Annotated in this window: 60 protein-coding genes and 1 tRNA gene (2 of these 61 cut by a window edge); 25 read left to right on the top strand and 36 right to left on the bottom strand. The window is 70.8% G+C overall.

Annotation, left to right across the window (positions count from 1 at the left end; genetic code table 11):
- Positions 1-376 carry the beginning of a tRNA (adenosine(37)-N6)-dimethylallyltransferase MiaA gene (miaA, locus tag K7957_RS04615; RefSeq protein WP_223011123.1) on the bottom strand. Its footprint begins 551 nt before the window's first position, so only the first 376 of its 927 coding nucleotides appear in the window; its start codon is at positions 374-376; the stop codon falls past the left edge of the window.
- Between miaA and serB the strand changes: the two genes are divergently transcribed.
- A complete protein-coding gene (gene serB, locus K7957_RS04610; protein ID WP_223010752.1) occupies positions 375-1,253 on the top strand; it encodes a phosphoserine phosphatase SerB in 879 nt (292 codons plus the stop codon). The genes miaA and serB overlap by 2 nt on opposite strands.
- 158 nt (positions 1,254-1,411) lie before the next feature.
- Here serB and K7957_RS04605 read toward each other — a convergent pair whose 3' ends face one another.
- From K7957_RS04605 to K7957_RS04580, 6 genes are read right to left on the bottom strand one after another with little or no spacing between them, the layout of a single operon-like run.
- Complete coding sequence (locus tag K7957_RS04605) at positions 1,412-2,485, bottom strand: CgeB family protein (RefSeq protein ID WP_223010751.1); 1,074 nt, start codon at positions 2,483-2,485, stop codon at positions 1,412-1,414.
- Positions 2,482-3,570, bottom strand: a complete 1,089-nt coding sequence (locus K7957_RS04600) for a CgeB family protein (RefSeq protein WP_223010750.1) — start codon at positions 3,568-3,570, stop codon at positions 2,482-2,484. Before K7957_RS04600 ends, K7957_RS04605 begins: the two co-directional genes overlap by 4 nt.
- On the bottom strand, positions 3,567-4,682 hold the full coding sequence (locus tag K7957_RS04595; RefSeq protein WP_223010749.1) for a CgeB family protein: 1,116 nt from the start codon (positions 4,680-4,682) through the stop codon (positions 3,567-3,569). The genes K7957_RS04600 and K7957_RS04595 overlap by 4 nt, the downstream gene beginning before the upstream one ends.
- Positions 4,679-5,746, bottom strand: coding sequence for a glycosyltransferase family 4 protein (locus tag K7957_RS04590; RefSeq protein WP_223010748.1), 1,068 nt, complete (start codon positions 5,744-5,746; stop codon positions 4,679-4,681). Before K7957_RS04590 ends, K7957_RS04595 begins: the two co-directional genes overlap by 4 nt.
- Positions 5,747-5,760: 14 nt before the next feature.
- Positions 5,761-6,810 carry an SDR family NAD(P)-dependent oxidoreductase gene (locus tag K7957_RS04585; protein ID WP_223010747.1) on the bottom strand — a complete coding sequence of 350 codons (1,050 nt, stop codon included), beginning with the start codon at positions 6,808-6,810 and terminating at the stop codon, positions 5,761-5,763.
- Positions 6,807-7,919: an NAD-dependent epimerase/dehydratase family protein gene (locus K7957_RS04580; protein WP_223010746.1), complete on the bottom strand. Its 1,113-nt coding sequence runs from the start codon at positions 7,917-7,919 to the stop codon at positions 6,807-6,809. Before K7957_RS04580 ends, K7957_RS04585 begins: the two co-directional genes overlap by 4 nt.
- Before the next feature lie 184 nt (positions 7,920-8,103).
- On the opposite strand from K7957_RS04580, the gene K7957_RS04575 reads away from it, so the two are divergent.
- Positions 8,104-8,706, top strand: coding sequence for a histidine phosphatase family protein (locus K7957_RS04575; RefSeq protein WP_223010745.1), 603 nt, complete (start codon positions 8,104-8,106; stop codon positions 8,704-8,706).
- A 124-nt stretch (positions 8,707-8,830) separates the two neighbouring features.
- On the opposite strand, the gene K7957_RS04570 is transcribed toward K7957_RS04575, so the two are convergent.
- The 9 genes from K7957_RS04570 to K7957_RS04530 form a co-directional block, all read right to left on the bottom strand.
- Complete coding sequence (locus tag K7957_RS04570) at positions 8,831-10,999, bottom strand: TonB-dependent receptor (RefSeq protein WP_223010744.1); 2,169 nt, start codon at positions 10,997-10,999, stop codon at positions 8,831-8,833.
- A 37-nt stretch (positions 11,000-11,036) separates the two neighbouring features.
- Positions 11,037-11,330: a hypothetical protein gene (locus K7957_RS04565; RefSeq protein WP_343228297.1), complete on the bottom strand. Its 294-nt coding sequence runs from the start codon at positions 11,328-11,330 to the stop codon at positions 11,037-11,039.
- 202 nt (positions 11,331-11,532) lie between these two features.
- Positions 11,533-12,786, bottom strand: coding sequence for an N-succinylarginine dihydrolase (locus tag K7957_RS04560; protein ID WP_223010743.1), 1,254 nt, complete (start codon positions 12,784-12,786; stop codon positions 11,533-11,535).
- Positions 12,783-13,802, bottom strand: a complete 1,020-nt coding sequence (locus K7957_RS04555; protein WP_223010742.1) for an arginine N-succinyltransferase — start codon at positions 13,800-13,802, stop codon at positions 12,783-12,785. The genes K7957_RS04560 and K7957_RS04555 overlap by 4 nt, the downstream gene beginning before the upstream one ends.
- Positions 13,799-15,001: a hydrolase gene (locus K7957_RS04550; protein WP_223010741.1), complete on the bottom strand. Its 1,203-nt coding sequence runs from the start codon at positions 14,999-15,001 to the stop codon at positions 13,799-13,801. Before K7957_RS04550 ends, K7957_RS04555 begins: the two co-directional genes overlap by 4 nt.
- A 44-nt stretch (positions 15,002-15,045) precedes the next feature.
- The gene (locus K7957_RS04545) at positions 15,046-15,534 is read right to left on the bottom strand and encodes an RNA pyrophosphohydrolase (RefSeq protein WP_223010740.1); all 489 of its coding nucleotides are present in this window, start codon (positions 15,532-15,534) and stop codon (positions 15,046-15,048) included.
- A gap of 61 nt (positions 15,535-15,595) precedes the next feature.
- Positions 15,596-16,537, bottom strand: a complete 942-nt coding sequence (locus K7957_RS04540; protein ID WP_223010739.1) for a DUF808 domain-containing protein — start codon at positions 16,535-16,537, stop codon at positions 15,596-15,598.
- Between the two features lie 67 nt (positions 16,538-16,604).
- Positions 16,605-18,014 carry a succinylglutamate-semialdehyde dehydrogenase gene (astD, locus tag K7957_RS04535; RefSeq protein WP_223010738.1) on the bottom strand — a complete coding sequence of 470 codons (1,410 nt, stop codon included), beginning with the start codon at positions 18,012-18,014 and terminating at the stop codon, positions 16,605-16,607.
- A gap of 291 nt (positions 18,015-18,305) precedes the next feature.
- Positions 18,306-19,664, bottom strand: coding sequence for a protein adenylyltransferase SelO family protein (locus K7957_RS04530; RefSeq protein WP_223010737.1), 1,359 nt, complete (start codon positions 19,662-19,664; stop codon positions 18,306-18,308).
- A 37-nt stretch (positions 19,665-19,701) separates the two neighbouring features.
- Here K7957_RS04530 and K7957_RS04525 point away from each other — a divergent pair, with 37 nt between their 5' ends.
- The 3 genes from K7957_RS04525 to K7957_RS04515 are packed head-to-tail and all read left to right on the top strand — an operon-like array spanning position 19,702 to position 22,179.
- Entirely contained in the window at positions 19,702-20,577 is an 876-nt protein-coding gene (locus K7957_RS04525; protein WP_223010736.1) for an alpha/beta fold hydrolase, read from the top strand.
- A 40-nt stretch (positions 20,578-20,617) separates the two neighbouring features.
- A complete protein-coding gene (locus K7957_RS04520; RefSeq protein WP_223010735.1) occupies positions 20,618-21,040 on the top strand; it encodes a hypothetical protein in 423 nt (140 codons plus the stop codon).
- Positions 21,041-21,045: 5 nt separating this feature from the next.
- Complete coding sequence (locus K7957_RS04515) at positions 21,046-22,179, top strand: glycoside hydrolase family 130 protein (protein WP_223010734.1); 1,134 nt, start codon at positions 21,046-21,048, stop codon at positions 22,177-22,179.
- A gap of 46 nt (positions 22,180-22,225) precedes the next feature.
- Here the strand turns inward: K7957_RS04515 and K7957_RS04510 are convergent, their stop codons facing one another.
- A complete protein-coding gene (locus K7957_RS04510) occupies positions 22,226-22,471 on the bottom strand; it encodes a hypothetical protein (RefSeq protein WP_223010733.1) in 246 nt (81 codons plus the stop codon).
- A 132-nt stretch (positions 22,472-22,603) separates the two neighbouring features.
- Here K7957_RS04510 and K7957_RS04505 point away from each other — a divergent pair, with 132 nt between their 5' ends.
- The 3 genes from K7957_RS04505 (at position 22,604) to K7957_RS04495 (ending at position 25,687) form a co-directional block, all read left to right on the top strand.
- A complete protein-coding gene (locus tag K7957_RS04505) occupies positions 22,604-23,740 on the top strand; it encodes a glycosyltransferase family 4 protein (protein WP_223010732.1) in 1,137 nt (378 codons plus the stop codon).
- A gap of 76 nt (positions 23,741-23,816) precedes the next feature.
- Entirely contained in the window at positions 23,817-25,220 is a 1,404-nt protein-coding gene (locus K7957_RS04500; protein ID WP_223010731.1) for an NAD(P)H-dependent flavin oxidoreductase, read from the top strand.
- A gap of 5 nt (positions 25,221-25,225) precedes the next feature.
- A complete protein-coding gene (locus tag K7957_RS04495) occupies positions 25,226-25,687 on the top strand; it encodes a hypothetical protein (protein ID WP_223010730.1) in 462 nt (153 codons plus the stop codon).
- Positions 25,688-25,766: 79 nt separating this feature from the next.
- On the opposite strand, the gene K7957_RS04490 is transcribed toward K7957_RS04495, so the two are convergent.
- The gene (locus tag K7957_RS04490) at positions 25,767-25,958 is read right to left on the bottom strand and encodes a hypothetical protein (RefSeq protein ID WP_223010729.1); all 192 of its coding nucleotides are present in this window, start codon (positions 25,956-25,958) and stop codon (positions 25,767-25,769) included.
- Between the two features lie 189 nt (positions 25,959-26,147).
- Between K7957_RS04490 and K7957_RS04485 the strand changes: the two genes are divergently transcribed.
- A complete protein-coding gene (locus K7957_RS04485; RefSeq protein WP_223010728.1) occupies positions 26,148-26,324 on the top strand; it encodes a hypothetical protein in 177 nt (58 codons plus the stop codon).
- Positions 26,325-26,514: 190 nt separating this feature from the next.
- Here K7957_RS04485 and K7957_RS04480 read toward each other — a convergent pair whose 3' ends face one another.
- The 3 genes from K7957_RS04480 to K7957_RS04470 are packed head-to-tail and all read right to left on the bottom strand — an operon-like array spanning position 26,515 to position 30,505.
- Entirely contained in the window at positions 26,515-27,258 is a 744-nt protein-coding gene (locus K7957_RS04480; protein WP_223010727.1) for a flagellar hook assembly protein FlgD, read from the bottom strand.
- Between the two features lie 12 nt (positions 27,259-27,270).
- Positions 27,271-28,806, bottom strand: a complete 1,536-nt coding sequence (locus K7957_RS04475) for a flagellar hook-length control protein FliK (protein ID WP_223010726.1) — start codon at positions 28,804-28,806, stop codon at positions 27,271-27,273.
- Positions 28,807-28,858: 52 nt separating this feature from the next.
- Positions 28,859-30,505, bottom strand: a complete 1,647-nt coding sequence (locus K7957_RS04470) for an FHIPEP family type III secretion protein (RefSeq protein WP_223010725.1) — start codon at positions 30,503-30,505, stop codon at positions 28,859-28,861.
- Here K7957_RS04470 and K7957_RS04465 point away from each other — a divergent pair.
- Together K7957_RS04465 and K7957_RS04460 are read left to right on the top strand one after the other, a co-directional pair.
- Complete coding sequence (locus tag K7957_RS04465; protein WP_223010724.1) at positions 30,504-31,238, top strand: OmpA/MotB family protein; 735 nt, start codon at positions 30,504-30,506, stop codon at positions 31,236-31,238. The two genes, K7957_RS04470 and K7957_RS04465, sit on opposite strands and share 2 nt — an antisense overlap.
- An 18-nt stretch (positions 31,239-31,256) precedes the next feature.
- Complete coding sequence (locus K7957_RS04460) at positions 31,257-31,685, top strand: hypothetical protein (protein ID WP_223010723.1); 429 nt, start codon at positions 31,257-31,259, stop codon at positions 31,683-31,685.
- A gap of 47 nt (positions 31,686-31,732) precedes the next feature.
- Here the strand turns inward: K7957_RS04460 and K7957_RS04455 are convergent, their stop codons facing one another.
- Positions 31,733-32,548 (bottom strand): shikimate 5-dehydrogenase, encoded by an 816-nt coding sequence (locus K7957_RS04455; protein ID WP_425517167.1) that lies wholly within the window; start codon positions 32,546-32,548, stop codon positions 31,733-31,735.
- Positions 32,549-32,587: 39 nt separating this feature from the next.
- Positions 32,588-33,673: a DNA polymerase IV gene (gene dinB / locus K7957_RS04450; RefSeq protein WP_425517166.1), complete on the bottom strand. Its 1,086-nt coding sequence runs from the start codon at positions 33,671-33,673 to the stop codon at positions 32,588-32,590.
- 61 nt (positions 33,674-33,734) lie between these two features.
- Between dinB and K7957_RS04445 the strand changes: the two genes are divergently transcribed.
- The 8 genes from K7957_RS04445 to K7957_RS04410 all read left to right on the top strand — a co-directional run bounded on the left by K7957_RS04445 (position 33,735) and on the right by K7957_RS04410 (position 40,671).
- Complete coding sequence (locus K7957_RS04445; protein ID WP_223010721.1) at positions 33,735-34,397, top strand: epoxyqueuosine reductase QueH; 663 nt, start codon at positions 33,735-33,737, stop codon at positions 34,395-34,397.
- A gap of 246 nt (positions 34,398-34,643) precedes the next feature.
- A complete protein-coding gene (locus tag K7957_RS04440; protein ID WP_223010720.1) occupies positions 34,644-35,354 on the top strand; it encodes an AAA family ATPase in 711 nt (236 codons plus the stop codon).
- Positions 35,354-35,737 carry a hypothetical protein gene (locus tag K7957_RS04435; protein WP_223010719.1) on the top strand — a complete coding sequence of 128 codons (384 nt, stop codon included), beginning with the start codon at positions 35,354-35,356 and terminating at the stop codon, positions 35,735-35,737. Before K7957_RS04440 ends, K7957_RS04435 begins: the two co-directional genes overlap by 1 nt.
- A complete protein-coding gene (locus tag K7957_RS04430; protein ID WP_223010718.1) occupies positions 35,734-36,924 on the top strand; it encodes a tetratricopeptide repeat protein in 1,191 nt (396 codons plus the stop codon). The genes K7957_RS04435 and K7957_RS04430 overlap by 4 nt, the downstream gene beginning before the upstream one ends.
- Before the next feature lie 55 nt (positions 36,925-36,979).
- Positions 36,980-37,789 (top strand): TIGR04290 family methyltransferase, encoded by an 810-nt coding sequence (locus tag K7957_RS04425; protein ID WP_223010717.1) that lies wholly within the window; start codon positions 36,980-36,982, stop codon positions 37,787-37,789.
- Positions 37,786-38,709, top strand: coding sequence for a glycoside hydrolase 5 family protein (locus tag K7957_RS04420; RefSeq protein WP_223010716.1), 924 nt, complete (start codon positions 37,786-37,788; stop codon positions 38,707-38,709). The genes K7957_RS04425 and K7957_RS04420 overlap by 4 nt, the downstream gene beginning before the upstream one ends.
- Complete coding sequence (locus tag K7957_RS04415; RefSeq protein WP_343228295.1) at positions 38,706-39,677, top strand: MDR/zinc-dependent alcohol dehydrogenase-like family protein; 972 nt, start codon at positions 38,706-38,708, stop codon at positions 39,675-39,677. The genes K7957_RS04420 and K7957_RS04415 overlap by 4 nt, the downstream gene beginning before the upstream one ends.
- The gene (locus tag K7957_RS04410) at positions 39,670-40,671 is read left to right on the top strand and encodes a Gfo/Idh/MocA family protein (RefSeq protein WP_246616642.1); all 1,002 of its coding nucleotides are present in this window, start codon (positions 39,670-39,672) and stop codon (positions 40,669-40,671) included. Before K7957_RS04415 ends, K7957_RS04410 begins: the two co-directional genes overlap by 8 nt.
- Before the next feature lie 137 nt (positions 40,672-40,808).
- Here K7957_RS04410 and K7957_RS04405 read toward each other — a convergent pair whose 3' ends face one another.
- The 4 genes from K7957_RS04405 to K7957_RS04390 all read right to left on the bottom strand — a co-directional run bounded on the left by K7957_RS04405 (position 40,809) and on the right by K7957_RS04390 (position 42,817).
- Positions 40,809-41,930, bottom strand: coding sequence for an NADH:flavin oxidoreductase/NADH oxidase (locus tag K7957_RS04405; RefSeq protein WP_223010715.1), 1,122 nt, complete (start codon positions 41,928-41,930; stop codon positions 40,809-40,811).
- 305 nt (positions 41,931-42,235) lie between these two features.
- A complete protein-coding gene (locus K7957_RS04400) occupies positions 42,236-42,373 on the bottom strand; it encodes a hypothetical protein (protein ID WP_223010714.1) in 138 nt (45 codons plus the stop codon).
- Positions 42,374-42,482: 109 nt separating this feature from the next.
- A complete protein-coding gene (locus tag K7957_RS04395) occupies positions 42,483-42,620 on the bottom strand; it encodes a hypothetical protein (protein ID WP_223010713.1) in 138 nt (45 codons plus the stop codon).
- Between the two features lie 120 nt (positions 42,621-42,740).
- Positions 42,741-42,817, bottom strand: a tRNA-Pro gene (locus tag K7957_RS04390).
- A gap of 159 nt (positions 42,818-42,976) precedes the next feature.
- Here K7957_RS04390 and pnuC point away from each other — a divergent pair.
- The 3 genes from pnuC to lepA all read left to right on the top strand — a co-directional run bounded on the left by pnuC (position 42,977) and on the right by lepA (position 45,945).
- Complete coding sequence (gene pnuC, locus K7957_RS04385; protein WP_223010712.1) at positions 42,977-43,558, top strand: nicotinamide riboside transporter PnuC; 582 nt, start codon at positions 42,977-42,979, stop codon at positions 43,556-43,558.
- Positions 43,555-44,070, top strand: a complete 516-nt coding sequence (locus K7957_RS04380) for an AAA family ATPase (RefSeq protein ID WP_223010711.1) — start codon at positions 43,555-43,557, stop codon at positions 44,068-44,070. Before pnuC ends, K7957_RS04380 begins: the two co-directional genes overlap by 4 nt.
- A gap of 63 nt (positions 44,071-44,133) precedes the next feature.
- The gene (gene lepA, locus K7957_RS04375) at positions 44,134-45,945 is read left to right on the top strand and encodes a translation elongation factor 4 (protein ID WP_223010710.1); all 1,812 of its coding nucleotides are present in this window, start codon (positions 44,134-44,136) and stop codon (positions 45,943-45,945) included.
- Between the two features lie 3 nt (positions 45,946-45,948).
- Here the strand turns inward: lepA and K7957_RS04370 are convergent, their stop codons facing one another.
- On the bottom strand, positions 45,949-46,197 hold the full coding sequence (locus K7957_RS04370; protein WP_223010709.1) for a KTSC domain-containing protein: 249 nt from the start codon (positions 46,195-46,197) through the stop codon (positions 45,949-45,951).
- 117 nt (positions 46,198-46,314) lie between these two features.
- Between K7957_RS04370 and modA the strand changes: the two genes are divergently transcribed.
- From modA to K7957_RS04355, 3 genes are read left to right on the top strand one after another with little or no spacing between them, the layout of a single operon-like run.
- Positions 46,315-47,070: a molybdate ABC transporter substrate-binding protein gene (gene modA / locus K7957_RS04365; RefSeq protein WP_223010708.1), complete on the top strand. Its 756-nt coding sequence runs from the start codon at positions 46,315-46,317 to the stop codon at positions 47,068-47,070.
- Positions 47,067-47,750 carry a molybdate ABC transporter permease subunit gene (modB, locus tag K7957_RS04360; RefSeq protein ID WP_223010707.1) on the top strand — a complete coding sequence of 228 codons (684 nt, stop codon included), beginning with the start codon at positions 47,067-47,069 and terminating at the stop codon, positions 47,748-47,750. The genes modA and modB overlap by 4 nt, the downstream gene beginning before the upstream one ends.
- On the top strand, positions 47,740-48,345 hold the full coding sequence (locus K7957_RS04355) for an ATP-binding cassette domain-containing protein (protein ID WP_223010706.1): 606 nt from the start codon (positions 47,740-47,742) through the stop codon (positions 48,343-48,345). Before modB ends, K7957_RS04355 begins: the two co-directional genes overlap by 11 nt.
- Positions 48,346-48,495: 150 nt before the next feature.
- Here K7957_RS04355 and K7957_RS04350 read toward each other — a convergent pair whose 3' ends face one another.
- The 8 genes in view from K7957_RS04350 to K7957_RS04315 are tightly spaced (at most 47 nt apart) and all read right to left on the bottom strand, a layout consistent with a single transcriptional unit that may run on beyond the window.
- Positions 48,496-48,780 (bottom strand): hypothetical protein, encoded by a 285-nt coding sequence (locus tag K7957_RS04350; RefSeq protein ID WP_246616641.1) that lies wholly within the window; start codon positions 48,778-48,780, stop codon positions 48,496-48,498.
- Positions 48,781-48,791: 11 nt separating this feature from the next.
- Positions 48,792-49,796: a chemotaxis protein CheB gene (locus K7957_RS04345; protein WP_223010704.1), complete on the bottom strand. Its 1,005-nt coding sequence runs from the start codon at positions 49,794-49,796 to the stop codon at positions 48,792-48,794.
- 47 nt (positions 49,797-49,843) lie between these two features.
- Positions 49,844-50,284: a chemotaxis protein CheW gene (locus tag K7957_RS04340; RefSeq protein WP_183943207.1), complete on the bottom strand. Its 441-nt coding sequence runs from the start codon at positions 50,282-50,284 to the stop codon at positions 49,844-49,846.
- Positions 50,285-50,310: 26 nt separating this feature from the next.
- Complete coding sequence (locus tag K7957_RS04335; protein WP_219753659.1) at positions 50,311-50,685, bottom strand: response regulator; 375 nt, start codon at positions 50,683-50,685, stop codon at positions 50,311-50,313.
- A gap of 29 nt (positions 50,686-50,714) precedes the next feature.
- Entirely contained in the window at positions 50,715-51,269 is a 555-nt protein-coding gene (locus K7957_RS04330; protein WP_223010703.1) for a chemotaxis protein CheD, read from the bottom strand.
- A complete protein-coding gene (locus K7957_RS04325; RefSeq protein ID WP_223010702.1) occupies positions 51,266-52,285 on the bottom strand; it encodes a protein-glutamate methylesterase/protein-glutamine glutaminase in 1,020 nt (339 codons plus the stop codon). The genes K7957_RS04330 and K7957_RS04325 overlap by 4 nt, the downstream gene beginning before the upstream one ends.
- Positions 52,282-53,151, bottom strand: a complete 870-nt coding sequence (locus K7957_RS04320; RefSeq protein WP_223010701.1) for a CheR family methyltransferase — start codon at positions 53,149-53,151, stop codon at positions 52,282-52,284. The genes K7957_RS04325 and K7957_RS04320 overlap by 4 nt, the downstream gene beginning before the upstream one ends.
- Positions 53,148-53,805: the 3' portion of a chemotaxis protein CheA gene (locus K7957_RS04315; RefSeq protein ID WP_223010700.1), read on the bottom strand. Its footprint extends 1,547 nt past the window's final position; only the last 658 of its 2,205 coding nucleotides appear in the window; its start codon lies beyond the right edge, outside the window; the stop codon is at positions 53,148-53,150. Before K7957_RS04315 ends, K7957_RS04320 begins: the two co-directional genes overlap by 4 nt.

The following is a 53,805-nucleotide window of genomic DNA, read 5'->3' as shown; positions in this document are numbered from 1 at the left end:
TCTCGGGCACCGGTGCGATCCCGTCCAGCAGGGTGCGCAGGTAGAGGCCGGTTCCGCCTACGAGGACGGGCAACCGGCCCGCCGCGTGCGCCGCCGCGATCGCCGCGCGCGCGTCTTCGGCCCAGCGCGCGGCCGAGCAGGCTTCCGCGCCGTCGACGTAGCCGAACAGCCGGTGCGGCACGCGCGCCTCGTCCGCCTCGGACGGCCGGGCGGAGAGCAGCCGCAGATCGCGATAGACCTGGCTCGCGTCGGCGTTGATCACTACGCCGCCGGTCCGTTCGGCGAGCTCGATCGCGAGCGCGCTCTTGCCGCTCGCGGTCGGCCCTGCGATGAGCGCGACCCGCGGTTTCCGACAAGTCTCAGGGGAAGAGCCCATGTTCACGGCGACGCTGATAGCAGCCGGGCGGCTGACGCCCAACATCGTCGCCGCCGCACAGGAGCGGCTCGCCGCGGCGGGGTGCGCGCCGACGACGCTCGGCTGGATCGACGAGGGTGACGCCGCGGACCTGCACTTCGAGCTCGCGGCGGCCTCGGCGCGGGCGGCACTGGAAGGCACGTTCGAGGGCGTCGACGTGGTCGTCCAGCCGCGCGAGACTCGGCGCAAGATGCTGCTGGTGGCGGACATGGACTCGACCATGATCACGGTCGAGTGCATCGACGAGCTGGCCGACTATGCCGGGCTCAAGCCGCAGATCGCCGCCATCACCGAGTGCGCGATGCGCGGCGAGCTCGACTTCGAGGCGGCGCTCGACGCGCGGGTCGGGCTGCTGAAGGGTTTGGGCGGCAGCGTCATCCAGGCGTGCCTGGAGGAGCGCGTTCGGCTCATGCCGGGTGCGACCGCGCTGGTACGGACGATGCGCGGCTGGGGGGCGCGTGCGATCCTGGTGTCGGGCGGCTTCACGCGCTTCGCCGAGCCGGTGGCGAACGCGATCGGCTTCGACCGCGCGATCGCCAACGTGCTCGAGCTGGAGGACGGCGTGCTGACCGGCATGGTGGCGCGGCCGATCGTTGGCGCGGCGACCAAGCGGACGACCCTGCTCGAGGCGCGCGCCGCGCTCGGCTTGGCGGACGTCGCGACGCTGGCGGTGGGCGACGGCGCCAACGACCTGGCGATGATCGAGGTAGCGGGTCTGGGCGTCGCCTATCGCGCCAAGCCGATCGTGGCGGCGGCCGCGGCGGCGCGGATCGAGCACGGCGACCTGACCGCCTTGCTCTGGGCGCAGGGTGTGTCGAAGGCGGAGTGGGCGGCGTAGGGCGCTGTCATCCCGGCCCTGAGCCGGGGTCCGTCGAGCCGCGCACACCCAAGCCGTTGCTCCTGCGGCTCCATCGATCCCAGCTCAAGGCCGGGATGACGGGGGATCCCTCGTCATCAAGCGCGCCCGTGCTCCTGCGTGCGCAGGAGCCCAACCTACTACGCCGCGACCACCTCGCGCTTCGCCGCCATCGCCTCTTCCAGCTGCGCCTCCAGCTCGGCGGCGCGGTGGACCGCGGTATGCCCCGCCAGCACGCGCGCGCGCCCGGCGGCACCCATCGCCGCGAGATCGTCGCGCGCCAGCATCGCCTCGACGTGTTCGGGCGAGTCCGCCAGCACGATCTCGCGCCCCGGCGTCAGCAGCTCGTCGATCCCCTCCCAGCGGTCCGAGACGATCGGCGTGCCGCAGGCGGTGGCCTCGAAGAGACGGACCGAGGGCGACCAGCCGGCCGCGATCATGTCCGCGCGGGTCACGTTGAGCGTGGCGCGGCTCGCCGAGTAGAAATCGGGGTGGTCGGCGGGTGGCAGATGCTCGATCCGTTCGACGTTGGCGGGCCAGTCGATGTCGTCGGGATATTGGGGCCCCGCGACCACGAAGCGCAGCTCGGGGTGACGTCGCGCCGGCTCCAGCAGCAGCCGGTCGAGCGTCGGCTGACGGTCCGGGCTGTAGGTGCCGAGATAGGAGAGGTCCCACCGCGTCGCCGCGCCGGTCGGCCGGTAGCGCTCGGCGTCGACCGAGCAATAGAGCGCGCGCGCCGCCGGGCTGCCGTAGCGGCGCTCGATCAGCCGCAGCGTCGGGCCGCCGGTGAAGGAGCAATAGACGTCGTAGCCGGGGATCACCTCGGGTGAGACATAGTCGCACGTGCCGGCCTCGATCTTGGCGAGCGTCACGGGTGTATCGATGTCGTAGAAGGCGGTGACGCCGGTCGCCCAGCCCTGCACCAGCCGCGCGACCGCGATGCCGTCGGGCACGTAGGAGCCGACCATCACCGCGTCCGCCTCGGCGATCACGTCGCGCCAGTCGGCGAGCGCCTCGAGCGAGTCATACAGTTCGAGCCGGCAATAGTCGGGCGTGGGCTCGTCACGGTGCGACGCGTACCAGGGCATGTCGCGCTCGAGGAACAGGATATGGTGCCCGCGCGCGGCATAGGCCTGGAGCAGCGCGCGGAAGGTAGTGGCATGGCCGTTGCCCCAGGACGAGCTGAGCGACAGGCCGAGGACGACGAGCCTCACGCCGCCACCCGCTCGCGCGTGGCATGCGCCTGGAAGAGCGCGTCGACCTGGGCGCCGCGCAGGTCATAGGTGTGCTCGGCCAGCACGCGCTCGAGCGCGGCGGCGCCGATCGCGCGCGCACGCTCGGGGGTGAGGGCGGCGAGATGGTCGGCGACATCCTGCCCGTCGCGCGCCACCAGCACCTCGCGGTCGGGTTCGAGGAACAACTCGATTCCTTCCCAGGAGTCGGTGATCAGGCACGCCGCCGCACCGGCCGCCTCGAACACGCGCGTCGCGGGCGAGAAGCCGACGTTCGCCATCGAGTCCCGCGCGACGTTGAGCACCGCGCGCGGCGTGCAGTTGAAGGCGTTGTGCTCGGCGGTGAAGACATGGCCGCGATGGCGGACGTTGGCGGGCATGGCCTTGCTGTCCCAGCCATTGCCGCCGATCAGGAAGCTCTGGTCCGGCAGCGCCGCGGCGGCGCGCAGGAAGAACTCCTCCACGCGCGCCTCGCGGTCGGGCAGGCGGTTGCCGAGGAAGGCGAGGTCGCAGGCGAAGCGCGCGTCGGGCGCGACCGGATGGTGCGTCGAGGGATCGAGCGCGTTGTAGACCGGCACGCATTCGGCCGCGCCGAAGCCGCGATAGGCGTCGACCACGGGCGCGCCGCCGCCGTAGGTCAGCACCATGTCGATCGACGGCAGCGCGGCGCGCACCGGGTGATCGGCGTCGGCGCGCATCTCGTCGAGCGTCGCGGCGGCGTCGACGTCCCAGAAGATCTTGAGCGCGCCGGGCCGCGCCGCCGCGGTGACGCCCTCGAGCAGCTCGCGGTCGAACACGCCGACGCCGTTGGCCTTGACGACGATGTCGGCGCCCGCCGCCTCGGCGACCACGGCGCGCATCGCCTCGACCGTGGCCGGGTAGACCACCGACTTGGCGTAGGGCGGCGGGTCGATGTCGCGGTGCTGCTGGCGCTCGAAGGCGTCGGGCTCGTAGAAGGTGATGTCATAGCCGCGCTCGGCGAGCGCGCGCAGGATGCCGCGATAATAGGTGGCAGCGCCGTTCCAGTAGGACGACACCAGGCTGGAACCGTAGAAAGCGATCTTCACGCGGCGGTGCTCCGGGCAGCGGAAAGGGAAGGGGCGTCGAGCCGCGCCAGGATGGCGAGCAGCTCGTCGACGCGGTGCGCGCAGGTGTGGCCCGCGAGGATGGTCTCCAGCCCCGATCGCGCCAGTGCGGCGCGGAGGTCCGGATCGTCGCGCAGCGTAGCCAGCGTCCGCGTCATCGCCGCGCCGTCTTCGGCGAACAGGAAGTCCTCGCCGGGTCGGAACAGATGCTCGGCGTCGTCCCACGGCGCGGACACGAGCGGGATGCCGCAGCCGAGCGCCTCGAACACGCGGATCGTCGGGATGCCCGGCAGGATCGTGGTGTAATAGCGCCGCGGCACGTGCACCGTCGCCAGCGCGCGCGCGAAGATCGCCGGCGCGGCGGCGTTGGGCGCCCAGCCATGGTAGCGCGCACCGTAGCGCGCCAGCATCGCCTTGCCCTCGTCGGGGTAGCGCACGCCGTAGATGTCGAGCGGCACACCGGCGTCGCGTGCCGGGCCGAGCAGGAAATGCTCGATCTCGGCGGTGCGCTCGCCGTCGCCCCAGTTGCCGATCCACACCAGGCCGGACCGCTCGCCTTCCACCGGGAAGAAGCGGCGCGTGTCGGCGGCCTCGTGCCAGGTCCAGACGCGATCACCCCAGCCCCAGTCGCGATAGACGCGCGACAGCGCCTCGCCGAAGGCGAGTACCCCGTCATAGCCGGAGAGGTCGTAGGCGCGCATCTCCTCGGGCGCACTGACCGCGCGGTGGTGAGTGTCGTGGAACAGCAGGGTGAACCGCGCGCCGGCCTTGCGCAGCGCGCCGAGCGCGGCGACCAGGGCATGGTCGTTCCACTCGTGGACGATCACGACGTCCGCGTCGTCGACCAGCGCGGCGGGATCGACCTCGGCGGCGTAGCGCGACGACGATAGCTCCGGATAGGCGGTGCGGTAGGCCGCCAGCGCCTCCTCGCCATGGTCGCCGACCAGGTTGGCGCGGCTCCAGCTGTCGGCGGGCTCGTGGACCTGAACGTCGTGCCCGCGCGCGATCAGCTCCGACAGCACGCCGCGCAGGAAGTGCGCGTTGCCGTGGTTCCAGCAGGAGTCGAGGCTGTGCGTGAGGTAGACGATCCTCATGCCGCGACCTTGCTACCGCCGCCGAGCAGCCGGGCGTACAGCGTCGCCATGGCATGACGGTTGCGCTCGGGCGTGTAGGTCAGCGCCCGGCGCCGCGCGAGCGTGCCGCGCGCCATCCGCAGCGAAACGTCGCCGGCCAGCTCCTCGATCGCCGCGGCGAAGCCCACTGAGTCGTGCGCGGGTACGAAGGTGGCGACGCCCTCCCACAGCTCGCGGAAGGTCGGAATGTCGGAGAGCACCAACGGGCAGCCCGCGAGCGCGGCCTCGAGCACCGCCAGCCCGAACGGCTCGTACACCGCGGCGGAGGCGAACACGGGGCGCGCCGAGAGGCAGCCTGCGATCACTTCGTCACCGACATGGCCGAGCAGGTGGAGGTGCTCGAGGCGGACCTGCTCGCCATCGGGACCGGCGGTCGCCCCCGCGGCCTTGAACGGGATGCCGAGCCGCGCCGCGGCGCGGTCGAGCGTGGCGGCGTTCTTGCCGCGGTCCCACAGCCGGCCGGCGGTGAAGGCGAAGTCGTGCATCGGGCCGCTCGCGGGCGGCAGCGAGCGCCCATTGTGGATCGCGAGCGGGATCGGCGCCTTGGGATAGAGGCGGAAGACGGTGGCGGCGAGCGCGGTGCTCGGCGCCACCACGGCACCGGCACGGGCCAGCCCGCGCGCGACCAGGTCGGTCTGCCAGCGCAGGCCCGGCGGCAGCGGGCCATCGCCGGCCGCCTCCCACCAGCTCGCGACGCAGCTGTGCACCACCGCGACCACCGGCATGGCGAAGTTCGCCACACCCAGCGCCGGCTGGTTGAGCTGAACGAGATCGGCGCCGCGGTCGCGCGCCAGCCGCGCCACCGCGTCGGCGGCGGCGATCACCTCGCGCGCGTCGGCGGCGAGCCAGTCGAGCGGCAGGCCGGTGTCGAGCAAGGTGACGCCTGCCTGATCGGCCTCGAGCCGTTGCGCGCGCGACGCGGCCGGTCCGAGCGACGCCAGGTCGACCGCCCAGCCGTCGCGCACCAGCCCGCGCGCCAGCTCGATCGCATATTGCCACACGCCGCCGACCGCGTCCGCGGTCATCAGCAACCGTCTCGTCACGCGGCGACCTCGATCCTCGGCGTCTCGGCATGCTCGGCACGCAGCCACTCCGCCAGCGCGGCGACGCCGTCGCGCCAGTCACGCCGTTCGGGCAGGCCGAGTGCGGTGATCGCGTCGCGCGCGTCGGCGACGAAATAGCGCTGGTCACCCGCGCGCCAATCCGAGAGGCGGAGGTCGACCGGGCGGCCGATCAGCGCGGCGATATGGTCGAGCAGCCGGCGCAGGCTGACCGCATTGCCGGGGCCGCCGCCGAGGTTGAAGGCGCGACCCGCGACCTGGTCGATGCGCTGCCACGCCGCGACATAGGCTTCCACCGCGTCGCGCACGTCGAGGATGTCGCGCACCTGATGGCCGTCGCCGTACAGCGTGATCGGCAGGCCCTTGAGCGCGCGGATCAGGAAGTGCGCGACCCAGCCCTGGTCCTCGGTGCCCATCTGGCGCTGGCCGTAGATGCAGCTCATCCGGAACACGCAGGTCTTCAGCCCGAAGCTGCGCGCGTAGTCGAGCACATATTGGTCGGCGGCGCCCTTCGACACGCCGTAGGGCGTGTGGAAGTCGAGCGCGCGCGCCTCGCCGATGCCGTGCGCGCGCACCTCCGCGTCGGTCGGCACATAGGCCTGATCCTCGAGCGCGAAGTCGAGATCGGCGAGGTCGCCGTACACCTTGTTGGTCGAGGCGAAGATCAGCGGCACGTGCGGCGCGCGCGTGCGCAGCGCCTCGAGCAGCTGGAAGGTGGCGGTGATGTTGGTCGAGAAATCGTCCGCCGGGTCGTCGAGGCTGGTGGTCACCGCCACCTGCGCCGCGAGATGGAAGACGGCGCGCGACCGCGCCACCTCGTCGGCGAGGCGCGCGGCGTCGCGCACGTCGGCGTGGACGAAGCGAACGCGCTGCCCGTGGCGCTGCTGCAGCCAGGCCAAGTTGCGCTCGACGCCCGCGCGCGCGAGCGCGTCGTAGGCGGTGACCTCATGCCCCTCGGCGGCGAGCCGGTCGACGAGGTTGGACCCGATGAAGCCGGCCCCGCCGGTGACGAGGATCGGCGCCGTCATGCCACCAGCCCGCGCTTCTCGAGCTCGGCGCGCATCGTCGCGACCTTGTCGACCGCGGTCTGCTGCGCGACCCACTCCGCCAGCTCGGCGAGGCCCTGGGTGAAGTCCTGCGTCGCGGCGAAGCCGAGCTTGTCCCGCGCCAGCGCGGTATCGCAGAAGCAATGTCGGATGTCGCCGATGCGGGCCTTGCCGACGATCTCGGGGGTGAGGTCGTTCTTGCCCATCGCGCGCGCCAGCTCGGTGGCGACCTCGGTGACCGAACGGTCGTGGCCCGAGCCGATGTTGAACGTGCCGCCCACCGCCTGCGGCAGCACCAAAGCGTCGGCGAAGGCGCGCGCCACGTCCGAGACATGGACGAAGTCGCGGCGCTGCTCGCCGTCCTCGAAGATCATCGGCTTCTGGCCATTGAGCAGGCGCGAGGCGAAGATCGCGAGCACGCCGGTATAAGGATTGGAGAGCGCCTGTCCGGGGCCGTAGACGTTGAACAGGCGGAGGCAGACGCCCTCGATGCCGTAGGGCGCCGCCATGATGTGCGTGGTGCGCTCCTGAACGTACTTGTTGAGCGCGTAGATCGAGGCGAGGTTGGGCTGCTTCCACTCCGGGGTGGCGACGGGGGCGAGCGGCCGACCCTGCGCGTCGACCGGCTCCCAGTTGCTGAGCCCGTCGCGCAGCCCCTTGCGCTCCGCGTCCTGGACCAGCGCGCCGTCGGCGTCGCGGTACAGCCCCTCGCCGTAGATCGACATCGACGAGGCGGTGACGACGCGGCGCACCGGCTTGTCGATCAGCTTCTCGAACAGCACCGCGGTGCCGACGTCGTTGGTCGAGGTGTAGCGCTCGACCTCGTACATCGACTGGCCGACGCCCACCTCGGCGGCCAGGTGGATGACGCTGTCGACGCCGTCGAGCGCCTTGGTCACGACGTCGCCGTTGCGCACGTCGCCGCGGATCAGCTCGACCTCGTCGTTGAGGAGCGGGGGGCGCTCGACATCGCCGTGGACCTGCTCGATCAGGCTGTCGAGCACGCGCACCTTGTTGCCTCGCGCGAGCAGCTCATCGGCGACGAAGCGACCGATGAACCCGGCGCCGCCGGTGATGAGAACCGTCTCCATTCCACCCTCCCACTCGCTCGACCGTTCGGGCCGCCACGGGGCCGACTGATCGAGATCAACGACAAGCGACCACGTTGCCGCTTGGTTACAGGAAGAGGAACATCTTCTACTTAGCTAAGTTCCATAACTTATTGCGCAGCCGAAATTTTCTGGGGAGTGGCGCGTGTCGTGCTAGAGGCGGCATATGACTCGCCTCCTGCTACTCGCCCGCCACGGCACCCACGGCGAGGTCGACCATGTGCTGAGCGGGCGGTCGGAGATCGCGTTGAGCGAGCGCGGGCGCGATGAAGCGGCGGGGCTCGCGCGTCACCTAGCGGGCGTCGATTTGAGCGCGATCTACGCCAGCCCGCGTCGACGCACGGTCGAGACCGCCGTCGCGGTGGCGCGACCGCGCGGGATCGACGTGGTCCATGCGCCGGCGCTCGACGAGATCGACTTCGGGACGTTCACCGGCCGTGACTTCGTCGCGCTGGAGGGTGATCCCGACTGGCAGCGCTGGAACGCGGAACGCGGCAGCGCGCGTTGCCCCGGCGGCGAGACGATGGGCGAGGCGGTGGCGCGCGCCGTCGCCCTCCTTTCCGCCGCGGGCGAGGGGACGACGCTGTTCGTCACCCACTGCGACGTCATCCGCGGTGCGGTGGCGCACTGGCTTGGGCTGCGCTTCGAGCGGATGTTCCAACTCGGCTGCGATCCCGGCTCGGTGACGACGCTGGCGCTCGACGCGCACGGCGGCGCGACGCTGGTCGCGCTCAACGAGCGGCCGTCAGCGTTCCACCCACTGATCTGAACCGTGCTCCTGCGAACGCAGGAGCCCAGAGCCCGAAGCGGAGTGCTCGTGCCCCTAGGCTCCTGCGCTCGCAGGAGCACGCCGGCGGCTCACGCCCGCTGGCCGAGGCCAGCGGGTGCTCGGCTCAGATCCCGACCTTGAGCGTCAGCCGGATGTCGCGCCCGGCGAGAGGGGCGAAGTCTTTGAGGAAGCTCGAGTGGCGGCGCGCCAGCACGTCGAAAATATTGTTGGCCGAGAGCAGGATGCTGGTACGATCGCTGGCGCTGCCGAAAGGATGGAACGACAGCGAGGCGTTGGTCATCGTGTAATCGTCGGTGCGCGTCTCGAAGGCGGCGGTGCGGTTCTGCGGGAAGACGTGCTCAACCTCGACCCGCCCGCCGAGCCGATCACCTTGCGCCTCCAGGCCGCCGAGCACGCGCGCCGGTGGGATGCGCGGCACGGGGCCGAGGTCGACGATGTTGGCGCGGACATAATCGCCGAGCAGGTCGGCGTTGATCGTGTAGCCGCCCACCTGCGCCAGCCGCAGCGAGGCGTCCGCCTCGAAGCCGTAGTAGCGCGCGGCCTGCTGCTGGTACTGGAAACAGGGGAAATCGACCGCGTCAGAGCGCGCCAGGCAGACCGACTGATCGACCTGGTTCTCCGAGATATAATTGCTGAACCAGTTGTAATAGGCCGAGGCGTCGAGACTGAACCCGTCACCGTGCGCGTGCAGCGTGGCCTCGAGACCCCAGGACTTCTCCACCTTGAAGTCGGCGCTGCCGAGCTCATAGGCCTGGGTGCCAGCGTGCGGCCCGTTGGCGAACAATTCCTCGGCCGACGGCGCGCGCTCGGTGTGCGAGCCGTTGACGCCGATACGCACGTCGGGTGCCACCTCGTAGGAGGCGCCGAGCGAGCCCGACAGCGCGTCGAACGATCTTGTTCCGTTGAAGAAGCGCGTGTCCACGCCGGGCGCGCGCGCGGCCAGGTCGGTGGTCTCGTAGCGCAGTCCACCCTCGGCGCGGAAGCCGCCGAGCGACACCTGCTGCAAGGTGAACAGGCCGAGCTGGTTGGTCTCGTTGCGCGGCAGGAAGGCTTCGTCCCCCACCACGTTGAATTGGCGATTGAAGACCTGCACGCCGCTGGCGCCCTGCCAGCCGCCGCGATTGGCCTGAACCAACTCGAGCCGTCCCTCCAGCCCATTGTTGTAGAAAGCGGTGCCGACGCTGCCGTCCTCTTCCAGCTCGAAGTGGCGATAGGTGGCGTGGCCGACGCGGATGCGAATGCGATCAAGGAAGCCGCCGCCGGTCTGCACCTCGCCGCGAAGGTCGACTCGATTCTGGACGACGCTGAGCCGCGGCGCCTCCTGCTCCTGGCCGACCGCGGTGGCGTAGCGGATCGGCACGCCGTAGAGGCTGTCATAGTGGCTGTACGACACGCCGAGATTGCCCGTGTCGGTGATGATCGAGGCGCCGACGCCCGCGGTCCAGGTCTCCGCCGCGGAGTTGGGGAGCCGGTCGCGCAGCGCGGCCGACGCGGCAAAGTCGATCGGCTCGTCGCTGTCCTGCGGCAGGCCGACCTGGCTCAGCGCCGCCGCGCGCGCCTGCGGCGACAGCAGATAGCCCCGCCCGGTCCGCAGGTTGCCGCTCTTCAAGTACGAGCCGTCGACGTGAAGAACGAGCGGGCCGGCGACCTGCGCGTCCGCCGCGGCGCCGACCGAGCGCTCGTCCGCGGCGCTGCCGTAGCTGCCGATCGCGTCGGCGCGATAGCCGTTCTCGGGGATGGCGCGCGGGATGCGGCGGTCGACCACATTGACCACGCCGCCGATCGCCGATGAGCCATACAACAATGCCGAAGGGCCGCGCAGCACCTCGATGCGCTCGGCGAGCAGCGGATCGATCACCACCGCATGGTCGACCGAGGTGTTGGAGACATCGATCGAGCCGATGCCATCGGTCAGCACGCGGATACGGTCGCCCTGGAAGCCGCGCAGGATCGGGCGCGAGGCGCTGGGACCGAAGGAGGTGGCGGAGACGCCGGGCAGGCGCGCCAGCGTCTCGCCGATCGTCGGGCGCAGCTCGCGAGTCAGCTCGGCGCCGCTGAGCACCGAGGTGCCCTGCAGCACATCGGCCTCGCTCTGCCGGATCGGCGCGGTGACGATTACGTCGTCCGAGCGGTGCGGATCGCGCTGGCGGGCGCTGCCGGCACCGCCGCTCGGATCGGCCTCGCTCGGGGCGGCGGGCATCGGGTTGGTCTGAGCGATGGCGGGAGAGGCGAGCGGCGCGAGCGCGACCGCGGCGAGGAGGATCTTCTTCATGAACGACTCCGACTGGAGCCGTTCCTCTAGCGCCATGTTACAACATATCAAGACCGGTATCACGGTCGTGCTCGTCGCGTTCCACCGCATCGAGTATCTTGCCGCCGGCGATGAAGACGACCCCGGTGCAGGCGGCGAACATCAGCCAGCCGCTCGTACCGGGCAGATGATGGACATAGTTGAAGCCGCGCTCCACCGCGCCGGTGGCGAGCGCGTAGATGACGAGAAAGGCCTCGAACTTCGTCTTGACCGCGAACAGCCGCTTGAACCGCTTCCACGGGCTGGGGCGAGGGCGCGCGCTCTGGGCGAGTGGCGGTCGGCGACGGGTCACGGGTGGCTTATAGCGCTGGAGTGTCAATCGTTCGCAAAGATGCGCCGGAGTGCAGGGCAATCGTGCCGCCATCGCGCGTCGCCTCGGCGAAAGCCGGGGCCCAGTTGGGTAGGCCTCGGTGGGACTCGCTGACGTCGCCCATTTTGACTCCGGCGTTCGCCGGGGTGGCAGCTCGGCGGGCGCGGACCGCGTTCGGTGTCACTCACCCCAGCTCCCCCAGCCCCAGCACCTCCAGCAGCACGCGCCGCGCCGACTCGATCTGCGCGATCAGCCGCGGGTCCCCGATCGAGTCGGGCGCGATCGACTCGGGCCAGTGGCGCTCGATCACCGCCGCGATCGTATCGAGACGCGCGGAGTCGACGAGGAATCGTGGGTCAACCGTCGCTGGATCGCACACGACGCGCAGGCGAAGGCAGGCCGGCCCGCCGCCGTTCGCCATCGACTCGCGGACGTCGACCACCTCGACCCGGCGGATCGCGCCGTTGCCGGCGAGGTGGCGCTGCACCCAACTCCAGATCCGCGGGTTGGCGCGCGCTTCCTCGGGCACGACCAGTGTCGTCGCGCCATCGGGTGGCGTCACCAGCTGGGCGTTGAACAGATAGGAGCCGATCGCGTCCTCCAGCGTCACCTCGGCGGCGGGGACCTCGACGATCTCCGCCTCGGGCAGCAGCGCGGCGAGCGCGTCCTGCAGGCCCGCGCGATCGGCGAAGGCCTGCTCGTGCGCCAGCAGCACGCGCTCGTTCGCCACCGCGACGACGTCGTTGTGGAAGGCGCCCGCCGCGATCGCCGCCTCGGCCTGCTCGACGAAAAGGGTCCGCGCCGGGTCGAGCCGGTGTGCGCGCGCCACCGCGCGGCTCGCCTCCAGGTGCTGGCGCGCGGGGAAGGGACCGCCGGTGGCGCCGTAGACGAACAGCTCGATCCCGCGGGCGCCATGGCCGGCGCACAGCCGCATGTGATTGGCCGCGCCTTCGTCCCCGAAGGGCGCGGGGATGGGCGCGTGCACCGCGAAGGCGGGATGAGCGAAGGCGAGCCGCAGCTGCGCCAGTGTCGCGGGCCACTCGTGGCTGCGATGCGGCATGGTCACCAGGTTGGCGACGGTGAGATGGCAGCGGCCGTCGCCGGTGTCGGCCGCGGGCGAGACGGTCGCGGCATTGGCGGCCCACATCGCCGAGGCGGACAGCGCGCGCGCGCGCAGGAAGGGCGCCGCCGCGGCATAATCGGTATGGAGCGCGGCCAGCCAGCCATGATCGGGGCGCGGGTGCGGCAGCAGCACCCCCTGAACCAGCCCGAGCGCGAGATTGGCGCGCATCTTCGCCACCCCCTGCAGCGCCGCGGCGCGCGGGTGCGCCACCGCGCCGGCATTGGCGGTGGCGGCGAGATTGCCGGGGCTGAGCCCGGCGTAATTGTGGCTGGGTCCGACGATCCCGTCGAGGTTGATCTCGCGCAGCAACGTCATATCCGCCCGATCCAGCTCACCGTCGCGCCCGGCTCGATCGCCAGCGCCGCGGCACAGCCGGGGTCGAGCGCGACCCCGCCGTTTACTTCCCGCACGGCGCCATAGGCGCAGCGGAAGGCGCCGAGCCGGCCCGTCGCGACCAGCGCCTCGACGCCGCCCCCGGCCTCGTCGACCGTCACCAGCTCGGCGTCGCGCGCGTCGCGGACGGTGCGGACCTGGTCGGTGCGCGCGGTCATGGTCGGGCCGCCGTCGAAGATGTCGACGTAATTCTCGAACGCGAACCCCTCGAGCTCGAGCATCCGCATCGCGGCGCGGCCGGAGGGATGGGGCAGCCCGATCGCGGCGCGCGCGCCATCGGTCAGCATCGCGGTGTAGATCGGGTGTTTCGGCATCAGGTCGGCGATGAACTGGTGACCGTTGATCGCGTTGAATTCATCCGCCTGCTGGAAGCTCATGCCGAAGAAGCGCCCGGCCAGTCCGTCCCAGAAGGGGGAGCCGCCGGCCTCGTCGATCACGCCGCGCAGCTCCGCCAGCGTCCGCTCGGCGAAGCGCTGGCGATGCGTGCGGATGAAGAGGTAGCGGCTCCGCGCGAGCAGCAGCCCGAGCCCGCCGGCGCGCTCGCCGGGGTGAAGGAAGAGACCACCCACCTCGCTCGCGCCCTCCAGGTCGGTGGTGAGCGTCAGCATCTCGGCGCGGAAGGTGCGCTCCAGCTCGCGGCTGTGCTGGGTCAGCGTGCCGATGCGATAGCTGTAGAAGGGGTGCTTCTGCCCGACGTGCGTGATCAGCTGGCAGGTCCCGCGCACCTCGCCGGTGGCGGTGTTCTCCAGCATCAGCACGAACAGCTCGTCGCGCAGGTCCGCGGTGTCGCGTCCGAACGCCTCGGCGCAGCGCGTCAGCTTGGCGCCGAGCGCGGTGCGATCGGGCGGCAGGTTGGTGAAGCCGCCGCCGGTCAGCTTCGCCATCTCGTACAGATGCGGCAGGTCGCCCTCGCGCGCGGCGCGGATCACGAAGCTCATGCTAGCGCCCCCTCGGCGATCCGCAGCATCGTCACCGCGGACAGGGCCGCGCGCTCTCTCAGACTGTCGACGATGAGATACTCCTCCGCCGAGTGGATCGCGCCGCCGCGCACGCCCATCGTGTCGACCACGGGCACGCCGCAGGCGGCGATATTGTTGCCGTCGCAGACGCCGCCCGTGTCGCGCCAGGCGATCGCCTGGCCGAGGTCGGCGCCGCTCGCGCGCACCAGCTCGAACAGCCGCGCCGCGCCCGCGTCGATCGGCTTGGGCGGGCGATTGAACCCACCGTGCACCTCCACCGTCACCTCGTGCACCGCCGCGACCTCGGCCGCGGCCCGCGCGACCAGCGCCTGTGCGCGCGCGATCTCGCCCGCGGCGGCGGGGCGGAAGTTGACACGCAGCACGGCGAGGTCGGGGACAACGTTGTTGGGCCCGCCGCCGTCGATCCGCGCGGGATTGACCGCCAGCCGCGGCGAGCGCTCGGCGTGAAGCCGCAGCGCCAGCGCGCTCGCCGCCACCACCGCGTTGCGACCGTCGGCGGGGTTGCGGCCCGCGTGCGCCGCGCGCCCGCGCACCACGATCGAGAAATTGCCGGTGCCGCCGCGCGCGCCCGCCAGCGTGCCGTCGGGCAGCGCCGGCTCGTAGGTGAGTGCCGCGACCTTGCCGCGCGCCGCCTCCGCGAGCAGCGTGGCGGAGGAGAAGGAGCCGGTCTCCTCGTCCGAGTTGATCACGACGTCATAGCCGAAGCGCGTTCCCTCGGCCTCGACCGCGAGCAGCGCCTCGAGCATCAACGCGAGGCCGCCCTTCATGTCGGCGACGCCGGGTCCGTTGAGCACGCCGGACTCGCGCCATGCCACTGCCTGGAACGGGTGGTCCACCGGGTAGACGGTGTCGAGGTGGCCGGTCAGCAGCAGCCGCACCGGCGCCTCGGGCCGTACCGTCACGCGCAGGTGATGGCCGTGGTCCAGCGCGGCGACGCTGCCGTCGGCGCCGACACTCTCCGCCGCGCCGGGCTCGACCAGCGTCACCTCGCCCGGCAGCGCGGCGAAGGCGTCGGCGAGCACCTCCGCCATCGCGGCGCACCCCGCCAGGTTGCGCGTCCCGCTGTTGATCGCGGCCCAGCGCTCGACCCGCGCCAGCATCCGCGCCGCGTCGAGCCGCTCGACCGCGCCGCTCTGCCCTCTCGTGAGTTCCCCCATGGCAGGCAGCCTAGCGGCGTCCGCGGCGCGAGGCCAGCCGGGCGTCAGCCGGGCAGCTTGAGGTGCCGCGCGAAGGCGTGCAGCACGTCGCGGTAGAGCTGCTGCTTGAAGGGCACGATCAGCTCGGGAAGGTCCGCCGGCTCCGCCCAGCGCCAGGCGCGGAACTCGGGGTGCGGCGTGTCGATGCGGATGTCCGAATCGGTGCCGTCGAAGCGGAACAGGAACCAGCGCTGGCGCTGGCCGCGATACTTGCCCTTCCACACCTTGCCGATCATCTCGGGCGGCAGATCATAGAGGAACTCGTCGGGTGCCTCGGCGATCAGCGTCACCTTGTCCGCGGTGACGCCGGTCTCCTCCCACAACTCTCGCGTCGCGGCGGCCCGCGCGTCCTCGCCGGGATCGATCCCGCCCTGCGGCATCTGCCACGCCTCGAGCACGTTATCGAGCCGCTGCCCGACGAAGACGCGGCCCTCGCGATTGAGCAGCATCACGCCCGCGCAGGGCCGATAGGGGAGGTCACTGGGATCGGTCATGCCGCTCGCCTTAGCGCTGTCGGGCGAAGCGGTGAAGCGCCGGCAACGGGGTCGACTCGGCTCAACGCGCCGTCGCGTCGCCGCGGTGGAAGAGGTGGAGCAGCCCCGCGATCGCGCCGCCGACCGCCAAACCTACCACCCCGGACAGCGTCGCGGTAAGCAGCCAGCCGAGGACCGCGCCTAGTGCCGGTGCGCCGTGCTCGACCCGCTCGGCGAGATGGTGGACGAGATGCTGGGGCGCGCGCCACCCCAGTGTCTCGGCGCCATGGAGCAGGATGCCGCCGCCGACCCACAGCATCGCCGCGGTGCCGATCACCGCGAGCCAGCGCATCAGCACCGGCACGCCCTTGACCAGCCCGCGCCCGATCGCGCGCAGCGGCGCGGACGGACTCTCGGCGAGGTGCAGCCCGACATCGTCGGCCTTCACGATCAGCGCCACCACGCCGTAGACGCCAGCGGTGATCGCCACCGCCACCACCGCCAGCGTGATCGCCTGGGTCAGCAGCGGGGTATCGGACACCTCGCCGAGCGCGATCGCCATGATCTCGGCGGAGAGGATGAAGTCGGTGCGGATCGCGCCCGATACCTTCTGGCGCTCCAACTCGGCCGGGTCGGTCGCCGCGTCCGCGGTGTCGTCGTGGTGCTCGCCCGAGAGTGCCTCGATCACCTTCTCGGCGCCCTCGAAGCACAGATAGGCGCCGCCCAGCATCAGCAGCGGCGTGATCGCCCATGGCGCCCAGGCGCTCAGCCCGATCGCGATCGGCAGTAGGAAGACGATCTTGTTGCGCAGCGATCCCAGCGCGATCTTGCCGATGATCGGCAGCTCGCGCTGCGGCGACAGGCCGGTGACGTAGCGCGGCGTCACCGCGGTGTCGTCGACCACCACGCCCGCCGCCTTGGTCCCGGCCTTGGCCGCGGCGGCGCCGACGTCGTCGAGCGAGGCGGCGGCGAGCCGGGTCAGGCCCGCCACATCGTCGAGCAGCGCGACCAATCCGCTGGGCATCATCTATCTCCCTGTTCGCGCGCGCTGATGCCCGGCGCGTCCGGGACTGTCGAGGGGCGGTGTGTGCTCAGCCGTCGCTCAGGCCGATGCCGATCGAGGCGCGCGCCGCCTCGGCCTCGTTCGACACCACCGGATAGGCGCAGTAATCGGCGGCGTAATAGGCGCTCGGGCGATGGTTGCCCGACCAGCCGATGCCGCCGAACGGTGCCGACGAGGAGGCGCCGTTGGTCGGCTTGTTCCAGTTGACGATGCCCGCGCGCGCGCCCGCCCAGAAGCGGTCGAACAGCGCGGGTGTCTGGCTGATCAGCGAGGCGGACAGGCCGTAGCGGGTGGCATTGCCCTCGGCGATCGCCGCGTCGAAATCGTCGACGCGCACGACCTGGAGCAGCGGGCCGAACAGCTCCATGTCCGGCCGCTCGGCCACGTCGGTGACGTCGATGATGCCGGGGGTGAGGAACGGTCGCTCGGGGTTGGGGCGCGCCATGTGGCGGATCGGGCGGCCGCCCTTCATCATCAGCGCGAGGAAGCTCTCGCTCAGCCCGTCGGCGGTCTCATTGTCGATCACCGGCCCCATGAAGGGCTGGGGCTCGTCGTGCGGCGCGCCGATGATCAGCCGGTTGGTCAACTTGGTCAGCTCGGCGAGCAGTCCGTCGGCGAGTGTGTCCTGGACGATCAGCCGCCGCGCCGCGGTGCAGCGCTGCCCGGCGGTGGTGAAGGCCGATTGCGCCACCAGCACCGCGGCGGTGTGCAGGTCGGGCGTGTCCCACACCAGGATCGGGTTGTTGCCGCCCATCTCGAGCGCGAGGATCTTCTCGGGCTTCTCGGCGAAGGCGCGGTTGAGCGCGATGCCGGTGCGCGCCGAGCCGGTGAACAGCAGCCCGTCGATGTCGGGATGTGCGGCGAGCGCGCGACCCTCCGCCGGTCCGCCGACGACCAGGCGCATCGTCTCCTCGGGCACGCCCGCGGCGTGGAGGCACTCGACCAGGAACAGCCCGGTCGCGGGGGTCTTCTCCGACGGCTTGAACACCACCGCATTGCCCGCGATCAGCGCCGGGACGATGTGGCCGTTGGGCAGGTGCGCCGGGAAATTGTACGGCCCCAGTACCGCGAGCACGCCGTGCGGCTTATGGCGTAGCGCCATGCGGCTGTTCATCGGCGCGTCCATGCGGCGCTGCGCGGTGCGCTCGGCATAGGCGGTGACCGAGATGTCGACCTTGGCGATCACGCTGTCGACCTCGGTGCGCGCCTCCCACAGAGGCTTGCCCGTCTCGCGTGCGATCACCTCGGTGAAGGCGTCGGCGCGCTGGCGCACCACGTTGGCGAAGCGGCGCAGCGTCTCGATGCGGAAGGAGAGCGAGCGCGCCGCCCAGGGCACGAAGCCCTCGCGCGCCGCGGCGACCTCCTGATCGACGTCGCTCGTCGGGCCGCGCCAGAGCTCGGCGCCGGTGGCGGGCTCATACGAGATCATCTCTGCCATGGCGTCCTCTTCGCGCACTTTGCGTAACTTGCCAATCGGGTGCGGGGCGCGCACGCTGTGCTCTGCTGGCATCATCCTGAGCTCGTCTCAGGATCTACCGGGCCGCGAACAACGGATCGTCCGCTGCTGCCGCACCGTGGATCCTAAACGAGTTCAGATGCCGCTGAGGGATGAGGCGGCTTATTGTTGCCCGTGCTCCTGCGCACGCAGGAGCCCAGGATAACGGAGCGAGGCGCTCGTTGCTCTGGGCCCCTGCGTGCGCAGGGGCTCGAAGCGATCCGACCGCCCCTCTCACCCCAGCGCCGCGGCCATCTGCCGGATCGACGCGAGCTTGGCGCGGAACGCGCCCCAGTCGTCGCGCTCGGCGATCGGCGCCCAGATCGCCTCGACCTCGTCGATCAGCATCGCGCATGGCTCGCCCCGCCAATACGCATGGTCGCGTGACGTGCGTGCCGCATAACCCGCCAGCGTCGCGCGCGCGGCGTCCCACTCGGCGCCGTAGCTCGCCGGCAGCTCCTGCGCGAACACGTCGAAGAAGAAGCGGTCGAGCCCGACCCCGCTCGCCCGCAGCGCGCGCTCGACCGCCTGCACCAGCGTGCCGTCGCTCGCGTCGCCGCGCGGCGCGCGCCCCATCCGCCACAGCAGGGCCTCCGCTACCGCGGGCTGATACACTTCGCCGAAGCGGTCGAGTGCCGCGACCATCGGGTCGCTATCCGCGATCAGCCGCAGCGAGGAGGCGAGCTGCATCACGTCCCACAGGATCGCCTCGGGCTGGCGACCGAAGGCGTACAGCCCGGCATGGTCGAAATAGGCCGCGGTAAAAGCCGGGTCCCAGGTCGGGGCGAAGCGCCACGGGCCGTAGTCGAAGCTCTCGCCGGTGACGTTGATGTTATCCGAGTTGAGCACGCCGTGGACGAAGCCCGCCGCCATGTAGCGTGCCGCCAGCACCGCAGTGCGCGCCACCACCAGCTCGAGCAGCCGCACCGGGTCGTCGCCGTCCTCGCCATACAGCTCGGCGAGGACGTAGCGTACCAGCCGCCGCATCGCCTCCTCGTCGCGATGGTAGGCGAGCCGCTGGAAGGTGCCGATGCGAATATGCCCGTGGCTCAGCCGCACGAGCACCGCCGAGCGCGTCGGCGAGGGCTCGTCGTTGCGCTCCAGCGCCTCCCCTGTCTCGATCAGCGAGAGACTGCGCGAGGTCGGCACGCCGAGCGCCTCGAGCATCTCGCTCGCGAGCACCTCGCGCACCCCGCCCTTGAGCGTCAGCCGGCCGTCGCCGAAGCGGCTCCATGGGGTCTGTCCCGATCCCTTGGTGCCGAGATCGAGCAGGCGCCCCTCACGATCACGCAGCTGCGCGAAGGTGAAGCCGCGGCCGTCGCCGAGATCGGGGTTGTACGAGCGGAACTGGTGCCCGTGGTAGCGCAATGCCAGCGGCTCATCGAGGTTGTCCGGCAGCGGCGCGAAGCGGCCGAGATGCGTGACCCATTCCGCGTCGTCGAGCCCGCTCAAGCCGGCCTCGGCCGCGGCGCGATCGTTGCGGAAGCGCAGCCGGGTCTGGGGGAAATCCGCCGCGCGGACGGGATCGTAGAAGGGCTCGCCGAGCGACAGGATCCGGCGCTCGGGGCGATATGCTTGCGGGTCGAAGGGCATGCGTGGATATGGGGGGCGCGGGAACGGGGAAGCAAGCATGGCGGGATTTCGCGACGTCTACTGGTGGTCCGCCGACGGACTGCGGCTGCACGCGCGCGACTATCCCGGGCCTGACGGCGATACCGCCCCGCCGCTGCTGTGTCTGCCCGGCCTCACCCGCAATGTCCGCGACTTCGAGCCGCTGGTCGCCGCGCTCGGCGGGCGACGGCGCGTGCTCGCGGTCGAATTCCGCGGCCGCGGCGAGAGCGGCTATGCCAAGGACCCGATGACCTACGTGCCGCTCACCTACGCGCAGGACGTGGTGGCGCTGCTGGCCGATCAGGGGCTGGCGCGTGTCGTCGCGGTGGGCACCTCGCTCGGCGGGATCGTGACGATGCTGCTCGCGGGCATGCTGCCGGGGCGGATCGCGGGCGCATTGCTCAACGACATCGGTCCGGCGATCGAGCCCGGCGGACTGGCGCGCATCCGCGGCTATGTCGGCCGGCCCAGCGTCTATCCCACTTGGCTCCACGCCGCGCGCGGGCTGCAGGAGGCGAACGGCGACGTCTATCCGGACTGGCGGATCGAACAGTGGCTGGCGATGGCCAAGCGGCTGTACCGGCTCAACAGCGCGGGGCGGATCGTGCTCGACTATGACCTCAAGATCGCCGAGCCGTTCCGCCTTCCCGGCGGCGAGGCCGGCCCGGATCTGTGGCGCGCCTATGCGGCGCTGGGCGAGGCACCGGTGGTGATCTCGCGCGGTGAGCGCAGCGACATACTGAGTGACGCCACCGCGCGTCGCATGGTCGAGGCGCTGCCGCGCGCCGAGCTCGTGTCGGTGCCGGGCGTGGGTCATGCGCCACTGCTAGACGAACCTACGCTGTTGCCCGCGATCGACGGACTGCTCGCCGCGACCGCGGAACCGCCGCGCTAGCGGTTCGTCTCGCTGGGTCGGGGTGAGCGAGAGGACCAGCATGACCGACATCAGTGACGCGCACAGCGCGCGGACGTCGCTCGAGGGGCGGCGCGCGATCGTCACCGGCGGCACCACCGGGATCGGCCACGCCGTCGCGGTGCTGCTGGCCGCCGAGGGCGCGCACGTCTACCTCGCGGGCACCGACCAGACGATCCTCGACGACGCGCGCGCGCTCGCGCTCGCGCGCGGGCGCGAGGTCGGCATCGGCGACGTGCGGGTCGCGCTGGTCGAGCCGGGGTTCACCGGCTCGGACATGCAGCTGCCCGACCTTCCACCCGAGCAACCGCGCGCCATGATCGGCGAGGAGAAGATGCTGCGCGCCGAGGACATCGCGGTCGGGGTGCACTACCTTCTCACCCAGCCGCGCCGCGCGGTGATCCAGCGGCTGACGATCAGCCCGCACGTGCAGGACGGGGACTGAGCGCCATGGCCACCCACTTCTCCCACGACGCCCTGGTGTTCGGCCCCGGCGACGTCGACCTGTCGCGCTCGCCGCTCGCGGGCCATCTTGACGCCGAGACCTATGTGCTCGGCGCGTTCAACCCGGGCATGACGCGACTGGCCAACGGCAACCTGCTGCTGATGGTGCGGGTCGCCGAGGCGTTGCGCCACCCGGTGCGGGACCAGCAGATCCACGCCATCCGCTGGGACGGCGGGCGCTACGTGCTCGATGCCTGGCCGCTGTCGCTGGTCGACACGTCCGACCCGCGCAAGTTCATGATGCGCGGCGGCGGCTGGAAGGTGATGGCGCTGACCTCGCTGTCCTGGCTGCTGCCGGTCGAGCTCGACCCGAGCGGGGCGCGGGTGGAGGCGGTCCATTACGATCGCGCGATCGCGCCGCGCGCGAACTATCAATGCTATGGCGTCGAGGACGCGCGGATCAGCCGCGTCGACGGGCGCTACTACATGACGAGCTGCTCGGTCAGCCCCGAGCGCCACTGCACCACGCTCTATACCAGCGTCGACGCGCTCGACTGGCGGTTGGAGGGCATCGTGCTCGACCATCAGAACAAGGACATGCTGATCTTCGAGGGCAAGGTGCGCGGCGCCTTCTGGGCGCAGACTCGGCCGCTCGGGGACCTGTACTTCGCTTATCCGCCCGACAGCGAGTGGCGCGCCGGACCCTCGATCAACCTCGCGACCTCACCGGACGCGCTCCACTGGAAGCCGCTCGACGCGCCGGGCATCCGCCCGCATGCCAAGACGATGGCAACCGCGCGCATGGGCGGCGGCGCGCCGCCGGTGCTGACGACGGTGAACGGGCAGGAGGGTTGGCTTACCCTCTGGCACGGCGTCGAGCCCTCGGGTGTGGTCGGGATATACCGCACCTATTGGACGCTGCTCGACCGCGACGATCCGTCGCGTACGCTAGCCACCAGCGACGACGCGCTGCTGGAGCCCGCGCCGACTCTGACCGAGCCGCTCAAAGAGCAGATGTATCTGGACAACGTTGTTTTCACCACTGGTATCGCCGACGGCGGCGATCACTGGGTGGTGGCGAGCGGGGAGGCGGACCTGGCGTGCCGGATCACGCACGTGCGCAAGGACGCGATCGGCTGATCGTGTCGGGTGCCGGCACCGCATCGCGGCGGTGCCGGCCGACGGCTCAGTTGCTGTCCGAATTGTCGCCTTTGTCGACCGCGATAACCACGCCGGCGACCACCACGGCGGCGGCCAGCGCCAGGCCAACGATCGCACCGGGGCCGGCGAGCTCGCTGTCGCCCTTGGCGGCGGTCGCGGCGCGCGCCGATTTGGCGACGGAGAGCGAGGCGGCGGGGTTGGCGGCGACGGCGAGCGCCGGCGTGGCGGTGAGCGCGAGCGCGCTGCTCGCCGCGATGATCGACTTCAGCATGGTAAAGAACTCCCTTGGCCCTGCGAGCGGGGGCAACGCCCGGACCTCTCGCAAGTTGCTTTGAGCACGTGAGTTCGCTGAGATCGCCGGCAAGTTGGTGCATGCCCCGGTTCCCGGCGCTATGTGGCGGACATGTCACAGCCACTCTCGCTCCTCCACGTCCTGCCGAGCTTCGATCTCGACGCGCGCGGCGCGCGCGTGGCGCGGCTGATGACCGCGTTCGGTGATCGCGCGCGACACCGGCTGGTGATCGCCGACACCGGCCGGCTCGCGGCGCGGCAGCGGATCGGCAAAGGTGTCCGCTACGAGATCGCGCAGGAGGCGGCGCCGCTCGCCGGCAAGCCGTCGTTCGCGCGCTACGAGGCGTTGGCGAAGCTCATGCGCGGCCACGACCTTGTCCTGACCTATGACTGGGCCGCGATCGACGCGGTGATGGCGCGGCGCGTGTTCGCGCGCGGGCTGCCGCCGGTGATCCACCACGAGGACGGCTTCGTGGATGCGGAAGCCGGCGGGCTGCGGCGCGACCGCACCATCTACCGCCGCCTCGCGCTCTCCGCCGCGCACGCGCTGGTGGTGCCGAGCCGAGCGCTCGAGCGGATCGCGCTGGAGACCTGGAAGCAGCCGCGTGTCCGGGTCCATCGCGTCGGAAACGGCGTCGCCACCGCGCTCTACGCCGAGCGGCCCGACCCGCGCGCGCTCCCGGGCTTCGCCCGCAGCGAGCGCGAGCTGACGATCGGTGCGGTCGGCGCGCTGCTGCCGCACAAGGACCTGCCCGCCCTGGTGCGTGCGGTGGGCGGCCTGTCGACCCGCTTTCGCCTCGTGATCGTCGGCGACGGCCCCGAGCGCGAGGCGATCGAGCGCGCGGCACTGGCGATGGGGATCGATGATCGGGTCGTGCTCACCGGCGCGGTCGAGCGGCCCTATCGCTACATGGGGCTGTTCGACCTGCTCGCGCTGTCGTCGGCGAGCGAGCAGACGCCGACCAGCGTGATCGAGGCGATGGCGGCGGGGCTGCCGGTGGTGAGCCCGCCGGTCGGCGACGTCGCCGAGATGGTCGCGCCCGAGAACCTGCCCTTCGTCACCGAGCATCACGGCGAGGTGCGGCTGCGCGACGCGATCCAGGCGCTCGCGCTCGACCCAGCGCTGCGCGGGCGGGTGGGGGCCGCCAACCGCGCCAAGGCCCGTGCCGAGTTCGACGAGGCGGACATGATCGCCCGCTACGGCGCGCTCTACGCGGAGGCCGCGGGGCGCCCGGCTTGTCTCGGTTGAGTCGCTATTTTGTCGCGCTCACGCCCGATTGCTTTATACGGACGCGCGCCGTGTCAGTGAAGGAAGTGGGAAGAGCGTGTTCAAGGGGCTGAAGCCGATCGTCTATGGAGGCCGCGAGGTGTGGCCGCTGGTGGAAGGTGGCAAGGGCGTCGCCGCGACCAACCATGCCTCGGCGGGAGCCTGGGCCGCGGCCGGCGGGATCGGCACGGTCTCCGCCGTCAACGCCGACAGCTACGATCCCGAGGGCAAGATCATCCCGCAGATCTACCGCGCGCTGACGCGGCGCGAGCGTCACGAGGAGCTGATCGCCTATGCGATCGAGGGCGCGGTGCAGCAGGTGCAGCGCGCCTGGGAGATCGCCGGCGGCAAGGGTGCGATCAACATCAACGTGTTGTGGGAGATGGGGGGCGCGCCGCGCGTGCTCCACGGGGTGCTGGAACGCACGCGCGGTCTGGTCTCGGGCGTCACCTGCGGCGCCGGCATGCCGTACAAGCTGAGTGAGATCGCCGCTTCCTACAACGTCAGCTACCTGCCGATCGTCAGCTCGGGGCGCGCCTTCCGCGCGCTGTGGAAGCGCGCTTACTCCAAGGCGAGCGAGTGGCTCGCCGCGGTGGTCTACGAGGACCCCTGGCTCGCCGGCGGGCACAACGGCCTGTCCAACGCCGAGGACCCGCTCAAGCCCGAGGATCCCTACCCGCGCGTCAAGGCGCTGCGCGAGACGATGCGGGAGGGCGGTATCCCCGACAGCACGCCGATCGTGATGGCCGGCGGCGTCTGGTATCTGCGCGACTGGAACGACTGGATCGACAATCCCGAGCTGGGGACGATCGCCTTCCAATATGGCACGCGCCCGCTGCTGACGCGCGAGAGCCCGATCCCCGAGGCCTGGAAGGCCAAGCTGATGGAGATCGAGGAGGGCGAGGTGCTGCTCCACCGCTTCTCCCCGACGGGCTTCTACTCCTCGGCGGTCCGCAACCCCTTCCTCCGCTCGCTCGAGGCGCGGTCGGAGCGACAGATCGCTTTCTCGACGCAGGAGGCGGGCGACCACGTCTTCCAGCTCGACGTCGGCGTGAAGGGCAAGAACTTCTGGGTGACGCGCAACGACCTGCTGCGCGCGCGCCAGTGGTTCGGCGAGGGCTTCACCGACGCGCTCAAGACGCCCGACAACACGCTCGTCTTCGTCTCGCCCGGTGAGAAGGCGGAGATCCGCAAGGACCAGGCCGATTGCATGGGCTGCCTCAGCCAGTGCCTGTTCTCGAGCTGGGCCGACACCGAGACCAACTCGACCGGCCGGCTCGCCGACCCGCGCAGCTTCTGCATCCAGAAGACGCTGCAGGACATCGCGCACGGCGGTGACACCGACCAGAACCTGATGTTCGCCGGGCATGCCGCCTATAATTTCAAGCGCGATCCCTTCTACTCGAACGGCTTCGTGCCGACGGTGCAGCAGCTGGTGGATCGCATCCTGGCGGGCGACTGAGGCGCATGTCGCCGCTCGCCGCCGCGTTGGACGAGGTGGCGACGGCGCTAGGCGGCGCGCACGATCCGTGGTGGGTGATCGGCAGCGCGGCGGCGTGGCTCCACGGGGTGGAGACGCCGGTCGCCGACGTCGACGTGCTGCTCAGCCGGCGTGACGCGCTCGTCGTCGCGACCGCTTGGCGCGGTGAGAAGGCGGTCCGTGGACCGAGCGACCGCTTCCGCTCGTCACCGTTCGTGCGGCTGGAAGGGGCGTCGCTGCCGATCGAGCTGATGGCCGCGCTTCACGTTTGCTCGGCGGGGCGATGGCTCGCAGTTCGGCCTCGGACTCGGCAGTCGATCGGGCCCGTCTATGTGCCCGAGCCAGCCGAACTTGAGGCGATGTTCACGCTCTTCGGCAGACCGAAGGACGATGAACGGGCGGGGCTCCTCCGTACCATCGTGGACCGATCTTCCGCCGGTCCACGTTAGTGTCGAAGAGGGGCCGTCGGTCCGTCCCGGCCACGAGGCACCGCCGGAACGGACGAAGTTCCGCCGACGTGGGCCCGCCTCAGTCGACCACGGTGCCCACGACCGCGCCGCCGACGCCACCGACCGCCGCGCCCTTCTCGACGCTCTTGCCCGTCACCGCCGCGACGCCGGCGCCGCCCGCACCGCCGATCGCCGCGCCGCGCAGCGTCGAACAGGCTGACATGCTCATCGCGCCGGCGACGAGCAGGGTGGAGAGGAGCATCTTACGCATGGATCAACTTCCTTAGCTATGAGGTGCTCGCTCCAATGACGCGCGATACGATGGGTTCCGTCGCGCAACCTTTCGTCACGCCTTCGCCGCGACAAACGCTCAGCCACGCGACAATGATGACGCGGGCGCAATATCGCGGACATGCCGGCGACAAGCGGGCGGGCGAGGGAGAGGGCGAGGAGATCGCGCATGTATCACGACCACGACGCCGACTATCACGCCGCCCGGGCCCGTGACGAGGCAGTTCGCGCCATCGTCGCCAGCAGCGACGCGGCTGCGGCCATCCACCAGGAACTCTGCCTGCGTTACACCGGCCGCCTTCTCGTAGCGCTGGTTCTCGGCACGGTAGGACGCGGGCGCGAGTGAGCGGTGAGCGGCCGATGTCTCGCCGGGACCCTCGGGCTGGCCAAGCGGCCGCACCGAGGGCCGAGGCTCGACCAGTTTGGTAGGCGCGACGATCCATAAACGAACGCACTGAGGCGCTGACCTCCAATCGTAGGTCGTCGCCAGGTCGGGGCGTTAGTCCCAGGCAGCGAGCAGGATAGTCGCTCCTGGATCACGCCGACCCGGCGGCGCGCGCGGTGTCGACCGAGAGAAGCGCGTCGAGCGGGTAATTGGCCCCGTTGACGGTGACGATCGTGCGGCCGTCGAGCATCATCGCCGAGCTGATCGTCCCCGCCGCCGTGACCGCCCCGTTGATCGTCGCCCCGTTGACGTCCTTGGCGACGAGCGAGAGCGTGTAATTGCCCTCTGGCGCCTTACCCCCCAGCGAGGTGCTGCCGTCCCACGCGATCTTGCCCTTGGTCGCGGGGCTCAGCGCGATCGTCTTCACGACCGACCCCTTGCTGTCCTTGATCTCCGCCACGAGTGCCGCCGGCACTTGATTATATTGGTACGACCAATTCGCTGGCTTGTCCGCCGTCAGTCCCGCGACCTGGGTGTCGAAGCGGGCGTCGCGCCCGATGTACGAGGACGCCTGCGCCAGTTCCTGCGACGTCAGCTTGCCCAGGATCGTCTTCAGCGTGCTGTTCTGCTGGATCGACTGCTCGGTCTGCGCGAACTGCACCAGCTGATTGGTGAATTGCGCCGTGTCCATCGGGCTGAGGGGGTTCTGGTTCTGGATCTGCGACGTCAGCAGCTTCAGGAACATGTTGAAGTCGGCGCTGATCACCGGCTTGCTCTCGGCCGACGCGGTCGCCTCACCGCTCTGGTCGAGCGCGGCGCGGGCGGCGGCGGCTTTCTGCGCGGCAGCCTTCTCGGCGGCGGTGCTGGCGTCGGACGTGCCGATCGGGGCGGTCATGGCTCAAACTCCTCAGGCGAAGACATCGATCAGGCCGCTCGCGCGGAGCCGGCGCGGCGCGGGACTGGCGCTCGGTCGATCGGTCGCGGTAGCGGCAGGCGCGGCGTAGCGCTGGTCGCGCGGGATCGGCGCGTCCCAGCGCTGGCTGCCTCCCGATTGCCGCTCCGAGAAGTGGAACGACTGCGCATCGGCGCGCACGCCAGCGTCGGCCAGCGCGCGCTGCAATTGGTCGAGATCCCGGCGCAGGAGGTCGAGTGCGGCGCGGTTGTCGCTGGCGACGACCGCGCGAAGTCCGCCGTCCTGACCGAAGCTCAGTTGTACGTCGATCCGGCCGAGGTCAGGGGGATCGAGCCGCAGCGTGACATGATCACGCCCGTCCGCGACACCGCGCGCCAGCGCCACGCCCGTGTCCTGTCCGATGGTGCCGAGACGCGCGAACCCACTCGCACCGCCGCTCGGCGCGGTGCCATCGTGCGGTGCATAGAGACGCGTGACCTCTCGCAGCGCGGCGACGTCGATATCGCCCCCGCCGGCTCGCGCGACGGCGGGGCACAGCGTCGGGACGGCGGCCGCCCCCGGCGCGAGAGCGATGGGCGGAATGTTGAAGGAAAGGAGAGGGCCGGCATGGTGCGCGGCCGCCCCCGCGGGCGTGTTGCGGGCGACGTCGGTGAACGATGTCTCTCGGCTGAGGTCATCCGCCTTCGCTTGGCTCCACCTTCCATCGGGCGAGATGGCGGCGCTGGTCACGAGGTTCGTGCCGGCGGGCGCTCCTGCCTTCAGCGGTGCGGAGGCCAATTTCCCCTTCCGAACCGACGTCTCTGCCGGTGCGGACGCGTCCGCCCTGCCCACATGGGTCGGCACGCCCAGCGGGATCAGCACGCCGCCCGCCGCCCCGATGGTGTCCGATGCGCTCGCTGTCTCCGCCGTCGACTCGTCGAGATCTCCGCTCTGCGTCGTCCGGTCCTCGCCGCGCGTGTCGTTCGTAGCGACCGCTTCGCTGTCGTCGGTCGGTACCGGGGGGACGACCTCGTCGGCGATCGGCGTGACACCCTCGGTGACGGCGACGCCGAGGAGCGGCCCGCCACCGAGCGCGATGGTGGTGGCCACGGGCGTCGGGTGGGACGTCGGTGCGGCGGGGTCCGGTGCGGCGGCGTCCGCGGCATAGGGGGTGGGCTTGGCAGAGACCGCGACCGTCCGGTTATCGTCACCTTCCGCCGCGGAGTTCCCGTGACCGGGCGCTCCCACCCCGACGGTAGCGGCAGTTGTCGAGATCCCGATGATCAGCGCCGGCATCGGCGACGACGGGAGACGGAACGTGTCGCCGCCCGGCTGAAGACCGCTGGCGGCACCGATGGCCGCAGCGTGGCCGAGCGATGCGACGCCGCTCGCCGCTTTGTCGTGCGCCTCCGTTCCGCCGCCTTCGCGCAGCTCACCCGCCAGCATCCGATCGAAGCTCTCCGGGAGGTGGCCATCATCGTCCCCCGGCGCTTTGATTGGGGGCGATAGCTGACCGCTGCTCGCGGCGGAATGGACGTTGATCACCGGCACGCTCGCTCCACAATCCAAGGGTCAGGTCCGTCCTTCATAGGACGCCGATCGCTCAGGCAGCCGCGGCGGTCGCGGAATCATCGTCGAGCGTGCCCAGCGCGCGGACTCGGACACGCGGGTGGATCTCGCTCTGCGACAGCACCACGGTCGCGGGACGCGCGCGCTCGATCACCGAGCGGACGAAGGGGCGCAGCGCCGGACTGGTGAGCAGGCACGGTATCTCGCCGCGCTCCGCCCAGCGATCGAGCGCGCGCGCGACCGAGTCGATGAACCGCTGCACGAGGTCGGGCGCCATCGCCAGCTGACGCTCGTCGCCTTGGCCGGCGATCGCCTCCGAGAAGGCCTCGTCCCAGCCCGCGCCGAGCAGCAGCACCGGGATCGCACCGTCGCGCGCATGCTGCGCCGATATCTGACGTGCCAGCCGCGCGCGCACGTGCTCGGCGATGAAGCGGACCGACTGGGTGAAGCTCACCGCTTCCGCGATCCCTTCCAGGATGGTCGGTATGTCGCGGATCGAGATCTCCTCGGCGAGCAGCGTCTGCAGCACGCGCTGCACCGCCGACACGGTGATCTTGGACGGGATGATCTCCGCCACCAGCTTCTCGACGTCGCGATGCACCTCGGTGAGTAGCTTCTGCGTCTCGGTATAGGTGAGCAGGTCGGGTAGATTGGCCTTGACCACCTCGGTGAGATGGGTCGTCACCACGGTACCGCAGGTCACCGTGGTGAGGCCGCGTAGCGCCGCCTCCTCGCGCAGGCTGCGGTCGATCCATAGCGCGGGCAGCCCGAAGACGGGCTCACGCGCCGACTCGCCCGCCAGGCCCAGCGGCGCGCCGCCGGGGTTGATCACCAGCAGTTTGTCGATCCGGATCTCGCCGCGTGCCGCCTCTGTCCCGCGAACGAAGACGAGATATTGGTGTGGCGGGAGCGTCATATTGTCGAGGATGCGAACCGCGGGCAGCACGAAGCCGTAGTCGGCGGCGAGCTGGCGTCGCAGCGCGCGGACCTGGTCATCCAGCCGCGGCTCGCTGTTCGAATCATTGATCAGCGGCAGCAGCGCGTAGCCGAGCTCGATCCGCACCGCGTCGATCGCGAGCGTCTCGGCGATCGGCTCGGCGGCCTCGGCCGCGCTCTTCTCCGCCTCGATGATCGAGACCGCGAGCTCATCGGCGCGGCGCCGCGCCGCGATCTGCCCGAGCGACCAGCTCAGCCAGCCGCAGCCTGAAGCGAGCAGCGCGAAGGGCAGGAACGGCAGGCCCGGCGCGAGCGCGAGCGCGGCGAGCAGCGCGGCGACGATCGCGAACGCCTGGGGATAGCGGCCGAGCTGCTCGCTCAACGCCATGCCGGTCTTGCCGCGCGCGCCGCCCTTGGAGACGAGCAGCCCCGCCGCGGTGGAGACGATCAGCGCCGGGATCTGGCTGACCAGGCCCTCGCCCGCGGTGAGGATCGTGTAGGTGCGGAACGCCTCGCCGAACGGCAGACCGTGCAGCACAACGCCGATCGTCAGTCCGACCAGGATGTTGATGCCGGTGATGACGACGCAGGCGATCGCGTCGCCCTTCACGAACTTAGAGGCGCCGTCCATCGCGCCGTAGAAGCCGCTCTCCGCCTCGAGCTCGGCGCGCTTGGCGCGCGCCTGCTCCTCGGTGATCATGCCCGCGGAGAGGTCGGCGTCGATCGCCATCTGCTTGCCCGGCATGCTGCTGTGGCTGATCGCGACGCCAGACAAAGGACGCCTCAAGGGTCTCGCGCAATATTTCTCCACCGCGGTGACGACGATGGCGCCCGCGGCGCAGACGGATCAACCAGAGATCGAGCCCGGCACCGGCGGCAGACTGCGGCGCGCGCAGGGCGACCAGTCCCAGGCCTTCGGCATCCTGAGCGCGGAGGCCGGCACCGCTGGCGCGTCGCGCGGCGGCACCGCGAACATCCCGTCCGCCAGCCGCCGCGCGCTCGCGGACGAGCTGCGTGTCGCGCTCGAGCTCGCGCCCAACGCGAGCCAGGGGCCGCGCGCGGTCCAGGTCGAGCGCGAGCGCGACGGCGTTCGCATCACGCTCATGGATACGGCGCAGCAGAGCATCTTCGCCGGACCGACCGCCGAGCTCAACGGCTACGGCCGTGGACTGCTCGCGCATGTCGCGCGCAAACTCCAGCACGTCGACGCGCAGGTCGCGATCGAGGGACATACGAGCGCCGAGGGTGGCGCGCAGAGCGCGGCGAACTGGCGGCTGTCGGGCGATCGCGCCGAGGCGGCGCGCGACGCGCTGGTGGCCAACGGTCTCTCCCCCGACCGGTTCGCGCAGATCGTCGCCCGCGCCGGCACGCAGCCGATCTACCCGGACCAGCCCAGCCGCGCCGAGAACCGGCGGATCGCGATCATCGTTCTGTCCGAGCCCTCCGTGCTGCCGCGCGACGGCAGCCTCCGCTTCTGAGCTTCAAGGATCATCGCGATGCCCCCATTCGCGCGTCGTCTGCTCGTGCTGCTCTGCGGTACCGCCGTGGGCAGCCTGAGCGCGCTCGAGGTCAGCCATCTGGTGGCGGGTGACAACATCTTCGCGGCCACGCCGCGGCGAGAGTTCATGCCGATCGGCACGCTGACCGCCCCGCTGGTCGCGACGGACGGCCACCTGCTCGGCTATCTCAGCTTCGACGCACAGATCGAAGTGCCGGTGCGGCGCGAGCATGAGGTACGCTCCGGCCTGCCGGTGCTCGCTGACGCCGTCAATCGCACCAGTTTCGCCGCTCCCATCGCGGGAGCGGCCGATGGCTATGTGCCGCAGCTGCAGGTCCTGCGCGAACTCGTGCACGCGGCCGCCCTCAGGACCTATGGATCCGATGTGGTGTCACGAACGGTGATCACGCGCGCCAGTCTCAGCTGACACGACCGGGGTCGTTGCCGCCGGGTGACCGTGAAGGATCGTGATCGTCACGCCGCGAGCGCGTAGACCTCCGCCGCCGCCACCTGCGCCGCGCTCGGCCGCACGCCCGTGTAGAGCCCGAACTGCTCGAGTGCCTGGAGCTTGGCGACCTCGGCGCCGGTCACCACGCGCTTACCCAGTTCGCGCGCGAGCCGGAGCAGCGGCGTCTCGATCGGCTTGGCGACCACGTCGATCACCACCTCTGCCGCCTCGACCTGCGCGCGCGTGAAGGCGAGTGCGTCGGCATCGGCGCCGGTCATGCCGAGCGGGGTGACGTTGACCAGCAGCGGCGCACGCGACCCGTCGCCGTTCGCCTGCCACGCGCACCCGAGCGCCGCCGCCAGCGCCTGGCCCCTGACCGGGTTGCGCGCGACGATCACGCCCTCGGCAAAACCGGCATCGACCAGCGCGGTCGCGGTCGCTTTGGCCATGCCGCCGCTGCCGCGCAGCAGGAACGGGGCGCGCGCGAGCGGCTCGACCAGGGCGCGCACCGCGCTGTAATCGGTGTTGTAGCCCAGCAGCGTACCATCGTCGTTGACGATCGTATTGACGCTGTCGATCGCCGCGGCGGAGTCGCGCAGCCCGTCGAGCAGCGCGATCACATCCTCCTTGAAGGGCATCGACACCGCGCAGCCGCGGATATCGAGCGCGCGGATCCCGCGCACCGCGCCCTCCAGGTCGGTGGTGGAGAAGGCCTTGTAGACGAAGTCGAGCCCGAGCGCATCGTAGAGATGGTTGTGGAAGCGCGAGCCGAAAGTGCCCGGGCGGGCGGCGAGCGACATGCACAGGCGGGTAGCCGGGCCGATCGGTGGCTTCATGGTGATTCTCCTCGTCTGCCGCGCGCGATAGCCGATCAGCGCGGTTCAGCCGAGCGGCAGTGCTGCCTGCGCCGGGGCCGCATCGCGCTGCAGCCCCGAGAGCGTCAGCCCCAGCAGCCTGATCCCGCCTGCGACCGGCAGCAGTGGCGCCAGCAGCGCGCGGCCGATCGCTACCAGCTCGGTGCGGTTCTCCACCGGTGCCGTCAGCGAGCGCGCGCGTGTGATCGTCGCGAAATCGGCGCGGCGCAGTTTCAGCGTGACGGTGCGGCCGCGCGCCCGAGCGCGTTCGATCCGCGCCCAGGCCGCGTCGGCGACGCGTTCCAGCGCCTCCTCGATCGCGACCGTCTCGGACAGATTGGTCTCGAAGGTGCGCTCGGCCCCGACCGATTTGGCCTCGCGATGGGCACGCACCGGTCGCTCGTCCACACCGCGCGCCGCGCCGTGGAGATAGTCGGCGTGTCTGCCGAACTGCGCGCGCAGGAAGGCGATGTCGCGGTCGCGCAGGTCGGCGCCGGTCTCGATCCCCAGCCGCGCCATCTTGGCGGCGGTGACCGGGCCGACGCCGTGGAAGCGCTTGACCGGCAGCGAGGCGACGAAGGCCGCGCCGCGCCCGGGCGGGATCACGCAGAGGCCGTCGGGCTTGTTCTGATCCGAGGCGAGCTTGGCGATGAACTTGTTGTAGCTCACTCCGGCCGAGGCGGTCAGCCGGGTCTCGGCGGCGATGCGCGCGCGGATCTGCTCCGCGATCGCACTGGCCGAGCCGAGCCCGCGCACGTCCTCGGTCACGTCGAGATAGGCCTCGTCGAGCGAGAGCGGCTCGATCAACTCGGTGTACTCGGCGAAGATCGCATGAATCTGCTGGCTGACCGCGCGATAGACATCGAAGCGCGGCGGCACGAACACCAGGTCGGGGCAGCGCCGCAGCGCGGTGACCGAGGGCATCGCCGAGCGCACGCCGTACGCGCGTGCCTCGTAGCTCGCCGCCGCCACCACGCCGCGCGCGCGCGCGCCACCGACCGCGACCGGGCGCCCGCGCAGCTCGGGCGCGTCGCGCTGCTCCACCGACGCGTAGAAGGCGTCCATGTCGATGTGGATGATCTTGCGGGTCGCGGCGGCGCTCACGCGCGCGATATAGGACGCCAGGTGGCCGCGACGCGATGACTTTCGCGCCGCGATCGGCTAGGGCCGCGGCATGACCAGCGACCTCCAGCGACCGATCCTCACGCCCCCCGACGGTGCCCAGAAGGTGCTGCTCCATTCCTGCTGCGCGCCCTGCTCGGGCGAGGTGATGGAGGCGATGACCGCGAGCGGGATCGACTATACGATCTTCTTCTACAATCCCAATATCCACCCCAAGGAGGAATATGTCCTCCGCAAGGAGGAGAATATCCGCTTCGCCGAGGCGCATGACATACCCTTCGTCGATGCCGATTATGACACCGCCAACTGGTTCAAGCGCGCGCGCGGGATGGAGCAGGAACCCGAGCGCGGGATCCGATGCACGATGTGCTTCGACATGCGCTTCGAGCGCACCGCTCTGTACGCGCACGAGCACGGCTTCCCCGTGATCACCTCGTCGCTCGGCATCTCGCGCTGGAAGAACATGGCGCAGATCAACGACTGCGGTGAGCGCGCGGCGGCGCATTACCCCGGCATCAGCTACTGGACGTTCAACTGGCGCAAGGGCGGCGGTGCGGCGCGGATGATCGAGATCTCCAAGCGCGAGCATTTCTACCAGCAGGAATATTGCGGCTGCGTCTACTCGCTGCGCGACACCAACGCGCATCGCGTGGCGCAGGGGCGCGAGGAGATCCGCATCGGCGAGCTCTACTACGGCGACGAGCCGAACGGGTGATCGACGATCCTTGCCGCAGGGCGGGGAGGGGGACGGCCGGCAAAGCCGGTGGTCGAGGGGAGCCACCGCACGTGCTGCGCTTCGTGGAGAGCCCCCTCCACCACCGCGCTTGGGCGCGGCGATCCCCCTCCCCGGGTCGTGGAGAATCACGTGCCGCCCTCTGACTAGTTCGCGCACGTCGTTAACGCTTCGTCCACCCCGTTCTGGCATGCCCGGCGTCGGAACAACGGGGGACATGGCGGCGACATGCGCGTACTCGCGATGGCATCGCAGAAGGGCGGATCGGGCAAGACCACGCTCTCGGGGCACTTGGCGGTGCAGGCGCAGCTCGTCGGCGCCGGCCCGGTCGTGCTGATCGACATCGACCCGCAGGGCTCGCTCGCGGACTGGTGGAACGAGCGGCAGGACGCGTACCCCGCCTTCGCGCAGACCAGCGTGTCGCGCCTCGCCGCCGACCTCGAGGCGCTGCGCGCCCAGGGGTTCAAGCTGGCGGTGATCGATACGCCCCCCGCGATCACCATGGCGATCCAGAGCGTCGTCCAGGTCGCCGAGCTGATCGTGATCCCGACCCGGCCGAGCCCGCACGATCTACGCGCGGTCGGCGCGACGGTCGATCTCTGCGAGCGTTCGGGCAAGCCGCTGCTGTTCGTCGTCAACGCCGCCACTCCCAAGGCGCGGATCACCGCGGACGCGGCGATCGCGCTGTCGCAGCACGGCACGGTAGCGCCGATCACGGTGCACCAACGCACCGACTTCGCCGCCTCGATGATCGACGGTCGTACCGTGATGGAGGTCGAGCCCAAGGGACGTTCCGCCGCGGAGATCGCCGAGCTCTGGAGCTTCGTCTCCGATCGCCTCGAGAAGAACTTCCGCCGCACCGTCTTCGCCGCGCCCAAGCCGGGCACGCCGCCGACGCGGCCGCAGGGGGCGGGCTTCGGCCGCCGCGTGGTGGCCTGATGTTGGGGGCCAAGCCGATCGCCGCGCTCAGCGCGGGCCTGCTCGCGCGCAAGGGCGAGGCGCGCCCGGCGATGCGCCGCGCCGACACGCTCTCCGCGCTGGCGAGCGCCGGTGACGCGCTCGGCTGGAACGATCTGGGGGAGGACGCGCCCCCCGCCGCGCTGCCGCCGGTGCTCGCGGCGCGAGAGCGGCTGGTGGCGGAGCTGGATAAGGTGCCGACGCCGCGGGTCGCCACGCTGTCGCCGGGCAAGCGCGTCGCCTTCACGCTCCGGCTCGACGGCGACCGCCATCGGCGGTTGCGCCAGGCGGCGGCGGCACGGGGCGTGTCTGCGCAGGTGCTGCTCAGCGAGGCGCTCGACCGGCTCACGGCGGACGCGGCGTGAGGCGCCTCCCGCTGATCGCAGCGCTCAGTCTCGCGCTGTTCGGCGCCGGGCTGGCCGAGATGGTCGCGCCCGCGGCAGCGACCAGCGAGGCCGGCGTGCGCGCCGCCGACGCCGCGCGCCACGCCGAGCGCGCGCGTCAGGCGCTTGGGAAGCGCCGCTGGGATCGCGCGGTCCGCGAGAGCGAGGTGGCGGTCGCGGATCGCCCCGCGGACGGGGGGTATCGTCGCCTGCTCGGCGTCGCCTATCTGCGCGCGGGGCGCTTCGCCTCGGCAGCGCGCGCGTTCGAGGACGCGCTGACGCTCCGCGGCGACGACCATGCCGCGGCGCTCAACCTCGCGCTCGCGCAGGTCGCGCTCGGCCGGTGGGACCGCGCGCGCGCCACGCTCGCCGCGCATGTCGAGGGGATCGCCCCGGCCGACCGCGGTCTGGCACTGGCGCTCGCCGGCGACCTGCCGGGGGCGCTGCAGGTGCTGATGCCCGCCGCGCGCACCCCCGAGGCGGACGCCAAGACGCGGCAGAACCTCGCCTTCACGCTCGCGCTCGCGGGTCAATGGCCGCAGGCGCGCGCGCTCGCCGCCTATGATCTGCCCGCCGACGCGGTCGATCGCCGGCTCGCCAGCTGGGCGGCGCTGGCGCAGCCGCGCGCGGCGTCGGACCAGCTCGCCGCACTGCTCGGCATCACGCCCGCGAGCGACCCCGGCGTGCCGGTCGCGCTCGCGCTCGTCGCGCCCGCGGCGGTGGCGGCCCCGGTCGCGGTCGCCGCTCCGGTGCCGCCCGCCTTCGTGTCGCAGATCGTCCCGCCCGCGGCGCCGCCGCTCGTGTCGCGCCCGGTGCCGGCTGCCGCGGTCGCTCCAGCGCCGACGCCCGTCGTCGCGCCGCGTCCCCGGCCTTTGTCCCCGGGCAGCTATTTCATCCAGCTCGGCGCCTATGAGAATGCCGCGGTGGCGCGCGACGGCTGGCGCGGCGCGCTGCGCCGACTGCCCGCCTTGGGCCGCCTTCGCCCGACCGGCATCGTCGCGGACAGGAGCAGCTCGCTCTATCGGCTGTCGGTCGGCGGCGTCACGCGCGGTGACGCGATCCAGCTGTGCCGGGGCTATCGCGCGCGCGGCGGGCGCTGCTTCGTCCGGCTCGCCGCGGGCGACCGTCCGGTGCCGTGGCGAACGGGGCCGCGTCTCGCGGCTAAGTAGATGGAACGCCTTTTGTAATCCTTCGTTGGCGTAACGAACGGGTGAAGGGGAACGGATGCCATCTGCCGGGGAGGGGTTGCGTGAGCGGGTCGACGCGCTCGCGCCATGGTTTCACAACATCGATCTCGGCGACGGACTGACCACCGCTCCCGATCACTTTCTCGGCGACTATCCGCGCGAGAAATTCGCCGCCTTCGCCAGCTGCGTGCCCGACGATCTCACTGGGAAGTCGGTGCTCGATATCGGCTGCAACGCCGGCTTCTACTCGGTCGAGATGAAGCGTCGCGGCGCCGCGCGCGTGGTCGGGATCGACTGGGACGAGCGCTATCTCGCACAGGCACGGCTCGCCACCGAGACGCTCGGCTTCGGCGACAGCGTCGAGTTCCGGCAGCTGTCGGTCTATGACGTGGCGACGCTGGGCGAACGCTTCGACCTCGTGATCTTCATGGGCGTGCTCTACCATCTGCGTCACCCGCTGCTCGCGCTCGACCTGATCCGCGAGCATGTCGCGGGTGACCTGATGCTGTTCCAGACGATGCAGCAGGGCGCGACCGGGCTCAGCGACGTGCCCGAGGATCACCCTTTCTTCCTGCCCGGCACCTACACGCCGCCGCCCTATTTCGACGATGCGGCCTATCCGAAGATGCACTTCATCGAGCGCAAGTTCGCGGGGGACTGGACCAACTGGTGGGCGCCCAACCGCGCCTGCTCGGAGGCGATGCTGCGCGCCTCGGGTTTCGCGGTGCTGGCGCACCCGCAGGACGACGTCTATCTCTGCCGCGTCGCCGACGTGCCCTATGCGCAGCATGGGGCCGCCGCCGTCTATCCGGCCCAGCCACGAGCACACAAGGAAGCAAGCGCGTGATCGAAGCCGCGATGATCTGGAACGAGCCCAACAACAAGTCGCACTGGGATCCCGAGGTCGACCCCGATTGGAGCAAGTTCGCCGACACCGTGTCACGCGCCGGCAAGGCGATCGCGTCGGTCAACTCCGACGTCACCCGCGTGCTCGGCGGCATGTCGCCGATCGACCCGCTCTGGGTGAAGCGGCTCGAGGCGCACGGTTGCCTCGACGCGGTCGACGTGCTCGCCGTCCATGGTTTCCCGCTCGACTGGAATCTGTGGTCGATCCACGACTGGCCCGCCAAGGTGGCCGAGATCGAGGCGGTCACCGACAAGCCGGTGTGGGTCACCGAGGTCGGCGTCGGCTCGTTCGGCGCGGAGGAGGTGCAGGTGTTCGGCGTCGAGAAGACCGCCGAGCTGCTGATCGGGCGCGTGCCGCGGATCTACTGGTACTCGCTGTTCGACCTGCCGCAGGAATGGGGCGCCACCACGCGCCACCGCGAGGCCGAGGGGTCGAGCTACTATCGCCACTTCTACATGGGACTGATCCGCGCGGACGGCACGGCCAAGCCCTCGCTCGACAGCTATGCGAAGGTGGCGAGCGAGATGGGGCTGATGCAGTGGTTCCACTATCAGGACCCGCGGCTCGACGACGCGGTGGCGTGGATGAAGCGGCTCGGCACGCGCAAGCTGCGCACCGGTCTCTCGTGGGCGGACAGCTTCCGGCCGGACGCGGTCGACTGGTTCGACCGCCAGATGGAAGCGCTGGCCGACTTCGACGTGACGGTCACCTTCTGCTTCACGCCCGAGCATCTCGGCATCCAGCCGCACCACACCTCGGCGGCGCGGGATCCGCAGGCCTTCGCCGATTTCTGCGCCTGGATGATTGATCGCTACGCCCCGGCGCAGAGCGCGCTCCCGTCGGTGGCGGCGATCGCGTGAGCGAGGCGAGAATGACGGCCGCGGTGCTGGTAGCACCGCGGCGAATGGAGCTCGCGGCCGCACCGCTGCCCGAACCCGGCGCCGGTGAGGTGCGCGTGCGGCTCGAGGGCTGCGGCGTCTGCGCCTCCAACGTCGAGCCCTGGGAGGGCCAGCCCTGGTCGACCTACCCGGGCGCTCCCGGTGGCATGGGGCATGAGGGCTGGGGCGTGGTCGACGCGGTCGGGCCCGGGGTGAGCGCGGTGGCGCCGGGCGACCGCGTGACGATGCTCTCGGCCAACAGTTTCGCCGGCTATGACGTGGTGCGGGTCGACCAGCTTGTGAAGCTCCCCGCGGCGCTCGACGGTCGCGCCTTCCCGGGCGAGCCGCTGGCCTGCGCGATGAACATCTTCCGCCGCAGCGCGATCGAGCCCGGCCAAACGGTGGCGATCGTCGGCATCGGCTTTCTCGGCGCGGTGCTCACGCGGCTGGCGACTGAGGCGGGCGCGCGCGTGATCGCGATCTCGCGCCGGCCCGAGTCGCTCGCGCTGGCGGTCCGCTACGGCGCCGCCGAGACGATCGCGATGGACGATCATTGGGCGATCATCGAGCGGGTCAAGCAGCTCACCGGCGAGGCGCTGTGCGAGCGCGTGATCGAGGCGGTCGGCAAGCAGTGGCCGCTCGATCTCGCCTCCGCGATCACTGGCTTCGGCGGCCGGCTGATCGTGGCCGGCTATCACCAGGACGGTCCGCGCCAGGTCAACATGCAGGACTGGAACTGGAAAGGCATCGACGTGATCAACGCGCACGAGCGCGACCCTCGCGTCAACCGGCGCGGGCTGGAGGAAGCGGTGGACGCCGTGGCGAGCGGGCGGATCGATCTCGCCCCGCTGCTGACCCACCATTTCCCGCTGAGCGAGCTCGACGCCGCGATCGCGGCGACCCGCGACAAACCGCACGGCTTCGTCAAGGCGGTGATCGACCTTGGGTAGGGCGGCCAAGCCGCGCGTCGGCTTCCTCGGCACCGGCTGGATCGGGCGCGACCGCATGGCGGCGATGATCGCGAGCGGCAGCATCGAGCCGGTCGCGGTGTGCGAGCCGGGCGCGGACAATCTGCGCGAGGCGCTCGCGCTCGCGCCGGGGCTGCGCGCCGCCGAGTCGCTCGATGCCTTGCTCGCGCTCGGACTCGACGGCGTGGTGATCGCGACGCCGAGCGCGCTCCACGCCGCCCAGTCGATCCGGGCGCTCGAGGCGGGCGCCGCGGTGTTCTGTCAGAAGCCACTCGGGCGCGACGCGGGTGAGGCCGCGGCGGTGGTCGCGGCGGCGCGCGCGGCAGACCGACTGCTCGGGCTCGATCTGTCGTACCGCTTCACCGAGGGCGTGCGTCAGATCGGCGAGCTGTTGGAGCGCGACGCGCTCGGTCGGCTGTTCGCGATCGATCTCACCTTCCACAACGCCTATGGTCCGGACAAGCCGTGGTTCTATGATCGTGCCCAGGCAGGCGGCGGCTGCGTGATGGACCTCGGCATTCACCTCGCAGACCTGGCGCTGTGGCTGACCGGCTTCCCCGACGCGGAGGTCACCGATGCCGCGCTCTACGCCGGCGGCGCGGCGCTGACGGGGGACGCAGTGGAGGATTATGCGGTCGCGACGGTGCGGCTGGGCGACGGCGTGACGCTGCGGCTCGCCTGCTCCTGGCGGCTCCACGCCGGGCAGGATGCGGTGATCGAAGCGGCCTTCTACGGCGCGGGCGGCGGCGCCGCGTTGCGCAACATCGGCGGCTCCTTCTACGACTTCACCGCCGAACATTTCCGCGGCACCGCGCGCCAGACGCTGGCGCTGCCGCCCGATGACTGGGGCGGTCGCGCCGCGGTCGACTGGGCCGAGCGGCTCGCCGTGGGCGCGCGGTTCGACGAGGGTGCGGAGCGGTTCGTGCGCACCGCCGCCCTCCTCGACTCGATCTACGCGCGGGCGCGGGAGCGCTAGCGTTCAATCTGCCTTGTGTGATCCAGCAGGGTGCTGCCGCGGACGCAGGAGCCCAGGGCCACGAGCGTCGCTCGTGTGGCCCTGGGCTCCGGCGTTCGCCGGAGCACGGTTCAGGGTCGCTGGATCAAACCCACGCCTCAGCTCTCCGCGCTGCCCTCGACGTCGAACAGCGAGCGATACTGGCGTGGCTGCGAGCGTAGATATTGGTCGGGCGCTTTCACCCGTCCGCCGAGATGCGCCGCGGCATGCCACGGCCAGCGCGGGTCATAGAGGATCGTGCGCGCCAGCGCGATCAGGTCGGCGTCGCCGGTGCCGACGATCGCCTCGGCCTGCTCATAGTCGGTGATCAGCCCGACCGCGACCACCGGGATCGACACCGCCTGCTTCACCGCGCGTGCCAGCGGCACCTGGTAGCTCGGCCCGACCGGAATGTCCTGGCGCGGGTCGAGGCCGCCGCTCGAGACGTGGATCGCGGCGCAGCCGCGCGCCTCCAGCGCCTGGGCGAAGGCGATCGTCTGCTCGGCGTCCCAGCCGCCCTCGACCCAGTCACTGCCCGAGACCCGCATCGTCACCGCGCGTTCGGCGGGGAAGGCGGCGCGGACCGCATCGAACACCTCGAGCGGGAAGCGCAGCCGGTTCTCGAGGCTGCCGCCATATTCGTCGTGGCGCCGGTTCGACAGCGGCGAGAGGAACTGGTGAAGCAGATAGCCGTGGGCGCCGTGCAGCTGGACCGCGTCGATCCCGAGCCGCGCCGCGCGCTGCGCCGCCGCCACGAACGCGGCGCGTACCCGCGCGAGTCCGTCGCGGTCGAGCGCGGCGGGCGGGTTCTCCCCCTCGGAGAAGGCGAGCGGCGAGGGGGCGACCGTCTGCCAGCCCTCGGCGTGATCGGGTGCGAGCTGCGCGCCGCCGTGCCACGGCAGGTCGGTCGAGGCCTTGCGTCCGGCGTGCGCCAACTGGATCGCGACTGGCATGTCGGAGTGGCGCCGCACCGACTCGAGCACCCGCGCCATCGCTGCCTCGGTCTCGTCGTCCCACAGGCCGACGTCGGCGTAGGTGATTCGGCCTTCGGGCTCGACCGCGGTCGCCTCTATCGTCAGCAGCGCGGCGCCGGAGAGCGCGAGCTGGCCGAGATGGATCAGGTGCCAGTCGGTCATGCGGCCGTTCTCGGCCGAATACTGGCACATCGGCGCGATAACGATCCGATTGGCCAGTGACAAACCGCCAATCTCGAATGGTTCGAATAGCTTAGGCCCGCTCATGGGACGCTCCTGGATGGCAATACGGGAGGGATACGCATCAGCAGTGCGTAGGTGCCGCGTAACGTGGAGAGAGAAAATTTACCCTCACATGGGATTAACTGTGTCGACGCACTCGGAACGTGACGGAGGGACGCGGGATGATCATCGTTGCCGGCTATGCCATCGGTTTTGGCTTCACGCTCACCGCGGTGGCGCGCACCTGCTGGCACATGCGGCGCCGCCCGGCGCGCGTCTTCGCCTGACGTGACACGGCCGCGCCACCGTCGGGGTGACGCGGCCGCGACGACCTTGACAGCGAAAGGCGCTCAGGCGCGGACGCCGACCGTGCGATCGAGCATCGCCGCCTCGACCGGCGTGAGACCGGCGCGGGGGTCGTCGTGGACGCGCTTGGTAGCGTTGGCAGCGGGCTTGGTGCGGAACAGGCTCAGCGTCGTGCTCTTCATGGCTAACCTCGGAACAGGGCAGGATATCTGCCGCTCGTCGTGCGATGAAGAACCGGGACGCCCCCGCTTTGTTCCCGGATCGGTCGGGAGGGCGGCGGCGCCCCGACGTTCAGCTCGGATGTGCCTCGGACTCCTGTACGTCGGGCGTGCGCTCGACCGGTATGGTCGCGTCGAGTGCGGCAGCAGGATCGGTGCCGCTCCGATTCGGGTCGATCGGCGCGGGCTCTGTTGGTCGTCGGTCGTCCATGGCTGTCCTCCTGCGGGAGCGGGAAGAACGCTCGGAAGCGGCAAATGTCGCGGCCGGCGCCGCTTTCCCGCGGGCGCCCGCGCCGTACCTGGATTTTGGCTGATCTCGCGAGGAGATGATTGGTCGGGGAAAGAGGATTCGAACCTCCGGCCCCTGCGTCCCGAACACAGTGCTCTACCAGGCTGAGCTATTCCCCGACCAGGGTGTCGTTCGGCCGATCGGCCGGCGACAGGGCGCGGCTTATATCAGCGGTTCGACGGCGCGCAAGCGGCTAATCATGCGCTCACAGAGATTGCTGGACGCGCCCTCACGCAAGCCTCTTGGCGGCGCCGCGCGGGCGTGGAAAGACGGGCGGCATGTCGCTGATCGAGTGGATCGCCACCCTGCTGGGTATCGCCTGTGTCGCCCTGGCGGCACGACGCAGCGTGTGGACCTTCCCGACCGCTATCGGCTCGGTGATCCTCCTCGGTGCGGTGGTGTTCGAGCAGCGGCTCTACTCGGACGCGCTGCTCCAAGCCTTCTTCGTCGTCGCCAATCTCTACGGCTGGGCGACATGGCAGCGTGCGCGGCGGGACGCCGGTGAGGTCACGGTGGAGCAGCTCGGCGGCACGGCGCGGCTCGGCTGGGGTAGTGCCACCGTGGCGGCGGCGCTGCTGTGGGGCGCGGCGATGCACCGGCTCACCGACGCTGCCTATCCCTGGTGGGACGCGGGCATCGCCGCCGCCAGCGTCTCGGCGCAGCTCCTGATGGCGCGGCGCAAGCTCGAGAATTGGTGGCTGTGGATCGCGGTCGATCTCGCCTCGGTGCCGCTCTATCTCGCCAAGCAGCTGTACCTGTTCGCCGGGCTGTACCTCGTCTATCTCGCGCTCGCGGTGCTCGGGTTGGTCGAGTGGCGCCGCGCGCGCCACCACGCGCCGGTGCTGGCGGTGCCGGCGTGACGCTGCGCACGATCTGCCTCCACGGTCCCGAGAGCACGGGCAAGTCGACGATGGCGCCGCGGCTCGCCAAGCAGTTCGATTCGGTCTGCGTCGCCGAGTTCGGCCGGACCTATTGCGAGCGCTACGGCACCGATCTCACCATGGCCGACCTGGTGGTGATCGCGCACACGCAGGACATGAAGGCGCGCAAGGCGGTCGACTCGGGCGCGCACCCGGTGATCCTCGACACCGACCCGCTGATGAGCGCGGTGTGGGCCGACATGATGTTCGGCCGCCGCGATCCTTGGTTCGCGCGCTGGAACAACGTAGCAGACCTGTACCTCCTGTTCGACATCGACCTGCCATGGCAGCCCGACGGCACCCGCCTGTTCGGCAATCGTGCGGCGCGGCAGCGCTTCTTCGACCTGTCGCGGCGCGAGCTGGAACATCGCGGGGTGCGCTGGGCGCTGGTGAGCGGCGAGGGGAGCCGCCGCTACCTCAACGCACTCGACGCGATCCACGCGGCGGGGTGAGACGGGTCGTGTCCGCCGAATGGCTGGCGCGGCCGGTCACGCTGCGCTAGGCACCCGCGGATCATGGCCACCCCGCTCGACACGATCCGCAATTTCTCGATCATCGCCCATATCGACCACGGCAAGTCGACCCTCGCCGATCGGCTGATCCAGGCCACCGGCGGCCTCACCGACCGCGAGATGAGCGAGCAGGTGCTCGACAATATGGACATCGAGAAGGAGCGCGGGATCACGATCAAGGCGCAGACGGTGCGTCTCTCGTACAAGGCGCAGGACGGCGCGACCTACACGCTCAACCTGATGGACACGCCGGGTCACGTCGACTTCGCCTATGAGGTCAGCCGCAGCCTCGCGGCCTGCGAGGGCGCGCTGCTGGTGGTCGACGCGGCGCAAGGAGTCGAGGCGCAGACGCTCGCCAACGTCTATCAGTCGATCGAGCACGACCATGAGATCGTGCCCGTGATCAACAAGATCGACCTGCCCGCCGCGGAGCCCGAGCAGGTGCGGCAGGAGATCGAGGACGTCATCGGGCTCGACGCCTCCGAGGCGGTGCTCGCCAGCGCCAAGTCGGGGATCGGCATCGCCGACATCCTCGAGGCGATCGTGCGCAAGATCCCGGCGCCCAAGGGCGACGCCGACGCCCCGCTCAAGGCGATGCTGGTCGACAGCTGGTACGACCCCTATCTCGGCGTCGTCATCCTGGTGCGCGTGATCGACGGCACGCTGCGCAAGGGCCAGCAGGTCACCTTCATGCAGGCGGGCACGCAGCATCTGGTCGACCGCGTCGGCTGCTTCCGACCCAAGATCGAGCAGCTCACCGACCTTGGGCCGGGCGAGATCGGCTTCATCACCGCGCAGATCAAGGACGTCGCCATGGCGCGCGTCGGCGACACGCTGACCGACGCCAAGCGTCCCGCGGCCGAGGCGCTGCCCGGCTTCAAGGAAGTCCAGCCGGTCGTGTTCTGCGGGCTCTTCCCGGTAGACGCCAACGACTTCGAGAAACTGCGCGAGAGCATCTCCCGGCTGCGGCTCAACGACGCCTCGTTCAGCTTCGAGATGGAGACCAGCGCCGCGCTCGGCTTCGGCTTCCGCTGCGGCTTCCTCGGGCTGCTCCACCTCGAGATCATCCAGGAGCGGCTGACCCGCGAGTACGACCTCGACCTGATCACCACCGCGCCCTCGGTGGTCTATCAGATCGAGCTGACCCACGGCGGCGGACATGTCGAGCTGCACAACCCGGCGGACATGCCCGATCCCAACAAGATCGAGAGCATCAGCGAACCGTGGATCGAGGCGGTGATCTATGTCCCCGACGAGTATCTCGGCTCGATCCTGAAATTGTGCCAGGATCGCCGCGGCATCCAGAAGAATCTCACCTATGTCGGCGGCCGCGCGCAGGCGACCTACGAACTGCCGCTCAACGAGGTGGTGTTCGACTTCTACGACCGGCTCAAGTCGCTGTCCAAGGGCTATGCCAGCTTCGACTATCACCAGATCGGCTACCGCGAGGGCGACCTCGTCAAGATGTCGATCCTGGTCAACGAGGAGCCGGTCGACGCGCTCAGCATGATCGTCCACCGCGGCACCGCCGAGGTGCGCGGTCGCGGCATGTGCGAGCGGCTCAAGGAGCTGATCCCGCGCCACTTGTTCAAGATCCCGATCCAGGCGGCGATCGGCGGCAAGGTGATCGCGCGCGAGACGATCAGCGCCATGCGCAAGGACGTCACCGCGAAATGCTACGGCGGCGACGCGACGCGTAAGCGCAAGCTGCTCGAGAAGCAGAAGAAGGGGAAGCTGAAGATGCGCGAGTACGGCAGCGTCAGCATCCCGCAGGAGGCGTTCATCGCCGCGCTGCGCATGGGTGACGAGAACTGACGCTCAGGCGGCGCGCTCATCGAGCGGGTAGCGCCGCCGCCCGTCCGCCGCTGCGCCGTCGAAGCGGTCGCGTACCTCGGCGTTGAAGTATCTGCCGGCCGACGGCGCGGCGACGAGCGCGTCGTAGATCGAGGGCGGGACGTCGCGGTACAGGTAGCGCCTTCCGGCGCGGAAGGTGACGAGGAGCGTGTGCGCCGCGTCGTCGTAGACGAGCCGGTCGATCAGCGACGAGGCGGGGCGGTGCGTGCGCATATAGGATCAGCGCCCTTCACGCCCTCGCGTTCCGGTTGTCGCGGCGGGACGGATCAACGGCGCGGTGGCGCGGGGCCGGTTATTGTATCCGTGCGGGTACGGTGCGATGGCATCCTCATGCGTGTCCTTCTCTCGCTGCTCCTGCTGCTGTTCGCCGGCCCTGCACTCGCCCAGGAGCGTGCCGCGCCCCTCGTCCTCGCCGCCGCCAGCCTGCAGGAGGCGATGACCGATGCCGCCGACGCCTGGGCTCGCCAGGGACATCCTCGGCCGGTGCTGTCCTTCGCTGCTTCCTCCGCGCTCGCGCGGCAGATCAGCGCGGGCGGGCGCGCCGACCTGTTCGCGTCGGCCGATAGCGACTGGATGGACGAGGTCGAGCGCCGCGGTCGGGTGATCGCCGGCACCCGCGCGATCCTCGCGCGCAACCGGCTGGTCGTGGTCGCGCGCGCCGGCACGCCCGCCGTCGGCGCGACGCGAGGGGCCGCCCTGGCCGGCCGGCTCGGCGCCGCACCGCTGGCGATGGCCGATCCGGCGGCCGTACCCGCGGGCAAGTACGGCGAGGCCGCGCTGCGGACGCTCGGCGTCTGGGATGCGGTGAATGGCCGCGTGGTCCGCGCCGAGAACGTGCGCGCCGCGCTCGCGCTGGTGGAGCGCGGCGCCGCGCCCTATGGCATCGTCTACGCGACGGATGCCCGCGCCTCCGCCTCGGTGCGCGTCGCGGGGGTCTTCCCGGCGACGAGCCATCCGCCGATCGTCTACCCCGTCGCGCGGCTCATCGACGGCCCGGCGCCGCGTGAGGCCGAGGGTTTCCGCCGCTACCTGCTGTCGCGCGCGGGACAGGCGATTCTGGCACGCCGCGGCTTCGCGCCGCGGTGAGCGAGCTCGCCGCGATCGTGCGGCTGACCCTGCTGGTCGGCGGTACCGCGACGCTGGCGACGTTGCCGATCGCCTTCGCACTCGCCTGGGTGCTGGCGCGCTGGCACTTTCCGGGCAAGGTGCTGCTCGACGGATTGATCCACCTGCCGCTGGTGGTGCCGCCCGTGGTGACCGGGTGGCTGCTGCTGCTCGCCTTCGCGCCCGCGGGCCCGCTCGGCGGCGCACTCGAGCGCTGGCTCGGTGTCTCGGTGTTGTTCCGCTGGACGGGGGCGGCGATCGCCGCGGGCGTCATGGCGCTGCCGCTGATGGTGCGCGCGATCCGGCTGTCGCTCGAGGCGGTGGACCGCCGGCTGGAGCAGGCGGCGCGGACGCTCGGCGCGGGCCCCTGGCGAACCTATGCGACGGTGACGTTGCCGCTCGCCGCGCCCGGCATCGCCGCCGGGGCGGTGCTCGGTTTCGCGCGCTCGATCGGCGAGTTCGGCGCGACCATCACCTTCGTCTCCAACGTACCGGGCGAGACCCAGACGCTGCCGCTGGCGATCTATGCCGCGCTCCAGTCTCCCGGCAGCGAGGCGGCGGTGGGGCGGCTCGCCGCGGCGTCGGTGGCGCTGTCGCTCGCGGCGCTGGTGACGGCGGAGTGGCTCGTGCGGCGCGCGGGGCGAGGCGTCCATGTCCTTTGACGTCGACGTGACTGCCGCGCGCGGTGACGCCTTCGTCGCGGCGCGCTTCGTCGTGGGGGAGGGGCTCACCGTGCTGGTCGGTCCGTCGGGCGCGGGAAAGACCAGCCTGCTCGACATGGTCGCCGGGCTGCTGCGGCCGCTGCGCGGTCACGTCCGGGTCGGCGGCCGCACGCTGTACGACTCGGCCGCGGGGATCGACCTGCCGCCCGAGCGACGCGGCGTCGGCTATGTCTTCCAGGACATGCGGCTGTTCCCGCATCGCCGCGTGCGCGCCAACCTGTTGTACGGCGCTGCCGACGCGTCGCGGCTCGCCGAAGTGGCGGCGATGCTCGACGTGACGCATCTGCTCGACCGCTGGCCGCGCACGCTGTCGGGCGGCGAGGCGCGCCGCGTCGCGATCGGCCGCGCGCTGCTGAGCGACGCCGCCTTCCTGCTGCTCGACGAGCCGCTGTCCTCACTCGACCCGGCGCGACGCGAGGAGGCGGCGCGCGCCATCGAGCGGGTGCGCGACACCCGCATCGTGCCGATCCTGATGGTCACGCACGACGACGGCGAGGCGGAGCGGCTGGGCGATCGCGTGATCGCGATCGGTTAGCGTCTGATCCGCCGATGCCGATGCCGACGCGTGCGCCAAGCCGGAGCGGCAGGTGGTGACGTTAGTGGCCCCGGGCGCCGGCGCTCGCCGGAGCATGCGGCCGGTTCAGATGAGGACGGGCAGCGTTCCGAGGCGGCGTCGGCCGCCCGGTCAGGCCGCGGCCGACTGCTGCTCGAGCGAGGCCAAGGTCGCGCGGAGGCGGTCGACCATGTCCTGCAAGGTCACCGCCCCGAGGTCCGTGTCCGAGGCGCCGTCGATGCGCAGCAGCGTGGCGACCGCGAGCTGGATCTGCGTGACGTAATCGATCCGCTGGATGCTCGCCATGTGCCGGCGCAGCGTCTCGCCGTTGCTGCCGAGATCATAGGCGAGCTCGTTGAGTTCGTTCGAGGCGAACACCAGCTCCTCGGCGAGTGCCAGCGCGAGCGGTCGCGACATCGCCCCCGCGCTCATTTCGAGCACATCTTGAGTACGCCCGCGACCAGCGCGTCGCTCCCTACCGGCTGCGACACCATCCCGCGCGCCAGCGTGTAGCCGCCGCCCTCGTCCGCCGGGGAGAAAGCATAGCCGCCCGCGGCGTTGAGCGCCTTGAGCCCGCCCGCGCCGTCCTCGTTCGAGTTGAGCAGCAGCACGCCGACCGCGTTGCTCGCCGCCGCCTTGGCGGCCGAGGCGAACAGCAGCGAGATCGAGGGGCGCTCGCCCGCGACCGGGTCGCGCGGCAGCAGCCGCAGCGTGCCGTGGGGCCAGCTGTCGATGACCAGATGCGCGTCGCCGTGCGGGGCGAGATAGATCGTGCCCTGCTCGGGCTTCATCCCGTCCGCCGCGACCACGACCTTGGGCGCGACCTGCTCGGCGAGCTTGGCCGCCATGCTCTCGACCAGCCCCGGGCCGAGATGCTGCACCACCACCGTCGGCGGGCAGTTGGCGGGGAAGCCGGAGAACAGGTCGAAGATCGACTTGGTGCTCGAGGCGTCGCCGCCGACCAGCAGGAGGCGCCCGTTCCAGTCGATCGGCGGCGCCTTGGCGGTCTTGGGCGGCGCCTTGGGCTTGATGTCGGCCTTCTTGGCCGCCTTCAGCCGCTTGGCGAGCTTGGCGATGATCGCGTCGAGCTCGGCCGGGGCGGCGACGCGCGGCTTGGGGAAACAGTCGATGGCGCCGAGGCGCAGCGCCTCGATCGACTCGGCCGCGCCGTCCTGCGTCCGGGTCGAGAACATGATCACCGGCATCGGCTTGGTGTCCATGATCTCGGCGAGATACTCGAGCCCGCTCATGCCCGGCATCTCGACGTCGAGCGTCATGACGTCGGGCCAGGTCGAGGCGACCAGCTCGCGCGCCTCTGCGGCACCGTCGGCCATGCCGACCACTTCCACGCCGGGGATGCGCTCCAGCGCACCTGAGATCAGGGCGCGCATGGTCAACGAGTCGTCGACCACCAATACTTTCGTTCCAGCCATGTCCCCGTCCTAGACGATAAGCGTAAACGTAACTTTTATCACTTGGATCAGGCGGCGTCCGCCATCGCGCTTCGCTCCACCAGCCGCTCCAGCGCCAGCACCAGGATCAGCCGCTGGTCGATCGTCGCCAGGCCGTCGAGGAACTGTGCCGCGGCGGCGTCACCCATGTCGGGGAGCGGCTGCATGTCCTCGGTCTGCACCGTGACGATGTCGTTCACCGCGTCGACGATGATGCCCTGGAGCTGCTCGCCGATGCGCACCACGATAATGACGTGGCGCGCGGTCGGGTCGGTGACGCCCCAGCCGAGCCTGTGACGCAGGTCGAGTACCGGCAGCACCACGCCGCGCAGGTTGACGACGCCGCGCACGTGGCTGGGCACGTTGGGCAGCGGCGTGGCGGGCGACCAGGCGCGGATCTCGCGGATCGCCATGATGTCGACCCCCAGATGCTGGTCGCCGAGCTGGAAGGTGATGAGCTGACGGGACATGGGTGGCTCCTCGAATACGCTGGGGATCAGTGCAGCACGCGCCGGATCGCGGCGGCGAGCTTCTCGGGGTGGAAGGGCTTGACGATCCAGCCGGTGGCGCCGGCGTCGCGCGCGCGCTGCTTCTTCTCGTCCGAGCTCTCGGTGGTGAGCACCAGGATCGGCAGCGTGCGGCGGCCATCCGCGCGCACCTGCTCGATCAGGCCGAAACCGTCCATGCGCGGCATGTTGATGTCGGTGATGAGCAGGTCGGGCTCTTCCTCGGGCTCGAAATTCTGCAGCGTCTCGAGCGCGTGCACCCCGTCCTCGGCCTCGACGACATTGTAGCCGAGATCGGTCAGCGCCGCGCGCAGCAGCATCCGCATGCTGGGCGAGTCGTCCACGGTCATGATCGTCTTGGTCACGGGAAAGGGCTCCTGGGCAATGCTGGAAATCAGAAGAACTCGACGTCGCCGACATGGGCGATCGCGGAAGCGGGGGCGGGAGCGACCCGCAGCACCGGCGGCGGCGCGCCCTCGGTGACGACGCGGCAGCGCGCGAGACCCAGCGCGGCGCGGAACTCGACCCGGCGCGCGCCATTGCCGCCGACATCCTCGCCGACCAGCGGGATCTTCTCGTCCCGCAGGAAGCGGCGCGCGAAGGCGATGTTGTCGCCGCCGATGTCGCGGAAGCCCGAACGCATCGTCGCGCCGCCGAAGATGCGCGCCTTCATGCGCGACCGCACCGCGCCCATCGAGAGCATGGCGTTGATCAGCACCTCCATGGCGTAGACACCGTAGCGCTGCATCGAGGCGGGGTCGGACACATTGCCCTCCGCTAACAGGTAATGGTTAAGGCCTCCCACCTTCGCGACCGGATCGTAGAAGCAGGCGGCCACGCAGCTACCCAGAACGGTGGTCAGCACCACGTCCTCACGGTCACTGACCTTGGTCTCGCCCTGTGCCACGGTGAGGCGACGGAAGCCGTCGCGGAGCGTGAGGCTGTTCATGCGCGACACTCTTGCAGCAGCCGCGGCGCGATGCGACGCAGCGGCAGCTGCTGTACCACCGCGCCGATACGATGCGCCACCGCGGGCATGCCGTAGACGACGCTGGTGGCCTCGTCCTGCCCGATCGTCACCGAGCCGGTCGTGCGCATCGCGAGCATGCCCTCGGCCCCGTCGGCGCCCATGCCGGTGAGGAGCGCGCCGACCGCGTCGGCGCCGGCGCAGCGCGCGACCGACTGGAACAGGGTGTCGACCGAGGGCTGATGCCCGCTCACCTTGGGGCCCTGGAGCAGGCGGCAGTGGCGTTTGCCGCCGCTGCCCGCGATCTCGAGATGGCGGTCGCCGCCCGGTGCGAGATAGACCTTGCCGACCTGTAGCGGCGCGCCGGCACGCGCCTCCTCGACGCTCGGGCGGCACAGCCGGTCGAGCCGCGCGGCGAAGCTAGCGGTGAAGCTCGCCGGCATATGCTGGACGATGACGGTCGGGGGGCAATTGGCGGGGAAACCGGTGAGCAGCTCGATCAGCGCCTCGACCCCGCCGGTCGAGGCGCCGACCGCGATCAGCGCGTTCTCGCGCGGACGATAGTCACCGTCGATCGTCTCGGCCTTGGGCGGCAGCGGCGCGAGGCGGCGACGCGTGCCCGAGGCGGCGCGGACGAGCGCGGGGAGGCGGATCGCCTCGCCCTCGCGGCGCAGCGCGAGCTTGTCGAAACACTCGAACGCGCCCAGTTCGAGCGCCGCGATGCTCGCCTCCGCGCCGTCCGAGGTGAGCGTCGACAGCATGACCACGGGGGTCGGGCGCAGCCGCATGAGTCGCTCAAGGAAGTCGAGCCCGTTCATGCCCGGCATCTCGATGTCGAGCGTGACGACATCGGGGTCGAGCTCCTTGATCTTGGCGCGCGCCTCCTCCGCGCTCGCGGCGGTGCCGACGACCTCGATCGCGGGGTCGACCGACAGCGTGCGCCGGATCAGCGCCTGCATCGTCAGCGAGTCGTCGACGACGAGGGTGCGGACGCTCATGCCGCCACCTTCAGATAGGCGGTGCGCCCGACGCTCTCAAAGCGGTGCGCCACCTCGTCGGCGAGCCGCTCGGAATGGCCGATGTAGAGCATGCCCCCCGTCTCCAGATGGTCAGCGAGCCGTGCCTGCAGCCGCGCTTTGGTTGGTTCGTCGAAGTAGATCATCACGTTGCGGCAGCAGATCGCGTCGAAGCGACCGCGCATCGGCCAATTGCCGAGCAGGTTGAGGGGCCGGTAGGCGACCGCGTCGCGCAGCATCGGATCGACCGTCTGGCGCTCGTTCGGGCCGCTCAGCCAAGTGCTGCGCAGCGCCGGCGGTACCGTGCGCAGCGTCGCCGCCGGGTAGGTGCCGGCGCGCGCGGTGGCCAGGACGCTGGGCGAGACATCGGTGGCGAGCAGCTTGAAGTCGGCGCGCAGCACGCGCTGCGCCAGGCCCCGATCGGTGCCGAAGCTCGCCATCAGCCAGCTGTACGGCTCCTCGCCGCTCGAGCAGGCCGCCGACCACAGCCGCACGCGCCCGCCACCGAGCACGCGCTGCGAGAGCTGGGGCCATAGCCGCTCGACGAAATCCTCGAAATGATGCGCCTCGCGGAAGAAGGCGGTGTGGTTCGTCGTGATCGCGTCGAACATGCGCAGCCGCTCGTCGGCGTCCTGCTCGATCAGCCTGATATAGGCCCCGACGCTGTCGAGACCGCAGGCGCGCACGCGCGGTGCGACGCGACCATAGACCAGCTGCGCCTTGCCGTCGGGCAGCAGGATGCCGAGCTCGTCATAGACCAGCCGCGCGATCGCCTGATGGTCCGCCGGCACGAAGTGGAACTCGCGTTTGAGCGACGACTCGCTGGGCAGGGCGATCGCAGGGATCATGCCGCGTGCGCCAGCATCGGACGTGGGGTGCGGACGCGGTGCGCGGTGAGCGCGTCGACGTCGATGATCAGCGCGACGCGGCCGTCGCCCAGGATGGTGGCGCCGGCGAGACCGTTGATCGCCTGATAATTGGCCTCGAGGCTCTTCACCACGACTTGGCGCTGGTCCTGGATTGAGTCGACCAGCAGCGCCGCCTGACCGTGATCGGCCTCTACCACGATCAGCACCGCGTTGGCGGGGTCACGCTCGCCGCCGCCGAGGCCGAGCTGCTCGGCCACCGGGTAGATCGGCACATAGGAGCCGCGCACGTCGAGCACGGAGCCGTCGACGCCGATCGCGGTGACCGCCCCGTCGGTCGGGCGCAGGCTCTCGACGATATGGCTGAGCGGGATCACGAAGGTCTGGTCGCCGACGGTGACGATCATGCCGTCGACCACCGCGAGCGTCAGCGGCAGACTGAGCGAGAAGCTCGAGCCCGAGCCGAACTTGGATTGGATGCCGATACGACCGCCCAGCGCCTGGACGTTCTTGCGCACCACGTCCATGCCGACGCCGCGCCCCGAGATGTTCGAGACCGTCGCCGCGGTGGAGAAGCCGGGCGCGAAGATCAGGTTGTCGACCTCCTCGTCGCTCAGCACCGCGTCGGGCAGGATG

It is taken from the genome of Sphingomonas yunnanensis, from assembly GCF_019898765.1.
Taxonomy (GTDB): Bacteria; Pseudomonadota; Alphaproteobacteria; order Sphingomonadales; family Sphingomonadaceae; genus Sphingomonas; species Sphingomonas yunnanensis.
The sequence above is the reverse complement of the archived record's forward strand: the minus strand, read 5'-3'. Positions and strand labels throughout refer to the sequence as shown.

What these genes read in the sequence shown, in the direction of transcription:
- serB (WP_223010752.1), top strand. Translation starts at nt 375, where the DNA reads ATGTTCACGGCGACGCTGATAGCAGCCGGGCGGCTGACGCCCAACATC.
- K7957_RS04595 (WP_223010749.1), bottom strand. Translation starts at nt 4,682, where the DNA reads ATGAGGATCGTCTACCTCACGCACAGCCTCGACTCCTGCTGGAACCAC.
- K7957_RS04590 (WP_223010748.1), bottom strand. Translation starts at nt 5,746, where the DNA reads ATGACCGCGGACGCGGTCGGCGGCGTGTGGCAATATGCGATCGAGCTG.
- K7957_RS04585 (WP_223010747.1), bottom strand. Translation starts at nt 6,810, where the DNA reads ATGACGGCGCCGATCCTCGTCACCGGCGGGGCCGGCTTCATCGGGTCC.
- K7957_RS04580 (WP_223010746.1), bottom strand. Translation starts at nt 7,919, where the DNA reads ATGGAGACGGTTCTCATCACCGGCGGCGCCGGGTTCATCGGTCGCTTC.
- K7957_RS04575 (WP_223010745.1), top strand. Translation starts at nt 8,104, where the DNA reads ATGACTCGCCTCCTGCTACTCGCCCGCCACGGCACCCACGGCGAGGTC.
- K7957_RS04570 (WP_223010744.1), bottom strand. Translation starts at nt 10,999, where the DNA reads ATGAAGAAGATCCTCCTCGCCGCGGTCGCGCTCGCGCCGCTCGCCTCT.
- K7957_RS04560 (WP_223010743.1), bottom strand. Translation starts at nt 12,786, where the DNA reads ATGACGTTGCTGCGCGAGATCAACCTCGACGGGATCGTCGGACCCAGC.
- K7957_RS04555 (WP_223010742.1), bottom strand. Translation starts at nt 13,802, where the DNA reads ATGAGCTTCGTGATCCGCGCCGCGCGCGAGGGCGACCTGCCGCATCTG.
- K7957_RS04550 (WP_223010741.1), bottom strand. Translation starts at nt 15,001, where the DNA reads ATGGGGGAACTCACGAGAGGGCAGAGCGGCGCGGTCGAGCGGCTCGAC.
- K7957_RS04545 (WP_223010740.1), bottom strand. Translation starts at nt 15,534, where the DNA reads ATGACCGATCCCAGTGACCTCCCCTATCGGCCCTGCGCGGGCGTGATG.
- K7957_RS04540 (WP_223010739.1), bottom strand. Translation starts at nt 16,537, where the DNA reads ATGCCCAGCGGATTGGTCGCGCTGCTCGACGATGTGGCGGGCCTGACC.
- astD (WP_223010738.1), bottom strand. Translation starts at nt 18,014, where the DNA reads ATGGCAGAGATGATCTCGTATGAGCCCGCCACCGGCGCCGAGCTCTGG.
- K7957_RS04530 (WP_223010737.1), bottom strand. Translation starts at nt 19,664, where the DNA reads ATGCCCTTCGACCCGCAAGCATATCGCCCCGAGCGCCGGATCCTGTCG.
- K7957_RS04525 (WP_223010736.1), top strand. Translation starts at nt 19,702, where the DNA reads ATGGCGGGATTTCGCGACGTCTACTGGTGGTCCGCCGACGGACTGCGG.
- K7957_RS04520 (WP_223010735.1), top strand. Translation starts at nt 20,618, where the DNA reads ATGACCGACATCAGTGACGCGCACAGCGCGCGGACGTCGCTCGAGGGG.
- K7957_RS04515 (WP_223010734.1), top strand. Translation starts at nt 21,046, where the DNA reads ATGGCCACCCACTTCTCCCACGACGCCCTGGTGTTCGGCCCCGGCGAC.
- K7957_RS04510 (WP_223010733.1), bottom strand. Translation starts at nt 22,471, where the DNA reads ATGCTGAAGTCGATCATCGCGGCGAGCAGCGCGCTCGCGCTCACCGCC.
- K7957_RS04505 (WP_223010732.1), top strand. Translation starts at nt 22,604, where the DNA reads ATGTCACAGCCACTCTCGCTCCTCCACGTCCTGCCGAGCTTCGATCTC.
- K7957_RS04495 (WP_223010730.1), top strand. Translation starts at nt 25,226, where the DNA reads ATGTCGCCGCTCGCCGCCGCGTTGGACGAGGTGGCGACGGCGCTAGGC.
- K7957_RS04490 (WP_223010729.1), bottom strand. Translation starts at nt 25,958, where the DNA reads ATGCGTAAGATGCTCCTCTCCACCCTGCTCGTCGCCGGCGCGATGAGC.
- K7957_RS04485 (WP_223010728.1), top strand. Translation starts at nt 26,148, where the DNA reads ATGTATCACGACCACGACGCCGACTATCACGCCGCCCGGGCCCGTGAC.
- K7957_RS04480 (WP_223010727.1), bottom strand. Translation starts at nt 27,258, where the DNA reads ATGACCGCCCCGATCGGCACGTCCGACGCCAGCACCGCCGCCGAGAAG.
- K7957_RS04465 (WP_223010724.1), top strand. Translation starts at nt 30,504, where the DNA reads ATGCTGCTGTGGCTGATCGCGACGCCAGACAAAGGACGCCTCAAGGGT.
- K7957_RS04470 (WP_223010725.1), bottom strand. Translation starts at nt 30,505, where the DNA reads ATGCCGGGCAAGCAGATGGCGATCGACGCCGACCTCTCCGCGGGCATG.
- K7957_RS04460 (WP_223010723.1), top strand. Translation starts at nt 31,257, where the DNA reads ATGCCCCCATTCGCGCGTCGTCTGCTCGTGCTGCTCTGCGGTACCGCC.
- K7957_RS04445 (WP_223010721.1), top strand. Translation starts at nt 33,735, where the DNA reads ATGACCAGCGACCTCCAGCGACCGATCCTCACGCCCCCCGACGGTGCC.
- K7957_RS04440 (WP_223010720.1), top strand. Translation starts at nt 34,644, where the DNA reads ATGCGCGTACTCGCGATGGCATCGCAGAAGGGCGGATCGGGCAAGACC.
- K7957_RS04435 (WP_223010719.1), top strand. Translation starts at nt 35,354, where the DNA reads ATGTTGGGGGCCAAGCCGATCGCCGCGCTCAGCGCGGGCCTGCTCGCG.
- K7957_RS04425 (WP_223010717.1), top strand. Translation starts at nt 36,980, where the DNA reads ATGCCATCTGCCGGGGAGGGGTTGCGTGAGCGGGTCGACGCGCTCGCG.
- K7957_RS04405 (WP_223010715.1), bottom strand. Translation starts at nt 41,930, where the DNA reads ATGAGCGGGCCTAAGCTATTCGAACCATTCGAGATTGGCGGTTTGTCA.
- K7957_RS04400 (WP_223010714.1), bottom strand. Translation starts at nt 42,373, where the DNA reads ATGAAGAGCACGACGCTGAGCCTGTTCCGCACCAAGCCCGCTGCCAAC.
- K7957_RS04395 (WP_223010713.1), bottom strand. Translation starts at nt 42,620, where the DNA reads ATGGACGACCGACGACCAACAGAGCCCGCGCCGATCGACCCGAATCGG.
- pnuC (WP_223010712.1), top strand. Translation starts at nt 42,977, where the DNA reads ATGTCGCTGATCGAGTGGATCGCCACCCTGCTGGGTATCGCCTGTGTC.
- lepA (WP_223010710.1), top strand. Translation starts at nt 44,134, where the DNA reads ATGGCCACCCCGCTCGACACGATCCGCAATTTCTCGATCATCGCCCAT.
- K7957_RS04370 (WP_223010709.1), bottom strand. Translation starts at nt 46,197, where the DNA reads ATGCGCACGCACCGCCCCGCCTCGTCGCTGATCGACCGGCTCGTCTAC.
- modA (WP_223010708.1), top strand. Translation starts at nt 46,315, where the DNA reads ATGCGTGTCCTTCTCTCGCTGCTCCTGCTGCTGTTCGCCGGCCCTGCA.
- K7957_RS04355 (WP_223010706.1), top strand. Translation starts at nt 47,740, where the DNA reads ATGTCCTTTGACGTCGACGTGACTGCCGCGCGCGGTGACGCCTTCGTC.
- K7957_RS04350 (WP_246616641.1), bottom strand. Translation starts at nt 48,780, where the DNA reads ATGTCGCGACCGCTCGCGCTGGCACTCGCCGAGGAGCTGGTGTTCGCC.
- K7957_RS04345 (WP_223010704.1), bottom strand. Translation starts at nt 49,796, where the DNA reads ATGGCTGGAACGAAAGTATTGGTGGTCGACGACTCGTTGACCATGCGC.
- K7957_RS04340 (WP_183943207.1), bottom strand. Translation starts at nt 50,284, where the DNA reads ATGTCCCGTCAGCTCATCACCTTCCAGCTCGGCGACCAGCATCTGGGG.
- K7957_RS04330 (WP_223010703.1), bottom strand. Translation starts at nt 51,269, where the DNA reads ATGAACAGCCTCACGCTCCGCGACGGCTTCCGTCGCCTCACCGTGGCA.
- K7957_RS04325 (WP_223010702.1), bottom strand. Translation starts at nt 52,285, where the DNA reads ATGAGCGTCCGCACCCTCGTCGTCGACGACTCGCTGACGATGCAGGCG.
- K7957_RS04320 (WP_223010701.1), bottom strand. Translation starts at nt 53,151, where the DNA reads ATGATCCCTGCGATCGCCCTGCCCAGCGAGTCGTCGCTCAAACGCGAG.